59 protein-coding genes (1 of these 59 running past the window's edge) are annotated in these 53,705 nt (G+C 69.1%); 38 read left to right on the forward strand and 21 right to left on the reverse strand.

What is annotated here, in order from left to right; genetic code table 11:
* A partial coding sequence (locus tag AB7E83_RS11630; RefSeq protein ID WP_428569393.1) for a YkgJ family cysteine cluster protein occupies positions 1 to 249 on the reverse strand: 249 nt, incomplete at its 3' end.
* Between the two features lie 82 nt (positions 250 to 331).
* On the opposite strand from AB7E83_RS11630, the gene AB7E83_RS11635 reads away from it, so the two are divergent.
* Positions 332 to 748 carry a hypothetical protein gene (locus tag AB7E83_RS11635; protein WP_428569396.1) on the forward strand — a complete coding sequence of 139 codons (417 nt, stop codon included), beginning with the start codon at positions 332 to 334 and terminating at the stop codon, positions 746 to 748.
* Here the strand turns inward: AB7E83_RS11635 and argF are convergent.
* Entirely contained in the window at positions 745 to 1,665 is a 921-nt protein-coding gene (argF, locus tag AB7E83_RS11640; protein WP_428569399.1) for an ornithine carbamoyltransferase, read from the reverse strand. The two genes, AB7E83_RS11635 and argF, sit on opposite strands and share 4 nt — an antisense overlap.
* Positions 1,666 to 1,667: 2 nt before the next feature.
* On the reverse strand, positions 1,668 to 2,858 hold the full coding sequence (locus tag AB7E83_RS11645) for an aspartate aminotransferase family protein (protein WP_428569401.1): 1,191 nt from the start codon (positions 2,856 to 2,858) through the stop codon (positions 1,668 to 1,670).
* Between the two features lie 175 nt (positions 2,859 to 3,033).
* Between AB7E83_RS11645 and AB7E83_RS11650 the strand changes: the two genes are divergently transcribed.
* Positions 3,034 to 3,351, forward strand: a complete 318-nt coding sequence (locus AB7E83_RS11650; protein WP_428569404.1) for a DUF3579 domain-containing protein — start codon at positions 3,034 to 3,036, stop codon at positions 3,349 to 3,351.
* A 92-nt stretch (positions 3,352 to 3,443) separates the two neighbouring features.
* On the opposite strand, the gene rpsT is transcribed toward AB7E83_RS11650, so the two are convergent.
* A complete protein-coding gene (gene rpsT, locus AB7E83_RS11655) occupies positions 3,444 to 3,749 on the reverse strand; it encodes a 30S ribosomal protein S20 (protein WP_428569406.1) in 306 nt (101 codons plus the stop codon).
* A 75-nt stretch (positions 3,750 to 3,824) separates the two neighbouring features.
* Between rpsT and murJ the strand changes: the two genes are divergently transcribed.
* Both murJ and AB7E83_RS11665 read left to right on the forward strand, forming a co-directional pair.
* The gene (gene murJ / locus AB7E83_RS11660; RefSeq protein WP_428569408.1) at positions 3,825 to 5,390 is read left to right on the forward strand and encodes a murein biosynthesis integral membrane protein MurJ; all 1,566 of its coding nucleotides are present in this window, start codon (positions 3,825 to 3,827) and stop codon (positions 5,388 to 5,390) included.
* A gap of 59 nt (positions 5,391 to 5,449) precedes the next feature.
* Positions 5,450 to 6,301, forward strand: a complete 852-nt coding sequence (locus tag AB7E83_RS11665) for a SirB1 family protein (RefSeq protein ID WP_428569410.1) — start codon at positions 5,450 to 5,452, stop codon at positions 6,299 to 6,301.
* 13 nt (positions 6,302 to 6,314) lie between these two features.
* Here AB7E83_RS11665 and AB7E83_RS11670 read toward each other — a convergent pair whose 3' ends face one another.
* Positions 6,315 to 7,178, reverse strand: coding sequence for a division plane positioning ATPase MipZ (locus AB7E83_RS11670; RefSeq protein WP_428569413.1), 864 nt, complete (start codon positions 7,176 to 7,178; stop codon positions 6,315 to 6,317).
* A gap of 163 nt (positions 7,179 to 7,341) precedes the next feature.
* Here AB7E83_RS11670 and AB7E83_RS11675 point away from each other — a divergent pair, with 163 nt between their 5' ends.
* The 7 genes from AB7E83_RS11675 to atpE all read left to right on the forward strand — a co-directional run bounded on the left by AB7E83_RS11675 (position 7,342) and on the right by atpE (position 13,407).
* Entirely contained in the window at positions 7,342 to 8,463 is a 1,122-nt protein-coding gene (locus AB7E83_RS11675; RefSeq protein WP_428569415.1) for an AIR synthase-related protein, read from the forward strand.
* A gap of 60 nt (positions 8,464 to 8,523) precedes the next feature.
* The gene (locus AB7E83_RS11680) at positions 8,524 to 9,594 is read left to right on the forward strand and encodes an AI-2E family transporter (protein ID WP_428569417.1); all 1,071 of its coding nucleotides are present in this window, start codon (positions 8,524 to 8,526) and stop codon (positions 9,592 to 9,594) included.
* Positions 9,594 to 10,268, forward strand: a complete 675-nt coding sequence (gene hda / locus AB7E83_RS11685) for a DnaA regulatory inactivator Hda (protein ID WP_428569419.1) — start codon at positions 9,594 to 9,596, stop codon at positions 10,266 to 10,268. The genes AB7E83_RS11680 and hda overlap by 1 nt, the downstream gene beginning before the upstream one ends.
* Before the next feature lies 1 nt (position 10,269).
* A complete protein-coding gene (locus AB7E83_RS11690; RefSeq protein WP_428569422.1) occupies positions 10,270 to 10,962 on the forward strand; it encodes an HAD family hydrolase in 693 nt (230 codons plus the stop codon).
* Entirely contained in the window at positions 10,959 to 12,554 is a 1,596-nt protein-coding gene (pcnB, locus tag AB7E83_RS11695; protein WP_428569425.1) for a polynucleotide adenylyltransferase PcnB, read from the forward strand. The genes AB7E83_RS11690 and pcnB overlap by 4 nt, the downstream gene beginning before the upstream one ends.
* 42 nt (positions 12,555 to 12,596) lie before the next feature.
* Positions 12,597 to 13,052 carry a 2-amino-4-hydroxy-6-hydroxymethyldihydropteridine diphosphokinase gene (folK, locus tag AB7E83_RS11700; protein ID WP_428569427.1) on the forward strand — a complete coding sequence of 152 codons (456 nt, stop codon included), beginning with the start codon at positions 12,597 to 12,599 and terminating at the stop codon, positions 13,050 to 13,052.
* Positions 13,053 to 13,164: 112 nt separating this feature from the next.
* A complete protein-coding gene (gene atpE / locus AB7E83_RS11705) occupies positions 13,165 to 13,407 on the forward strand; it encodes a F0F1 ATP synthase subunit C (RefSeq protein WP_428569429.1) in 243 nt (80 codons plus the stop codon).
* Between the two features lie 28 nt (positions 13,408 to 13,435).
* Here the strand turns inward: atpE and AB7E83_RS11710 are convergent, their stop codons facing one another.
* Positions 13,436 to 14,707 carry a c-type cytochrome gene (locus AB7E83_RS11710; RefSeq protein ID WP_428569432.1) on the reverse strand — a complete coding sequence of 424 codons (1,272 nt, stop codon included), beginning with the start codon at positions 14,705 to 14,707 and terminating at the stop codon, positions 13,436 to 13,438.
* Positions 14,704 to 15,414, reverse strand: coding sequence for a c-type cytochrome (locus AB7E83_RS11715; protein ID WP_428569435.1), 711 nt, complete (start codon positions 15,412 to 15,414; stop codon positions 14,704 to 14,706). Before AB7E83_RS11715 ends, AB7E83_RS11710 begins: the two co-directional genes overlap by 4 nt.
* 104 nt (positions 15,415 to 15,518) lie before the next feature.
* Here AB7E83_RS11715 and AB7E83_RS11720 point away from each other — a divergent pair, with 104 nt between their 5' ends.
* The 5 genes from AB7E83_RS11720 to AB7E83_RS11740 all read left to right on the forward strand — a co-directional run bounded on the left by AB7E83_RS11720 (position 15,519) and on the right by AB7E83_RS11740 (position 18,655).
* Entirely contained in the window at positions 15,519 to 15,698 is a 180-nt protein-coding gene (locus AB7E83_RS11720) for a hypothetical protein (protein ID WP_428569438.1), read from the forward strand.
* Positions 15,699 to 15,797: 99 nt separating this feature from the next.
* On the forward strand, positions 15,798 to 16,715 hold the full coding sequence (locus tag AB7E83_RS11725; protein WP_428569656.1) for a DUF808 domain-containing protein: 918 nt from the start codon (positions 15,798 to 15,800) through the stop codon (positions 16,713 to 16,715).
* Positions 16,716 to 16,807: 92 nt separating this feature from the next.
* A complete protein-coding gene (locus AB7E83_RS11730) occupies positions 16,808 to 16,972 on the forward strand; it encodes a hypothetical protein (protein WP_428569439.1) in 165 nt (54 codons plus the stop codon).
* A gap of 26 nt (positions 16,973 to 16,998) precedes the next feature.
* Complete coding sequence (locus tag AB7E83_RS11735) at positions 16,999 to 17,928, forward strand: hypothetical protein (RefSeq protein WP_428569442.1); 930 nt, start codon at positions 16,999 to 17,001, stop codon at positions 17,926 to 17,928.
* A 106-nt stretch (positions 17,929 to 18,034) separates the two neighbouring features.
* Positions 18,035 to 18,655: a L,D-transpeptidase gene (locus tag AB7E83_RS11740; RefSeq protein WP_428569444.1), complete on the forward strand. Its 621-nt coding sequence runs from the start codon at positions 18,035 to 18,037 to the stop codon at positions 18,653 to 18,655.
* Between the two features lie 170 nt (positions 18,656 to 18,825).
* Here the strand turns inward: AB7E83_RS11740 and AB7E83_RS11745 are convergent, their stop codons facing one another.
* Together AB7E83_RS11745 and AB7E83_RS11750 are read right to left on the reverse strand one after the other, a co-directional pair.
* Positions 18,826 to 19,269: a DUF4864 domain-containing protein gene (locus AB7E83_RS11745; RefSeq protein WP_428569446.1), complete on the reverse strand. Its 444-nt coding sequence runs from the start codon at positions 19,267 to 19,269 to the stop codon at positions 18,826 to 18,828.
* Between the two features lie 251 nt (positions 19,270 to 19,520).
* On the reverse strand, positions 19,521 to 20,387 hold the full coding sequence (locus AB7E83_RS11750) for an NUDIX hydrolase (RefSeq protein WP_428569449.1): 867 nt from the start codon (positions 20,385 to 20,387) through the stop codon (positions 19,521 to 19,523).
* Positions 20,388 to 20,435: 48 nt separating this feature from the next.
* On the opposite strand from AB7E83_RS11750, the gene AB7E83_RS11755 reads away from it, so the two are divergent.
* Positions 20,436 to 21,527: a serine hydrolase domain-containing protein gene (locus tag AB7E83_RS11755; RefSeq protein ID WP_428569452.1), complete on the forward strand. Its 1,092-nt coding sequence runs from the start codon at positions 20,436 to 20,438 to the stop codon at positions 21,525 to 21,527.
* Positions 21,528 to 21,539: 12 nt separating this feature from the next.
* On the opposite strand, the gene AB7E83_RS11760 is transcribed toward AB7E83_RS11755, so the two are convergent.
* On the reverse strand, positions 21,540 to 21,905 hold the full coding sequence (locus AB7E83_RS11760) for an HPF/RaiA family ribosome-associated protein (protein ID WP_428569454.1): 366 nt from the start codon (positions 21,903 to 21,905) through the stop codon (positions 21,540 to 21,542).
* 136 nt (positions 21,906 to 22,041) lie between these two features.
* Here AB7E83_RS11760 and AB7E83_RS11765 point away from each other — a divergent pair, with 136 nt between their 5' ends.
* Positions 22,042 to 22,710, forward strand: a complete 669-nt coding sequence (locus AB7E83_RS11765; protein WP_428569457.1) for an alpha/beta hydrolase — start codon at positions 22,042 to 22,044, stop codon at positions 22,708 to 22,710.
* Between the two features lie 45 nt (positions 22,711 to 22,755).
* Here AB7E83_RS11765 and AB7E83_RS11770 read toward each other — a convergent pair whose 3' ends face one another.
* Positions 22,756 to 23,229: an SRPBCC family protein gene (locus AB7E83_RS11770; RefSeq protein WP_428569460.1), complete on the reverse strand. Its 474-nt coding sequence runs from the start codon at positions 23,227 to 23,229 to the stop codon at positions 22,756 to 22,758.
* 33 nt (positions 23,230 to 23,262) lie between these two features.
* Positions 23,263 to 23,595, reverse strand: coding sequence for a hypothetical protein (locus AB7E83_RS11775; protein WP_428569463.1), 333 nt, complete (start codon positions 23,593 to 23,595; stop codon positions 23,263 to 23,265).
* Positions 23,596 to 23,761: 166 nt separating this feature from the next.
* Between AB7E83_RS11775 and gshA the strand changes: the two genes are divergently transcribed.
* A complete protein-coding gene (gshA, locus tag AB7E83_RS11780) occupies positions 23,762 to 25,315 on the forward strand; it encodes a glutamate--cysteine ligase (RefSeq protein ID WP_428569466.1) in 1,554 nt (517 codons plus the stop codon).
* Between the two features lie 150 nt (positions 25,316 to 25,465).
* A complete protein-coding gene (locus tag AB7E83_RS11785; RefSeq protein ID WP_428569469.1) occupies positions 25,466 to 26,083 on the forward strand; it encodes a hypothetical protein in 618 nt (205 codons plus the stop codon).
* 46 nt (positions 26,084 to 26,129) lie between these two features.
* On the opposite strand, the gene AB7E83_RS11790 is transcribed toward AB7E83_RS11785, so the two are convergent.
* Positions 26,130 to 27,632: a tripartite tricarboxylate transporter permease gene (locus AB7E83_RS11790; protein ID WP_428569472.1), complete on the reverse strand. Its 1,503-nt coding sequence runs from the start codon at positions 27,630 to 27,632 to the stop codon at positions 26,130 to 26,132.
* Positions 27,633 to 27,642: 10 nt separating this feature from the next.
* Positions 27,643 to 28,110, reverse strand: coding sequence for a tripartite tricarboxylate transporter TctB family protein (locus AB7E83_RS11795; RefSeq protein WP_428569475.1), 468 nt, complete (start codon positions 28,108 to 28,110; stop codon positions 27,643 to 27,645).
* 90 nt (positions 28,111 to 28,200) lie between these two features.
* On the opposite strand from AB7E83_RS11795, the gene AB7E83_RS11800 reads away from it, so the two are divergent.
* The 8 genes from AB7E83_RS11800 to guaD all read left to right on the forward strand — a co-directional run bounded on the left by AB7E83_RS11800 (position 28,201) and on the right by guaD (position 37,566).
* Positions 28,201 to 28,629: a MarR family winged helix-turn-helix transcriptional regulator gene (locus AB7E83_RS11800; RefSeq protein ID WP_428569478.1), complete on the forward strand. Its 429-nt coding sequence runs from the start codon at positions 28,201 to 28,203 to the stop codon at positions 28,627 to 28,629.
* A 196-nt stretch (positions 28,630 to 28,825) separates the two neighbouring features.
* Positions 28,826 to 29,056, forward strand: coding sequence for a translation initiation factor IF-1 (infA, locus tag AB7E83_RS11805; RefSeq protein WP_428569480.1), 231 nt, complete (start codon positions 28,826 to 28,828; stop codon positions 29,054 to 29,056).
* A gap of 56 nt (positions 29,057 to 29,112) precedes the next feature.
* Positions 29,113 to 30,522, forward strand: a complete 1,410-nt coding sequence (gene amrB / locus AB7E83_RS11810) for an AmmeMemoRadiSam system protein B (protein ID WP_428569482.1) — start codon at positions 29,113 to 29,115, stop codon at positions 30,520 to 30,522.
* Positions 30,519 to 31,586 carry an AmmeMemoRadiSam system radical SAM enzyme gene (amrS, locus tag AB7E83_RS11815; RefSeq protein WP_428569485.1) on the forward strand — a complete coding sequence of 356 codons (1,068 nt, stop codon included), beginning with the start codon at positions 30,519 to 30,521 and terminating at the stop codon, positions 31,584 to 31,586. Before amrB ends, amrS begins: the two co-directional genes overlap by 4 nt.
* Positions 31,587 to 31,642: 56 nt before the next feature.
* A complete protein-coding gene (locus AB7E83_RS11820; RefSeq protein WP_428569487.1) occupies positions 31,643 to 32,692 on the forward strand; it encodes an adenosine deaminase in 1,050 nt (349 codons plus the stop codon).
* A gap of 10 nt (positions 32,693 to 32,702) precedes the next feature.
* Complete coding sequence (locus AB7E83_RS11825) at positions 32,703 to 35,147, forward strand: penicillin acylase family protein (RefSeq protein WP_428569490.1); 2,445 nt, start codon at positions 32,703 to 32,705, stop codon at positions 35,145 to 35,147.
* A 60-nt stretch (positions 35,148 to 35,207) separates the two neighbouring features.
* Entirely contained in the window at positions 35,208 to 36,284 is a 1,077-nt protein-coding gene (locus AB7E83_RS11830) for a BMP family ABC transporter substrate-binding protein (protein ID WP_428569493.1), read from the forward strand.
* A 4-nt stretch (positions 36,285 to 36,288) separates the two neighbouring features.
* Complete coding sequence (guaD, locus tag AB7E83_RS11835) at positions 36,289 to 37,566, forward strand: guanine deaminase (protein ID WP_428569496.1); 1,278 nt, start codon at positions 36,289 to 36,291, stop codon at positions 37,564 to 37,566.
* 15 nt (positions 37,567 to 37,581) lie between these two features.
* Here guaD and AB7E83_RS11840 read toward each other — a convergent pair whose 3' ends face one another.
* Positions 37,582 to 38,145 carry a deoxycytidylate deaminase gene (locus AB7E83_RS11840; protein WP_428569497.1) on the reverse strand — a complete coding sequence of 188 codons (564 nt, stop codon included), beginning with the start codon at positions 38,143 to 38,145 and terminating at the stop codon, positions 37,582 to 37,584.
* Between the two features lie 86 nt (positions 38,146 to 38,231).
* Here AB7E83_RS11840 and AB7E83_RS11845 point away from each other — a divergent pair, with 86 nt between their 5' ends.
* From AB7E83_RS11845 to AB7E83_RS11855, 3 genes are all read left to right on the forward strand, one after another.
* Positions 38,232 to 38,534 (forward strand): CopG family ribbon-helix-helix protein, encoded by a 303-nt coding sequence (locus AB7E83_RS11845; RefSeq protein ID WP_428569499.1) that lies wholly within the window; start codon positions 38,232 to 38,234, stop codon positions 38,532 to 38,534.
* Entirely contained in the window at positions 38,531 to 38,821 is a 291-nt protein-coding gene (locus AB7E83_RS11850) for a type II toxin-antitoxin system RelE/ParE family toxin (RefSeq protein WP_428569502.1), read from the forward strand. The genes AB7E83_RS11845 and AB7E83_RS11850 overlap by 4 nt, the downstream gene beginning before the upstream one ends.
* A gap of 107 nt (positions 38,822 to 38,928) precedes the next feature.
* Positions 38,929 to 39,249 carry a hypothetical protein gene (locus tag AB7E83_RS11855; RefSeq protein WP_428569505.1) on the forward strand — a complete coding sequence of 107 codons (321 nt, stop codon included), beginning with the start codon at positions 38,929 to 38,931 and terminating at the stop codon, positions 39,247 to 39,249.
* A 63-nt stretch (positions 39,250 to 39,312) separates the two neighbouring features.
* On the opposite strand, the gene recJ is transcribed toward AB7E83_RS11855, so the two are convergent.
* Positions 39,313 to 41,022 (reverse strand): single-stranded-DNA-specific exonuclease RecJ, encoded by a 1,710-nt coding sequence (gene recJ / locus AB7E83_RS11860; RefSeq protein WP_428569508.1) that lies wholly within the window; start codon positions 41,020 to 41,022, stop codon positions 39,313 to 39,315.
* Positions 41,019 to 41,996 (reverse strand): phosphoglycerate mutase, encoded by a 978-nt coding sequence (locus tag AB7E83_RS11865; RefSeq protein WP_428569510.1) that lies wholly within the window; start codon positions 41,994 to 41,996, stop codon positions 41,019 to 41,021. Before AB7E83_RS11865 ends, recJ begins: the two co-directional genes overlap by 4 nt.
* Positions 41,997 to 42,098: 102 nt before the next feature.
* Between AB7E83_RS11865 and AB7E83_RS11870 the strand changes: the two genes are divergently transcribed.
* Positions 42,099 to 43,352 carry a lipoprotein-releasing ABC transporter permease subunit gene (locus tag AB7E83_RS11870; protein ID WP_428569512.1) on the forward strand — a complete coding sequence of 418 codons (1,254 nt, stop codon included), beginning with the start codon at positions 42,099 to 42,101 and terminating at the stop codon, positions 43,350 to 43,352.
* Positions 43,345 to 44,022, forward strand: coding sequence for a lipoprotein-releasing ABC transporter ATP-binding protein LolD (gene lolD, locus AB7E83_RS11875; protein ID WP_428569514.1), 678 nt, complete (start codon positions 43,345 to 43,347; stop codon positions 44,020 to 44,022). Before AB7E83_RS11870 ends, lolD begins: the two co-directional genes overlap by 8 nt.
* Positions 44,023 to 44,025: 3 nt before the next feature.
* On the opposite strand, the gene AB7E83_RS11880 is transcribed toward lolD, so the two are convergent.
* The 4 genes from AB7E83_RS11880 to AB7E83_RS11895 form a co-directional block, all read right to left on the reverse strand.
* Complete coding sequence (locus AB7E83_RS11880) at positions 44,026 to 45,066, reverse strand: VWA domain-containing protein (protein ID WP_428569517.1); 1,041 nt, start codon at positions 45,064 to 45,066, stop codon at positions 44,026 to 44,028.
* 28 nt (positions 45,067 to 45,094) lie between these two features.
* The gene (locus AB7E83_RS11885) at positions 45,095 to 45,997 is read right to left on the reverse strand and encodes a DUF58 domain-containing protein (protein WP_428569519.1); all 903 of its coding nucleotides are present in this window, start codon (positions 45,995 to 45,997) and stop codon (positions 45,095 to 45,097) included.
* Between the two features lie 142 nt (positions 45,998 to 46,139).
* The gene (locus tag AB7E83_RS11890) at positions 46,140 to 47,147 is read right to left on the reverse strand and encodes an AAA family ATPase (protein WP_428569522.1); all 1,008 of its coding nucleotides are present in this window, start codon (positions 47,145 to 47,147) and stop codon (positions 46,140 to 46,142) included.
* A 65-nt stretch (positions 47,148 to 47,212) separates the two neighbouring features.
* Entirely contained in the window at positions 47,213 to 48,232 is a 1,020-nt protein-coding gene (locus AB7E83_RS11895) for a S1C family serine protease (protein ID WP_428569524.1), read from the reverse strand.
* A gap of 84 nt (positions 48,233 to 48,316) precedes the next feature.
* Here AB7E83_RS11895 and AB7E83_RS11900 point away from each other — a divergent pair, with 84 nt between their 5' ends.
* The 5 genes from AB7E83_RS11900 to AB7E83_RS11920 form a co-directional block, all read left to right on the forward strand.
* Positions 48,317 to 49,147, forward strand: a complete 831-nt coding sequence (locus AB7E83_RS11900) for a TatD family hydrolase (RefSeq protein ID WP_428569526.1) — start codon at positions 48,317 to 48,319, stop codon at positions 49,145 to 49,147.
* Positions 49,144 to 49,902, forward strand: a complete 759-nt coding sequence (locus tag AB7E83_RS11905; RefSeq protein ID WP_428569529.1) for a spermidine synthase — start codon at positions 49,144 to 49,146, stop codon at positions 49,900 to 49,902. The genes AB7E83_RS11900 and AB7E83_RS11905 overlap by 4 nt, the downstream gene beginning before the upstream one ends.
* Complete coding sequence (locus AB7E83_RS11910; protein WP_428569532.1) at positions 49,899 to 51,740, forward strand: GspE/PulE family protein; 1,842 nt, start codon at positions 49,899 to 49,901, stop codon at positions 51,738 to 51,740. The genes AB7E83_RS11905 and AB7E83_RS11910 overlap by 4 nt, the downstream gene beginning before the upstream one ends.
* 109 nt (positions 51,741 to 51,849) lie before the next feature.
* Positions 51,850 to 52,338: a tripartite tricarboxylate transporter TctB family protein gene (locus AB7E83_RS11915; RefSeq protein ID WP_428569534.1), complete on the forward strand. Its 489-nt coding sequence runs from the start codon at positions 51,850 to 51,852 to the stop codon at positions 52,336 to 52,338.
* A gap of 13 nt (positions 52,339 to 52,351) precedes the next feature.
* Positions 52,352 to 53,705: the 5' portion of a tripartite tricarboxylate transporter permease gene (locus AB7E83_RS11920; RefSeq protein WP_428569537.1), read on the forward strand. The gene runs 161 nt beyond the window's last position; 1,354 of the gene's 1,515 nt are visible here — the first part of the coding sequence; its start codon is at positions 52,352 to 52,354; the stop codon falls past the right edge of the window.

Consider the following 53,705-nt stretch of genomic DNA (forward strand, 5'->3'; position numbering starts at 1 on the left):
CGGGCCCGGCCGCCATTCATAAATGCCGCAGGAGGCGCGCACGCCGATCCTGCCGGTCAGCGCCGCGCAGCGCGGCGGCTGGTGGTCGGTGCCGCGCATGCGGCACAGCGTGCCGTTGACTTCGACGGCGAGTCCGGCCGGCACGCGGCCGCCCTGGTCGTCGAGTTCCTGCTCGGCGAAGTCGACGCGGAAGCTCGCACAGCAGGCGCCGCACGCGAGGCAGGGGTGGACGTTGCGGGGATCGTTCATGGCGGTCAACGGATGGAAGGAATTGACGTTAAAGCATTACTGTAATTGAATACAGTGAAACTCAACTTCCGGAGAACGACCCATGGAAATGCAGACCGCACGCCAGATCATCGACACCCTTGCCCAGGGCATCCACCCCGTGACCGGCGAGGCCATGCCGGAAGACAGCCCGTACAACGCGCCGCCCGTGATCCGCGCGCTCTTCGCGGTGTCGCAGGCGCTGGAGGCGACGCCCAAGGCGCCGCCGCCGGCGGCCCGGGCGCCCGCGCCGCAGAATGCGGGCAAGCCCTGGTCGGAGGACGACGATGCGACCCTGCTGGCGGCCTTCGACCGGGGCGACGACCTGCGCACGATTGCCGAGGCGCTGGCCCGCACGAAATTCGGGGTCGAGCAGCGCCTGGTCAAGCTGGGTCGCATCGGCGCGCCCGTCGGCGGGGGACGCTACGGCGCAACCACGAGCGCGGCGAGCGCGGCGGGCGCGGCGGGCGCGCCAGCCTAGCCCACCCGCCCGAGCAGCAGGAACTCCATGAGCGCCTTCTGCACGTGCATTCGGTTCTCGGCCTCGTCCCACACCACCGACTGGGGGCCGTCGATCACGTCGGCCTCCACCTCTTCGCCGCGATGGGCGGGCAGGCAGTGCATGAAGAGCGCATCGGGCTTCGCGGCGCGCATCATCTCGGTGTCGACGCACCACTCGGCGAAGGCCGCGCGGCGCGCCTCGTTCTCGGCTTCGTAGCCCATGCTGGTCCACACGTCGGTGGTCACGAGGTCGGCGCCCCGGCAGGCTTCCATCGGGTCCTTGAACACCTTGTAGCTGTCGTTGCTGCGCAGGCCCGCCACGGAATGATCGACGCCGTAGCCGCTGGGCGTGCTCACATGCACGGTGAACCCGAGCAGCTCCGCGGCCTGCAGCCAGGTGTTGGCCATGTTGTTGCCGTCGCCCACCCACGCGACGACCTTGCCCCGGATCGAGCCGCGGTGCTCGATGAAGGTGAAGATGTCCGCCAGGATCTGGCAGGGGTGGAATTCGTTCGTGAGGCCGTTGATCACCGGCACGCGCGAATACTCGGCGAAGCGGTCGATGCGTTCCTGGCCGAAGGTGCGGATCATCACGATGTCGACCATGCGGCTGATGACGCGCGCCGTGTCCTCGATCGGCTCAGAGCGCCCGAGCTGGCTGTCGCCGGTGGTGAGGTTCACCACCGAGCCGCCGAGCTGGTACATGCCCGCCTCGAAGCTCACGCGCGTGCGCGTCGACGCCTTCTCGAAGATCATCGCGAGCGTGCGGTCGGCCAGCGGATGGTACTTCTCGTAGTTCTTGAACTTCTTCTTGATGGCCGCGGCGCGCGCGAAAATCCATTCGTGCTCGTCGGCGCTCAGGTCGCCGAACTGCAGGAAGTGCCGGATCGCTCCCATGGTCACTCCGCCAGCAGGTTCTTGACGAGCGGCGCGAGGATGGCGACCACCTCGTCGGCCTGCGCCTCGGTCATGATGAGCGGCGGCAGCAGGCGGATCACGTTGTCGGCGGTGACGCTGATGAGCAAGCCCGCGTCGGCCGCGCGTTGCGTGAGCACGTTGCAGTTCCTCGACAGCTCCACGCCGAGCATGAGGCCCTGGCCGCGAATCTCGACCACGCCCTGAAGGCCGCCGATCTCGCGCGCGAGCGCGCCCTTGAGATGCGCGCCGACGCGCGAGGCGTTGTCGACCAGGCCGTCCTCTTCCATGATGCGGATCGTCTCCACGCCCGCCCGCATGGCGAGCGGATTGCCGCCGAATGTCGTGCCGTGGTTGCCCGGCTGGAACACGTTCGCGGCGCGCGGCCCGGCGACCACGGCGGCGATGGGCACGCCGGAGCCGAGGCCCTTGGCCAGCGGCATCACGTCGGGCACGATGCCGGCCCACTGGTGCGCGAACCACTTGCCGGTGCGGCCCATGCCGCACTGCACCTCGTCGATCATGAGGAGCCAGTCCTTCATGTCGCACAGCTCGCGCACCTTCTGGAGGTAGTCGATGCGCATGGGGTTGATGCCGCCTTCGCCCTGGATGGTCTCGAAGAACACGGCCACCACGTTCGGGTTGTCCTGCGTCGCGGCCTTGAGCGCGTCGATGTCGTTGAGCGGCACGCGGATGAAGCCCTCGACGAGCGGACCGAAGCCCTTCTGCACCTTGTCGTTGCCGGTGGCCGACAGCGTGGCGATGCTGCGCCCGTGGAAGGCCTTCTCGTAGACGACGATCTCGGGCCGCTCGATGCCCTTGTCGTGCCCGAACTTGCGCGCGAGCTTGATCGCCGCTTCGTTGGCCTCGAGTCCGGTCGAACCGAAGAACACGTTCGTCATGCCCGACAGCTCCACCAGCTTCGCCGCCAGCTTCTCCTGGTTGGGCACGTGGTAGTAGTTGCAGCTGTGGATGATCTTGGACACCTGCTCCTGCAGCGCCGGCACGAGCTTCGGGTGGTTGTGGCCAAGCGTATTGACGGCGATGCCGGCCAGGGCGTCGAGATAGCGCTTGCCCTCGGTGTCCCACACGTAGACGCCGTCGCCGCGCTCCAGCGCGATGGGCAGGCGGCCATAGGTGTTCATGGTGTGGGGCGAAGCCGCGGTATGCGCCATGTCGTGATTCCTCGTTGCTGCGACAAATGAAAACGGCTCAACGCGATGTGAGCCGTCGAGACGCGATTTTAGGCACAGCGCTTGCTGCGCTTGGTTGACAATTCCGCATGACTGCGATGCGCCTCGCGTTCCAGGTGCAGGTCTTATATAAGATAGAATACTTGTGCATCGCACAATGGCCACCCGCGTCCCCAAGCAAGTCTTCATCCAGGGCATCACCCGGGACGGCAAGGCGTTCCGCCCGAGCGACTGGGCCGAGCGGCTGGCGGGCGTCATGAGCCCGTTTCGCCCCGGCGGCGCCCGGCCGGGCAGCCACCTCAGCTATTCCCCCTGGTGCATTCCCACCGTCATCAATGGCGTGAAGTGCGTGATCGTCGATGGCGAGCTGCGCGATTTCGAGCCCATGGCCTGGGACTTCTGCATGAACTTCGCGAAGGACAACGAGCTGGAGGTGGGGGAGGCGTGTCTGTTGCCGGAGGAGAAGCACAAATAAGAAAACCGCCCGGAGGCGGTTTTCACTTTGCTGCGCAGCGCACCCGATTCAAACGGCGGAGTCGGGGGACTCCGGGCGAAGCCTGATGTCGATCAGGCTGCTGCGGGGGCGGCCAGGCTCTTGACCCGGGCCGAAAGGCGGCTCTTGTCGCGAGCGGCCTTGTTCTTGTGGAAAATGCCCTTGTCGGCCACGGTGTCGACGATCGACTGCGCCTTGGCGAAGAGCTCCGTGGCCTTGGCCTTGTCGCCGGCGGCAACGGCCTTTTCCACGTTCTTGACGGCGGTGCGGTACTTGGAACGCAGCGAGGTGTTCGCGGCGTTCAGCTTCACGTCCTGGCGCGCACGCTTGCGGCCCGACGCGAGGCGGGGGTTCTTTTTCTTGGGCTTTCCAGATGCCATGATGGGTTCCTTCGGTGTCTGAGGATGATGCGCAGCAAAGCCCTCCATTCTAGCGCAGGCCTTAAACTGCCGCCGGTGAGCCTTTTCAAAGCCGCCTCCACCGTCTCCCTGCTGACCCTGGCGTCCCGCGTCACGGGGCTCGTGCGCGACCTGCTCATGGCCGCAATGTTCGGGGCCAGCGCGCTGACCGACGCCTTCAACGTCGCCTTCCGCATCCCCAATCTGTTCCGGCGGCTCTTCGCCGAGGGCGCCTTCAGCCAGGCGTTCGTGCCGTCGCTCGCGCAAGCGCGCGAACGCGACGGCGACGCGGCGACGAAGCGGCTGGTCGATGCGGTCGGCACCGTGCTCTTCTGGGTACTGCTGGTCACCTGCATCGTCGGCGTCGTGGCTTCGCCCCTGCTCGTGTGGGCGCTGGCCAGCGGCCTCAGGCAGCAGGCCGGCGCATTCGACGCGGCCGTGCTCATGACCCGCTGGATGTTCCCCTACATCGGCTTCATGTCGCTCGTGGCGCTCGCGGCCGGCATCCTGAACACCTGGAAGCGCTTCGCCGTCCCTGCCGCGACGCCCGTGTTGCTGAACGTCTGCATGATCGCCGCCGCATTTTTCGGCGCGCCGTGGTTCAAGTCGATGGGCATCGAGCCGATCTACGCCATGGCCGCGGGCGTGATGGCCGGCGGCGTGCTGCAGCTTGCCGTGCAGTTGCCGGCCTTGCGGACGATCGGCATGTTCCCGCGCATCGGATTTCGCCCCGGCGCGATCCGCGAAGCATGGCGCGACGTCGGCGTGCGCGAGGTGCTGTCGCTCATGGCGCCGGCCCTGCTCGGCGTGGGGGTCGCGCAGATTTCCCTGCTCATCAATACGCAGATCGCTTCCCACCTCGCCCCGGGCAGCGTCACCTGGCTTTTCTATGCGGACCGCCTGATGGAGTTCCCGACGGCGCTTCTCGGGGTCGCGCTCGGCGTGGTGCTGATGCCGCAGCTTGCGGCGGCGAAGGCCGCGCTGGACGCCGCGCGCTATTCCGCGATGCTCGACTGGGGCCTGCGCCTCGTGGTCCTGCTCGCCCTCCCTTCGGCCGTCGCGCTCCTGGTGTTCGCCAAGCCGCTGGTGGCGACCCTGTTCCACTACGGCGCGTTCAAGGACAGCGACGTGGCGCGCGTCGCCGCCGCGCTGGCCGCCTATGGCACGGGCCTGGTCGGCCTGGTCGCCATCAAGGTGCTCGCGCCCGGGTACTACGCGAGCCAGGACATGAAGACGCCCGTGCGCATCGCCATCGCGGTGCTCGTGATGACGCAGCTGCTCAACATCGTGCTGGTGCCCCGGCTGGCGCACACCGGCCTGGCGCTGTCGATCAGCCTGGGGGCGCTGCTCAACGCCGGGTGGCTGCTCGTGGGCCTCGTGCGTCGCGGCGCCTACCGGCCGACGCCGGGGTGGGGACTGTTCCTGCTGCAGGTGTTCGCGGGGTGCGCGCTGCTCGCCGTGTTCCTGATGTGGGCCGATGGCGCGTTTCCGTGGCTGGCATGGAACGCCGAGAAGCTGCTGCGCGCGGGCGTCCTGGCGGCGGTGCTCGGCGGCGCGGCCGTGCTGTATTTCGGCGCGCTCGCGGCGGCGGGGCTGCGGCTGAGGCAATTCGTCACGCGCTGATGCGTGGCATTCACGCGCCAGCGCTTGACGGCATCTGGCCCGTCCATTAAAAAACACGCATGCAGTTGCAATTCGCCGCGCCGACGCCTTTGGAGTACTTCCGGTCGCTGGTGCGAAGCGACGACCATTTCCCGTTGCTCGAAACGGCGGCGAGCCTCGCGCAGGACGAGTATCCGGACCTCGACATCCAGCAGGTCCTGGGCGACGTCGACCAGCTGCTCGCGCGGCTGAAGCGCCGCATTCCGGCCGACGCCGCGCCGCTGCAGCGCCTGCGCACGCTCAACCAGTTCTTCTTCCGCGACCTCGGCTTCGGCGGCAACGTCAACGACTATTGCGACCCGGACAACAGCCACCTGAACGTGGTGCTGCGCACGCGGCGCGGCATCCAGATCTCGCTGGCCGTGCTCTGGATGGAAATCGCACAGGGCATCGGGCTGCACGCGCGCGGCGTGTGCTTTCCCGGGCACTTCATGGTCAAGGTTAACCTGCCGAAGGGTCAGGTGGTCATCGATCCGTTCACCGGCCAGTCGCTCTCGCGCGAGGAGCTGTCCGAGCGGCTCGAGCCGTACAAGCGCCGCAGCGGCCTGGTCGACGAGTTCGAGGTGCCCCTGGGCCTGTACCTGCAGGCCGCGCCGCCGCGCGACATCATCGCGCGCATGCTGCGCAACCTGAAGGAGATCCACCGCGCCCAGGAGGACTGGCAGCGGCTGATCGCCGTGCAGAACCGGCTGCTCGTGCTGCTGCCCGAAGCCTGGTCGGAGTATCGCGACCGCGGGCTCGCGCATGCGGAGCAGGGCCACGACGAGAAGGCGGTGGACGACCTCGAGACCTACCTCGTCCATGCGCAGGACGCGCTCGACATCGACACGATCGCCGACCGCGTGGCGGGGCTGCGCCGCGCGCGGCACTGAGCGCGGCCCGCCCTCAGCGGCGCAGGAATCCCGGAATCTGCCCCGTCTGTCCCGGCGTCGCCGGGCGCGCCAGCGACGGCTCCCTGGGCGCCACTTTCACGGGCGACAGCGGTTTCGCCGCCGACAGCACGTTCAGGCGCGCCCCGGGCACGAGCGCCTCCTGCTTGGGCATGAGGGGCTGGGCCCGCGATCCCGGAATGCGCGCGGGCGGCCGCGAGGCCGGCGCATCGTTCGCGGCCACGGGCGGATTGACAAGCGGCTGCAGCCAGTCGAGGATCGGCTGCCATTGCGCCAGGTCCGTCGCGGCGACGGAGGCGGGCAGGTCGAAGATCGTCAGCCCTTTCTCGAGGCTCCTCACGTAGAGCTGCGTCTCTCGCAGGACGCCGAGCAAGGGCACGTCCAGCCCGGCGGACCACTGCCGGATGACTTCCGCCGCGTTCGTGCGGCCGTCCACCCGCATGCCGACCGTGGCCAGCCGGCAGCGGCCGTTGGACACGCGCGGCAGCGTCATGAGTTCGGCATGGCAGGCCGCGGCCGACTCGCGGTCGAACACCGACGCGCACACCGGCATGACGATGGCATCCGCGAACATGACGATGCGGGCCAGCTCGAAGCCGTGCAGGCCGCCGGGCGTGTCGAGCACCACGTGGCTGATGCCCGTCGGCACCCGCAGCATGTTCTTCTGGTCGAGCGCCCAGGGCGCGATGGAGGGCAGCTCGGGCGGCCGGCGGCGCAGCCAGCCGCGGCTCGATTGCTGGCGGTCCACGTCGCCCAGCATCACGGCATGCCCCTGCCGCGCGCACCACGCCGCGACATGGGCGGCAAAGGTGCTCTTGCCGCTGCCGCCCTTGCGGTTGACGACTGCGATCACGGGCATGGAAGGGTGCTTTCGGGACGCGGAAGGGACGTCAAGTCTGGACCCATTGCACTGCGATGTCCATCCCATGTGCGCGCCATGCTCGGATTTTTGTAGCAAAAGAGCCACCCCGGCGCCAGGGGCGAGCCGGGAGGCCATCCCCCCGAACGGCGATAATTTGGGGATGAGCGCGAAAGCTGGCCCGAGCGGCACCCTGAGCTACGAACAATCGGGCGTCAACTACGACCTGATCGATCCCCTGAAGGTGGCGGCCCAGCGCGCCGCCGCCGCGACCGCCGTCCACCTGGCCGCGCATGGATTTTCCGAGGTCAAGGCCTCGCGGGGCGAATCGGCCTACGTCGTGGACGTGGGGCCGTTCTACCTCGCCTCCATCGTCGAATGCCTCGGCTCCAAGTCGCTGGTGGCCGACGAGATGCACAGGCTCACGGGCAGGACCTGGTACGACGCGATCGCGCAGGACACGATCGCGATGGCGATCAACGACCTCATCACCGTCGGCGCGACGCCGCTGATCGTGCAGGCCTACTGGGCGGCGGGCGGCTCCGACTGGTTCGGCGACGCTCAGCGCGCGCAGGCGCTCGTCGAAGGCTGGAAGCGCGCCTGCGATACCTGCGGCGTGGCCTGGGGCGGCGGCGAGACCCCGGCGCTCGCCGGCATCGTCGAGGGCGGACGCATCGACCTCGCGGCGTCCTGCACCGGCCTCGTCAACCCGAAGGAGCGGCTCTCGGTGGGCGACGCGCTCGCGCCGGGCGACGCCATCGTGCTGCTCGCCTCGAGCGGCATCCATGCCAATGGCCTGAGCCTCGCGCGCAAGCTCGTCGAGCGGCTGCCGCAGGGGTATCTGACGCCGCTGGACGACGGCACGCCGTACGGCGAGGCGCTGCTCGCGCCGACGCTGCTGTATTCGCCCGTGACCGAGGCGCTGTACAAGGCTGGCATCGCACCGCGCTACTGCGCCAACATCACCGGCCACGGCTGGCGAAAGCTGCTGCGGCATCCGGCGCAGCACACCTACCGCATCGAGCGGGTGCCGCCGGTCACGCCGGTACTGCAGTTCATCCAGCGGCATGCGGCGCAGGACGACCGCGAGGCGTACAGCACCTTCAACATGGGCGCGGGCTTCGCCCTGTTCGTCAAGCCGGAGGAAGCGGACCGGACGGTGCAGGTCGCGCAGGCGCAGGGCATCGACGCGATCGTCGCGGGGCGCGTGGAGGCGGGGCCAAAGCAGCTTCTCATCGAGCCGCTGAACATCCGCTTCGGCGACGAAGACCTTCAGCTTCGATGAGGACGCGTCCCCGAAGCGCCCCCGGCCGGCGCCGAGTCCGCCCCTAGGTCCGTTCCAGACATGCAGTTCACTCCGACGCAGAAACGCGTGACCGCCTGGGTGCTGCTCGCGCTGGTGGCGCTGCTCGCCCTGCGGGCGCTCGGGCCGGTGCTCACGCCCTTCGTGGTCGCGGCGGTCTTCGCGTATGCCCTGACGCCGGTCGTCGACCGGCTCGACGAACTGTGGGGCGGCCGCATGCCTCGCCTGGCGGCCGTGATCATCGTCGAGTTGCTCTTCCTCCTCGCGCTGGCCTGCGTCGTGCTGCTGATCGTGCCGGTCCTCGCGAAGGAGATTCCGCTGATCCGCGAGCAGATGCCGGCGCTGCTCGACCGGCTGCAGGCGACCGTCTCCCCCTGGCTCGAGCAGTTCGGCATCAACGTCACGTTCGACCTCGCCACGCTCAAGGCGCGCATGGCCAGCTACCTCAACCAGAACTGGGACGACGCCTTTCCCTCGCTGCTGTCCTCGCTCAAGCTCGGGGGCAGCGTCGCGCTCACGCTGATCGGCAACGTGGTGCTGATTCCCGTCGCGCTGTTCTACCTGCTGCTGGACTGGAAGATCGTGGTGTCCAAGGTGCTCGAACTCGTGCCGCCGCGCATGCGGCCCGGCTTCGATGCCTTCACGGGCGAAGCGGACGGCGTGCTCGGCCAGTACCTGCGCGGACAGTTGCTGGTGATGTTGACGATGGCGATGTACTACAGCATCGGCCTCGCACTCTTCGGCCTCGACCTCGCCCTGCCGATCGGCGTGTTCACGGGGCTTGCCATGTTCGTGCCCTACGTCGGCTTCGGCATCGGCCTCGTGCTGGCGCTGCTCGCCGGCCTGCTGGAGTTCGCCTCCGCGAAGGCGTTTGTCATGGTGGCCGCGGTGTACGGCAGCGGCCAGCTCCTGGAGAGTCTCGTCATCACACCGAGGTTCGTCGGCGAGCGCATCGGACTGCATCCGCTCGCGGTCATCTTCGCGCTGCTCGCCTTCGGCCAGCTGTTCGGCTTCGTCGGCGTGCTGGTCGCCTTGCCCGCCAGCGCCGTGCTGCTCGTCGCGATCCGCCGCGCGCGCGCCGGCTACTTCGGCAGCCAGCTCTACCACTCGTGATGAAGCAGCTCGCGCTCGACATCGGACTGGCGCGCGCGCCGACGCTCGCGGGCTATCTCGCCGGCCCGAACGAGGCCGCATGGCGGCACCTGCAGCTGTGGGCCGGCAGCCCGACGCGCTCGCCGGTGCCCACCTACCTCTGGGGCGCGAGCGGCAGCGGCAAGACGCACCTGCTCGAGGCCGTGCGGGAGGCCTTGCGCGAACAGGGCGCGAGCTGCGGATGGCTCGACCCCGGCATCGCGCAGCCACCCGATTTCGACGAGCGCTGGGCCGTGGTGCTGCTCGACGACGTGCAGCTCTACACCGCCGTGCAGCAGCACGCGGCCTTCAGCTGGTTCGTGCAGTCGCAGGCGCTGCAGCGCGGCGTGCTGGCCGCGGGCGCGTCGCCGCCGGCCGCCCTGAAGCTGCGCGAGGATCTGCGCACGCGGCTCGGCTGGGGGCACGTCTTCCAGCTGCAGGCGCTTTCGGAGCCCGAGCGCCGCGCGGTGCTGCGGCAGGCGGCCGATGCGCGCGGCGTGTTCCTGTCCGACGAGGTGATGGACTTCATCCTCACCCGCTTCTCGCGCGATCTCGGCAGCCTCATGCAGCTGCTCGACCATCTCGATGCGTATGCGCTGCAGACGCAGCGCGCGATCACGATCCCCCTCGTCAAGGCCATGCTGGAAAGTGCCTGAAATGACCCACCCCCGACGCACGCGGCTGGCGCTGTTCGACCTCGACCACACGCTGCTGCCGATCGACTCCGACTACGAGTGGGGCGAGTTCACGCAGGCCATCGGCTGGACCGATCCGGTCGAATTCAAGCGCCGCAACGACGCGTTCTACGCGCACTACCAGGCCGGCACGCTCGACGTCCACGATTACGTGCGCTTCGCGACCGAGGCCGTTCGCCTGCGCGGGCCGCAGGCGGCGGCCGAGGCGCACGAGCGCTTCATGCGCGAGGTGATCCGCCCCGCCATGCACGAGACAGCGCACGCGCTGCTGCGCACGCACCGCGAGGCGGGCGACACCGTCGTGATCGTCACGGCCACCAACGAATTCGTCACGCGGCCCATCGCGCAGGCGTTCGGCGTGGAGGAGCTGATCGCCGTCGAGCTCGAGCGCGATGCCTCGGGCTGGATCACGGGCGAGATCTCGGGCACGCCGTCCATGCGCGAGGGCAAGGTGGTCCGCGTCGGCCACTGGCTGGCGGCGCGCGGCCTCGACTGGAGCGACGTCGAGACGACCTTCTATTCCGACTCCACCAACGACATCCCCCTGCTCGAGCGCGCCGACCATCCGGTCGCCACCAATCCCGACCCCCGCCTGCGCGCCCTCGCGGCGGAGCGGGGCTGGCGCATACTCGACCTGTTCAGCGAGACAGAATGATCAAGAAATTCATCGACAAGCTGCTCGGCACCGGGCCGAAGCCGAAATTCGGCAAACGGCAGGAAGTCGGGCCCGACGAGCACGGCATCGATCCGTCGCTCGTCGACGAGCGCGCGCTCAACGTCGTGCATACCCTCAAGGAAGCGGGCTTCGAGGCCTACATCGTGGGCGGCGCGGTGCGCGACCTCCTGCTCGGCCTGCGGCCCAAGGACTTCGACGTCGCGACCAACGCCACGCCCGAGGAGGTGAAGAGCCGCTTCCGGCGCGCCTTCATCATCGGCCGGCGCTTCCGCATCGTCCACGTGGTCTACGGGCGCGGGCGCGAGCACGAGGTGATCGAGGTCTCGACCTTCCGGGCCTACCTCGACAGCGCCCAGGCCGAGGCCGTCTCCGGCAATGAGCGCACGAGCAAGAGCGAGCTCGCGGGCATGACGCATGCGGTCGATGCGTCCGGCCGCGTGCTGCGCGACAACGTCTGGGGCCCGCAGGAGGAAGACGCCGCACGGCGCGACTTCACGATCAACGGGCTGTACTACGACCCCGAGCGCCGCATCGTCGTGGACTATCACGGCGGCATCAAGGACGCCAAGAAGCGGGTGATCCGCATGATCGGCGACCCGGCCGCGCGCTTTCGCGAAGACCCGGTGCGCATCGTGCGCGCCGTGCGCTTCGTCGCCAAGCTGGCCGCGCTCGGCTTCAAGCTGGAGCCCAAGACCGCCGCGCCGCTGCGCTCGAGCCTCAAGCTGCTGGCCGACGTGCCGCAGAGCCGCCTGTTCGACGAAATGCTCAAGCTGCTGCAGACCGGGCATGCGATCGCGAGCATCGAACAGTTGCGTGCGCTCGACCTGCACGGCATCTATCCGCTGCTCGACGTGGTCGTCGAGCGCGCGGACGAGCCGCTGATCAAGGCCGCGCTGCTGGACACCGACCGCCGCTGCGGCGAAGGCAAGCCGGTCGCGCCGAGCTTCCTGCTCGCCTGCGTGCTGTGGCCCGACGTGCGCGAGGGCTGGGCGCGCAGGCTCGCCGACAAGCAGCATCCGTTTCCGGCGCTGCAGGATGCGATCGACAACGTGTTCGACGCGCGCATCGGCGACGTGTCGGGCCGCGGCAAGCTCGGCGCGGACATGCGCGAGATCTGGATGATGCAGCCGCGCTTCGAGAAGCGCACCGGCAACACGCCGTTCTCGCTGGTGGAGCAGCCGCGCTTTCGCGCCGCCTTCGACTTCATGCGCCTGCGCGCCGATGCGGGCGAGGTCGACGTGGTGCTCGCGGACTGGTGGCAGGAGTTCAGCATCGCGAGCGACGCGGTGCGCGAGGACCTGGTGGCGCAGTTGCGCGACGAGCAGCAGAAGCACCAGCGCCGCGTGCGCACGGTGCGGCCCGCGCCGAGCACGCCGCGCGCGGCGCAGGGGGAGCAGGCCGGGTCGCCGGAGCGGAGCGAGGATTCGCCGCCGGCGTCGCGGTCTTCGCGCACGCCGTCGTCGGGCGAAGGCGGGGATGCCGGCGAGCCCACGGGCGACGCACCGCGCAAGCGCCGCCGCCGCCGCCGCAAGCCGGCGGGCGATGGCTCCGCCGCCCCTCCCGCCGAATGAACAGTGCCTTTCGGGGTGAGGGCGGGTGCGCTACGGCCTGACATGACGGTCGCCTACGTCTCACTCGGCGCCAACCTCGGCGACGCGCAGTCCGCGATGCGCGATGCGCTGGTCGCGCTCGCCTCGCTTCCCGACACCGACCTGCTGCAATCGTCATCCCTCTACCGCACGGCGCCCGTCGACGCGACCGGGCCCGACTACCTCAACGCGGTCGCGCAACTGCACACCGCGCTCACGCCGTTCGAACTCCTGCGGCACCTGCAGCAGATCGAATCGGCGGCGGGTCGCGAGCGGCCCTACCGCAACGCGCCGCGCACGCTCGATCTCGACCTGCTGCTCTACGGCGAGGAGCACATCGCCAGCGACGCGCTCGCCGTGCCGCATCCGCGCATGTTCCAGCGCGCCTTCGTGCTGGTGCCGCTCGCGGAAATCGCGCCGGAACTCGTGACCCCGGAGCAGCTGGCGGCCGTCGCGTCGCAAGCCATCGAGCGGCTCTGAGCGCCTCCGGGCGCGCCTTGAACGTACCCGCCGCGGCATGACCTGCCGGGTAATTGCCGCGGCGTGGCGGCGTCCGCATCATGGGGACGGACCACAACGAAAGGAGCTTCCCATGACAGACACCGGCCTCATCGCCCTCGCGTGCGGCTTGATCATCGGCCTCGGCGCCATCGGCGCGTGCCTCGGCATCGGCACGATGGGCGGCCGCTTCATCGACGGCGCCGTGCGGCAGCCCGAGATGATGGAGCCGCTGCAGACGAAGATGTTCCTGCTCGCCGGCCTCATCGACGCCAACTTCCTCATCGGCGTCGGCGTCGCGATGATGTTCGTGTTCGCGAATCCCTTCGCGAAGTGAGCCGCCTCGCGAGAACGCGCGCGGCCCCCTACTGGGTGCTGCCGCGCTGCTTCACGACCTCGAGCTCGCTCACCGGCATCGCCTTGTTGCCCCAGGCGCCGCGGATGTAGGTCAGCAACGCCGCGGCATCCGCGTCGTTCAGCAGCATCGCGAACGGGGGCATGCCATGAGGGCGCGGATTGCCCTGCGTCGACGGCGGATAGCCGCCGAACATGACGATCTGCACCAGGTTGGCCGTCGCCGGCAGCGTGACGGCGCGGTTGCCGGCGAGCGCGGGATACGCATCGCGCACGCCTTCGCCCCGGTCGCCGTGGCAGCTCGCGCAGTGATCGCCATAGAGCTTCTCGCCGCGCCGGGCGACGGGCTCGGCGGCCCGCGGAACTTCGCTCGGTGCGGCCTGCGTCGCCGCGACGGGCAGCGACTTCAGGAACACGGCCATCGCCTCGAGATCGCCGGCCGACAGGTGCTGCGTGCTGTTCAGCACGACCTCGGCCATCGGGCCCAGCACCGTGCCGCGCGGCGAGGCGCCGTCGCGCAGCAATTGCGCGATGTCGGCCACGGGCCAGTCCGCCACGCCCGCTTCGGTGGGCGAGGCGAGCGAAGGCGCATACCAGTTCTGCATCGGGATCAGGCCGCCGGAGAAGTCCATCAGGTCGGCGCTCGCGCCCAGTACGTTGCGCGCGGTGTGGCAGGCGCCGCAGTGGCCGAGCCCGCGAACGAGGTACGCGCCGCGGTTCCACGTATCGTCCTTCGCGGCAACGCGCTCGTACACGCCCGGACGGAAATACATCGCTCGCCACACCGCCAGCGCGGCCTGTGAGCTGTACGGCCAGCGCAGCTCGTGCGCGCGGTTGGCGCGCTTGACCGGGGGCAGGGTGCGCAGGTAGGCGTAGAGCGCGTCGGCGTCCGCGCGCGTCACTTCGGTGTAGTAGTTGTACGGGAACGCGGGCGAGAGCAGGCGGCCGTCGCGCGACTTGCCGTGGTGCAGCGCCCGCCAGAAGTCGGCGGGTGTCCATTCGCCGAGCCCGGTCTCGCGGTCCGGCGTGAGGTTACTCGCGAACACGGTGCCGAAGGGCGTGTGGATCGCACGGCCGCCCGCGTACGCCGCGCCGCCGCGCTCGGTGTGGCAGGTCATGCAGTTGCCGGCGCGCGCGAGGTACTCGCCGCGCTTCGCATCCGCCGCGGAAGGCGAAGCGGCTGCCGACTCCGCGTCGTCGCCCGGCGTTCTCACGCCGAGCGCCCACACCGCCGCCGCGAGCAGCGCGACGACCAGGACGACGCCTGCAAGAACCTTCCTCATGGCGCCTGCCTCCCCGCCGGCAGTGCGGCGCTGCCGCAGGCGACCGGCGCGGGTTTCGCGAGTGCCGCCACCGGCTTCGCAGCGGCCGGCACCGGCTGCGATGCGATCCAGCCGATCACCGCCTGCATGTCGTCGGCGCCCAGGCGGCGCGCGATGTCGGCCATGCAGTCCGGCGCATGCGCGCGCCGCTGGCCGGAGCGCCAGGCGCCCATCTGCGCGCTCAGGTAGTCGCGCGGCAGGCCGAGCAGCCCGGGCGTGTTCGGCAGCACGCCCGTGAGCGCGGCGCCGTGGCAGCTTGCGCACGCGGGCAGCCCGCGCAGCGCGTCGCCCTGCATCGCCAGCGCCTGCCCGCGCTCGAGCGCCGCGTTCGCGAGCGCGCTGCGCGGCGGCTGCGCATAGGGCAGGTCGAGACCCGCGAAGTGATTCGCGATCTCCAGCAGGTAGGCGTCGGACAGCGGATCGAGCAGCCGCGTCATCAACGCGTAATGCCGGCGGCCGTCGCGGAAGTTGAGCAGCTGGTTGTACAGGTAGCCGGCCGGCTTGCCGGCGATGCGCGGGTAGTAGCCGTCGGGGCCGGCGCGGCCTTCCTTGCCGTGGCAGATCGTGCAGGCCCGGGTGCGCTGCGCCATCGAGTCTTCGAACGCGGGCGCGGCCCCCGAGGAAAGCGCCGCGGCCGAAAGCGCGAGCGCGAGGAGGAAACGGAGCATGCGGCGACTATGCCACGCCGCGCAACACAGCCCGTTTCAAGTTTTGCGCGAACCACCGGCCGGTGCCTACACACGCACGAAGCGCCCTGCGCTACCTTGGCGGCATGAACCTCAATCGACGCAACCGAGCGCCCCGGGCGCAGGACGGCGCCGCCCGCACGCCGACGGGCCGCGACGAAGGAACCAACGCCACGCGCAAGCGGCCCGACCCGAGCGCGGAGCCCATTCCGGACGGGGAGCACAAGTACGTGCCTCGAAGCCCGTACCGCACGGGAAACCATTGAGCGCCTGGAAGGCCGCGAAGCGCGCGTCGCGCCCTCGCGGGAGCGGGCGGATCGGCCGGCGGCTGACCCCCGCGATGCGCACGGCTGTGCCATGATCGGCTGATGGCCAGCCTGCTTCTCCTGCTCGACGACATCGCGACCCTGCTCGACGATGTTTCGGTGATGACCAAGGTCGCCGCCAAGAAGACGGCCGGCGTCCTGGGCGACGACCTCGCGCTCAATGCGCAGCAGGTGAGCGGCGTCAGCGCCGACCGTGAGCTGCCCGTCGTCTGGGCCGTCGCCAAGGGTTCGATGGTCAACAAGGCGATCCTCGTGCCGGCCGCGCTCGCGATCAGCGCCGTGGCGCCGTGGGCGGTGACGCCGCTGCTCATGATCGGAGGCGCCTTCCTTTGCTACGAGGGCTTCGAGAAGCTCGCGCACCGCTTCCTCCATAGCAAGCAGGAGGACGAGGCGCATCACGAAGCGCTGGTGCGCGCCACGTCGGACCCGCAGGTCGACGTGGTCGCCGTCGAGAAGGAAAAGATCAAGGGTGCCATCCGCACCGATTTCATTCTCTCGGCCGAGATCATCGTGATCTCGCTGGGCACGGTGGCGCAGCAACCTTTCACGACCCAGCTCGCGGTGCTGGTCGGCATTTCCCTCATCATGACCATCGGCGTCTATGGACTGGTGGCCGGAATCGTGAAGCTGGATGACCTCGGCCTGTACCTCACGAAGCGCGCCACCGCGGCGGCGCAGGCCATCGGCCGCGGCATCCTCGTCGCCGCGCCCTGGCTGATGAAGACGCTCTCGGTCGCCGGCACCGCCGCCATGTTCCTCGTGGGCGGCGGCATTCTCGAGCACGGCATCCCCCCGCTGCACCACGCGGTGGAGTCGCTGTCGCACGGGTTCGGCAAAATGAGCTGGCTCGTGTCCATGATCGCGGACGCCATTGTCGGCATCGTGGCGGGCGGCCTCGTGCTGGCGGGCGTGACGCTCGGCAAGCGCGTCTTCGCGAGAACCAAAGCCGAGGCGTAGTTCGTCTCCTACGCGCGAATGCGCCCTCGCCGGATGAACCGTCCGGCCCCCTGACCGAACAATGGAAGCTCCACACAGCGGAGCCTTCCATCATGGACATCCAGCCCACGACGGCCATCCCCACCCCCATCGCCTTCGTCGAGGCGCCGCGTCCGGCCGACATGGACGGCGATTACGCCTTCGGCTTCGAATGCGCCGTGCCCATGCTGCAGATCGAGGCCTGGAACCAGGAAGTCTCGGGCGGCGACCCGCACTGAGGCGGCCCGCAAACGCGAGCGAGAACATGAAGGACACGTCCCGTCCCGGCGAAACGCCTTCCGGCAATTCGGAGTTCTGGATCGCCCTGCGCAACGGCGCGCTGATCGGCGTGGCCTTGCTCGCCGTCGTCGTGCCCGCGACATGGGTGATCCAGGCCAAGCGCCATGCGCCGCCGCCGGCCGTCGTGTCGAAGGCGCAACCCCCGGTTGTCACGGCGCCGCCTCTGGCCGTACCGGAAGCGGCCGCGCCTGCCGCGCCCGCACCCGATCCTCGCCCCCTGCGTCTTGCCGATTTCCGCGATGCGAAGCCGTCGAAGGATGCGACGCTCGTCGCGAACTGGGCCGTGTACACGCGCGACAACGGCGCGCGCTCCATCGTCGTCATCGACAAGAAGTTCGCGCGCGTCTACGTCTTCGGCCCCGAGGGCCGGCTGATCGGCGAGACGCCCGCCCTGCTGGGCTCGGCGGTCGGCGACCATACGGTTCCCGGCATCGGCGAGAAGCCGCTGGAGCAGGTGAAGCCCGACGAGAAGACCACGCCGGCCGGCCGCTTCATCGCGCAGCCGGGCAAGAACCTCAGCGGCGAAGACATCGTGTGGGTCGACTACGACGCGGCCGTGTCCATGCATCGCGTGCGGCCGACGAACAAGGCCGAGCGCCGGCTCGAGCGCCTGGCCTCCGCCACGCATGCGGACAACCGCATTTCATTCGGCTGCATCAACCTGCCCGTGAAGTTCTACGAAGGGGTGCTGAGTCCGAACGTCCGCGAGTCCGGTGCGGTGGTCTACGTGCTTCCTGAGGTGCGCACGCCCGAGGACGTATTCGGCGCCTGGGACGTGACCTCGCCGCTGCTGCAGGCCCGCCATGCGGAGAAGTTGAAGCAGGTGAGCGCCAAAGTCGACGTGCAGGCGGTGCGCGCACCGCGCCAGGACGTCGCGAGGCCCGAGCGCATCTGACATGCACCGCGTGCGCCGGCCGCGCGGTTTTACAAATTCACCTCTTGTTGCCCGACGGCCGCGCTTGCTAGGATGAGCCCTTCCTAAAACGGAGGGGGGCTCTGCGATGCGATCGTGGGCGAACACGGCGCACGCCGCCGTGCTTGGCGTGCTGCTGGCCGTGGCGGGTGGCTCGGCAGTGGCGGGCGCGCCAGCGCTTTCGCTTCAGGCGGAAGAGCTCTCCCAGCGGATCCTGCGCGGGCGAGACCACGCCGGCAAACCCTTCGCCATCGTCGACAAGCGACGCGCCCGCATGCACGTGTTCGACCGCCGGGGCAGGCTCGTCGCGTCCACCCCGGTCCTGCTCGGCGCCGCGCCGGGCGACCACATCGTGCCCGGCGTGGGCCTGCGCACCGAGCGCGGCGAAGTGCGCGAGGACGACATGACCACGCCCGCGGGCCGCTTCGTGTCCGGGCCCGGGCGCAACCACACCGGCGAGCACGTCGTGTGGGTCGACTACGAGAGCGCCTTCGCGATTCATCGCGTGCGGCCCGGCAGTTCCTTCAAGATGCGCGTCGACCGCCTCGCCACGCCGGGCGTGTACGACAAGCGCGTGTCGGCCGGCTGCGTGGTGGTGCCCGTCGCGTTCTACGAGAAAGTCGTGCAGCGCGTGCTCGGCCGGGGACCGGGCGTGGTCTACGTGATGCCCGAACGGATGTCGTCCCAAGGTCTGTTTCGCGAGTTGTGAGACGTAGGAGCAGGACCGACACGCGCCGACAGCGCCGGCCGACGCGCCACGCGTTGGCACCTGCCTATTCTTTGAAGCAACAGAAGTTGCTGTCACGCAGGTGCCGCATCAGGGAGCGAAAAGGCCGGGTTCGACCCGGCCTTTTCATTGGATGAATCTGCAAACGCGCGTCAGACGTCCTGCTGCCGCGTCTCGGCCACCAGGCAGCTGCCGATGCGCCAGGTGTCGTCGGCCTGGCGTTCGAGCGCGAAGAGCACCAGCCAGGTCTTCTCGTTGGCGTCTCTCAGCTGCACGAGCTGCATGACCTGACCGCGCTCGACCTCGGGCTTGAGGAAGTTCGCCGCGCTGTGCCGGTACACCATGGGGTAGGTGCTGCGCACGAGCTGCAGGAAGCGCTCCGCGCTCCCCACGTCCTGCCGCACCTCGGGCGTCGCCGTCTCGAAAGCGCGGTCGGCGTCGTCGGCCGTGAGCGCTGCGAGCTGCGCGGCGATCACGGTCTGCACCTTCAGCATGTCGGTGTCGGAGATGCCTTCGGCGCGTGCGCGCGACTGCATCGAAAAGGTGGCCAGCGCCATCGCGGCGAGGACCAGGAAGCGCATGATCATCGGGTTCATGGAGGCGATCTCGGTGCCGGGGGAAGAGGTGCATCCGCGGCAAGCAGCCGGGGCCCGCTGGACAATGTTCTGTGCTTTTCGCTTGCGGAGGCGGAAAGCTCGATACCTGTCGTTGTAGCGCGGGCCCGGCCGGCTTGAGATCGACTATGGCCGGCTCCGCGTGGCGCGCGCGCAGGGGCGGTGCCCGACCGCGTGTAGGCGGGGTTCAGGGCGCGTTGTGAGGCCGGGATGCGCCCGCTGGGCGCCGAGGCTCAGCCGAACAGCGCGTCGAAGCCGCCCTCGGGCTCGAAGCGGTTGTTGCGCGTATAGAGCCGCGTGGGCCCCGGCATCGCCCGCTCGCGCTCGGGATGGCCTTCGTCGCCGGGGTAGCAGGCGACGCGGTCGCCGTTCGGCTCGAACCACGTCACCGGCGCGATGCGCGGCGGCGGGCGCGTGCGCGCGAAGGCCATCGCGCTTTCGGCATCCGCATGCCGCGACAGCGCGGCCAGCGTCATGATCTGCGGCGGCGCGAGCGCGATGCGGTTGTCCCAGTACTCCTGCAGGGCCGCGCGCGGCGTGCGCCAGAGGCTCGCCACGGCCTCGTGGTCGTCGTGGTGCGCCACCTGGTCCCCCGGCACGCGCGCGATGAAGAAGCGCGCATCGAAACGCTTGCGAACCACGCCCGCGATGATCGGCGTGACCCAGCGCGACCAAGGCACGAGTCCGCCGACTTGGAGCCGCAGGCCGGCGGTCACTTCGTCGAAGCCGCGGCCTTCACGCAGCGACTTCCACGCGGCGTTGGCCCGATCGGGGCCGACATCGTCGGCAAACAGCACGCCCGTCTCTTCGAAGACCTCGCGAATGGCCGCCACGAAGACCGCCGCCGCCGTGCGCTCGTCCATCTCCGGCTCGCCCAGGGTCTTGTGCAGCGTGGCCGCATCGACGTCGAGCCGGCCGGTCAGTTCGGGGTCCTTGCGGTCGACCTTGCCGCCGGGGAACACGTAGGCGCCGCCCAGGACGTCGGACTGGCCGTGCCGCTCCAGCAGGAAGATCTCGAGGCCCTCGCGGCCGTCGCGCAACAGCACGACGGTGGCGGAGGGCAGCGGCGCCGGGTGTTGGAGTTCGGCATCGGATTTCATTCGTCGAGACTAGCAGAGCCCGGCCGTGGGGGCCGTTATGCTGGCGACATGTTCGAATACAACGAAGCCATCGCCTACGCCCAGGCGCATGAAGTGGGCTGGCCGCGCGATCCGGCCGCGGAGCCTGCGCGCTGGGGCGTGCATCACGACGATCCGCCGCCGTACAACCGCCTGCGCGGGCCGGTGCATGCGCGCGGCGGTGTCTCCGGCGTGATCCGGCGGCACGGGCGCGAGGTCGCGGCCTGGGGCGAGCCGGACCGCGCGGACCTCACCTTCAGCGTCGCGAAGACCTATCTCGCGCTGCTGGCCGGCGTGGCGCACATGCGCGGCCTGCTGCCCGACGTGGACGCGCCGGTCGCCGCGCGCCTGCCGGGCATCGGCTTCGACGACGCGCACAACAGCGCGGTGACGTGGACGCACCTGCTGCAGCAGACGAGCGAGTGGCAGGGCGACTGCCTCGGCATGCCCGAGCAGGTGGAACATCACCGCCGCGTGCCGCACGATCCCAAGCCGCCGACGGGGAAGAAGGGCGAGCGGCGCGAACTGCACGCGCCGGGCACGTACTGGGAATACAACGACGTGCGGATCAACCAGTTGTCGCTCGCGCTGCTGCATCTTTTCGGCCGGCCCTTGCAGCAGGTGTTCGAGGAGGCGATCCTGCATCCGCTCGGCGGCGGCGCCGCGGGCAGCGGCTGGCAATGGGTCGGCTACGACGACGCCTGGGTCGACATCGGCGGGCAGCGCATCCAGTCGGTGCCGGGCGGCTCCCACTGGGGCGGCGGCGTGTCGATTTCCGCGCGCGACCAGGCGCGCATCGGCCAGCTCATGCTCGACGGCGGCATGCACGAGGGCCGGCCCCTTCTGCCGCCGGGCTGGGTCGAGCGCATGCGAAAGCAATCGCCCGTCGCGCCCTTCTACGGCTCGCTGCTCTGGCTCAACGTGGATGGCGCGATGTTCCCGGATGCCTCGCGCTCGAGCTATTTCATGACGGGCGCGGGGGGGCACTACACATGGGTCGATCCGGAGCACGACGCGGTGATCGTCGTGCGCTGGCTCGACGGTCCGCACGCGACCGGCTTCGTCGCCCGAGTCGCGCGCGTCCTGGCCGCCTCATCCGCGAACGGAACGGCCAGGGGGTAGAGCGCAGCCGGATCACATCGCCGTGGTTTCGCGGCGGATCGTCTCGCGGGCGCGGTGGTCGCCCGCGCGGTCCTGCTTGCCGAAGGCATGCTCCAGGGCATTGGACAGTTTCGTGGCCGCGCCGCGGAATGCGAGGTCCTGGTTGGCGGCATGGTGCGTCACCGCGACAGGCGCATGGCCGGTCAGGCGCGCCTCGAGCATGCAGCGCTTGTCGTCGGCGCCGCCCTTGGTTCCGTGGTTCTCGTCGGTGAGATGCACTTCGATCGCGGTGATGTCCTGGCTGAACCGCGCGAAGTGATCGTTGAGATAGTCCGTCGCCCATTTCTCGAGCGTTTCGGTGTTGTCGATGCCGTTGCTGGTATTGACCTGTACATGCATTGGAATGATTCCTTTCTCTTTGATCCCAGTCTGACCCGGCACGTGCGGGGCGCAAGCAGGCAAGCCAGCGTCGGGCTGTCGGACTCGGCTGGCGTGCCGGGTTTATGCTCGGACGCAATCCAAGGAGAATTCAAGCATGGCCGAGCTTCAAGGCATCGTCGCGGAAACAGCGCCGAATCCGACGAACTGCATCATCATCCTGCACGGCCTCGGCGCCGACGGCAACGACTTCGTGCCGATCGCCGAGCAGCTGGACCTGGAGGCGGTGAAGGGGCCCATCCGCTTCATCTTCCCGCACGCGCCGGTGATCCCGGTGACGATCAACGGCGGCTACCGCATGCGGGCGTGGTACGACATTCTCGGCACCGAGTCGCAGGGCGTCCAGGATGAAAAAGGGCTGCGCTCTTCGATGGCGGCGGTGCATGCGCTGATCGACCAGCAGGTCGCGGGCGGCATTCCCGCGTCGCGCATCGTGCTCAGCGGCTTCTCGCAGGGCTGCGCGATGTCGCTGCTGTCGGGGCTTCGGTACGAGGAGAGGCTCGCGGGCATCGCGGGCCTGTCGGGGTATCTGCCGCTGGGCGAGAGCCTGGCGGCCGAACGCAGCGAGGCGAACAAGGCGCTGCCGATCTTCCTGGCGCACGGTTCGGTCGACGAGATGATCGACCTCGAACGCGCGGAGCGTTCGCGCGACCAGCTGCAGTCGCTCGGCTACGAGGTGCAATGGCACGAGTACCCGATGGGGCATTCGGTGTCGCCGCAGGAGGTCCACGACCTCAACGAGTGGCTGCTGCGCGTGCTGGCCTGACGGGCGGCGGCACGAGGCGCGCGCGGCGCGCGAGGCGCGCGAGGATCAGACCTCGCCGCCGAACTTCTTCACGAGGTTCGCGATGTACTTGTCCACGAGCTTCTCGAACTCGCCGGCGACCACCGGCTCGACGATCATCTTCATGAGGCCGGGCAGCGGCACGTCGACCGTGCCCTGAATTTTCAGCAGGATCTTCGTCGACTTGCCCTTGTTGTCGGCGATCTTCCAGCTGCCGCCGACCTGCGCGTTGCCGACGTCCTTGACCGGCGTCCACTTCACGGTGCCCTTGGCCTTGTCGCTCGCGTACTTGCTCGCGTAGACGGTCTGGATGTTGACCTGCGGCGTGCCGACCTTCTGCATCTCCCATTTGTAGACGCCGCCGCCGAGGTCGGTGAGCTTGTCCACCTTGGGGAAATGGGCCACGGAGGCGGGGACGTCCGAGAGGACGCCGAAGACGTCGTCGTACTTCGCCTTCACCTCGAATTCGTAGCCCAGGTCGATCGGCACCGTGATGGCCATGCGGGTCTCCTCGTCGTCGTGAGGCGAGTGTACTCAGGCCCGGGACTGCCGCCAGGCGGCCGCGCGTTCGAGCGCGCCGCGCGCAGCGTTCACCACGGTGTCCACCGCCGCTTCGGCGCCGCCGGCCGTGAGCGCGACGCCGCGCGTGTAAAGGTCGCCGAAGACGTCGCGCGCATGGTTGGCGTTGCGCTTCGTCTCCGCGGCGAGATGCCCGCTCGATTGCTGCAGCGCGGCATCCCAGCGTTCCCGGGCGAAGGCGCCGAACCTCTCGCCGCCTTCGCGCCATGCGCCGATGGCGGTGCGAGCGGTGCTGTCGAAGCCGTCGATGGCCTGCTCGGCCACGGTGGAGAATTGCCTTGCGTACATGATCGAAACCTCCGTTGCGTTGAATCGGTCGGATTCTCCGCATGCCGCATAGGGCGCGCGACCTAAAGGTCTAGGGGGCGCCGTCTAGCGGAAAATGCCCGGCCTTGCGCAAGCACGGATTGCCCAAAGGTGCTAACTTCCCGCCGAGAGAAGAGACGACAGGTTCATGAGCAAACTAACGCAGCCCCCGGCAATGCTTCCGCCCGAGCGGCTCAAGGGCATTCGCCGCGGCATCGAGAAGGAGAGCCTGCGCGCCACGAGCGGCGCGTTGCTCGCCATGACGCCGCATCCGGCCGCGATCGGCTCCGCGCTCGCGCACCCGAACATCACCACCGACTACAGCGAAGCGCAGCTCGAGCTGATCACCGGCGTGCATGCCAGCGTGGAGCAGTGCCTCGAGGAGCTCACGCAGATCCACCAGTTCACCTATCGCGCGCTCGGCGACGAGCTGATGTGGGTGAGCAGCATGCCGTGCAACCTGCCGGCCGACGAGAACATTCCCATCGGCCGCTACGGTTCGTCCAACGTCGGGCGCGCCAAGAGCGTCTATCGCATGGGCCTCGCGCACCGCTACGGGCGGCGCATGCAGACCATCAGCGGCATCCACTACAACTGGTCGCTGCCGGGCGTGAGCGACGCTCAGTACTTCGCGCTGATCCGCAACTTCCGCCGGCACGCCTTCCTGCTGCTCTATCTGTTCGGTGCGTCGCCCGCGGCGTGTTCGAGCTTCGTCACCGGCCGCCGCCACGAACTCGAATCGCTCACGTCGCAGACCGTCTACATGCCCTACGGCACGTCGCTGCGCATGGGCCGCCTCGGCTACCAGAGCGAGGCGCAGGCGAGCCTGGCCGTGAGCTACAACAGCCTCGACGGCTATGCCGCCTCGCTGCACGACGCCCTCACGCGGCCGTATGCGGCCTACGAGGCCGTGGGCATCGTGAACCCGGGCGGCGAATACAACCAGCTTTCCACGACGCTGCTGCAGATCGAGAACGAGTTCTACGGCACCATCCGGCCCAAGCGCGTCATCCGCCCCGGCGAGCGTCCGCTGCATGCGCTGCGCGAGCGCGGCGTCGAGTACGTCGAGGTGCGGCTGATGGACCTCGACCCCTTCGTGCCCATCGGCATCAAGGCGCAGACGATCCGCTTCCTCGACGTGTTCCTGCTGCATTGCCTGCAGGCCGACAGCCCGCCCGACACGCCGGCGGAGATCGCGGCGCTCGGCCGCAACCAGCACAAGACCGCCGCTTACGGCCGTCAGCCGGGCCTCCTGCTCGAGCGCGACGGCGGCGAAGTCGGCCTGACGGACTGGGGCGCGGAGATCGTCGCGGCCTGCAAGCCCATCGCGGCGCAGCTCGACGCCGCGCATGCGACCACCGATTACTCGGACGCGGTGCGCGCGGCGGAGGCGCTGCTTTCCGACCCCGACATGCTGCCCTCGGCGCGTGTGCTCGCGGCCATGGCGAAGGACCACGAAAACGGCTTCACGTCCTTCGTGCTCGATCAATCGCAGCGGTCCAAGGCGACCTTGCTGAAGCTGCCGTACCCGGCGGCCGTGCAGACGCGTCTCGAAGCGGCGGCGAAGCAGTCGATCGAGGAACAGGCGGCGATCGAGGCCGTGGACAACGTGCCCTTCGAGGCTTTCCGCCAGCAGTACGTTTCGCCCGAACGTCTCGAACTCTCGAAGGAAGCCGCCGGTTCCGTCCTGGCAGCGGCCTGATCCCGTCTCCGGTTCCGTGAAGGCCTTCACGGCCGAGCCTGCGTATGACGCGCCGTGCGGCGACTTGCGTGTGCGTCCTACAGGCGGGAGTCAGCCTGAAGTTCAAAGTCTGCGTCGATCAGCTGTCACACGTTGAACAGGGGAAAGACCATGACCGATTCGAAACTGCTCACCTTTGCGGGCCTGGCCCTCGCCGCCTCGCTGTCCATGTCGCCGGCCTTCGCGGAGAAGGGCGGCCATGGCCATGGAAATGGCCACGGCCACGACAAGGCCGAGAAACACGCGCAGAAGCATGCCGACAAGGCCGAGAAGCATGCGCGGAAGCAGTTCGAGAAGGCGCAGAAGCGTGCCGACAAGCAAGCCGAGCGCGCCTGGAAGGACGATCGCCGGGCGCATGCGCACGCCGCGCCGGCCGCGCGCCGCGACGACCGCCGGCGCCAGGACATCCGAGTCGGCACTTTCTTCAACGACCGGCACCGCACCGTCGTGCGCAACTACTACGTGACGAACTACCCGGTCGGCAAGTCCTGCCCGCCGGGACTCGCGAAGAAGCACAACGGCTGCCTGCCGCCCGGCCACGCGAAGCGGCTCGCGCTCGGCCAGCCGGTCCCGGCCGGCGTGACCTACTACACCGTGCCGCAACCGGTGCTGGTGCAACTGCCGCCGGTGCCGTACGGCTACCGTTACGTGCGCGTCGGCAACGACATCGCGCTGCTGTCGCCGCAGACCGCCCTGGTGGTCGACCTGATCGGCGGCCTGCTCGGCTGATTCCCGGACGTCATTCCCGCCTTCGCGGGAATGACGAAATGGCCCGTCAAGCCTCCTGGAACGCCTCCTCCCGCGTCTTCTTGAACGCGGGCAGCGCGACGATGGCAATCATTCCAACAGTCGCGATCAGGAGACCGAGCGACAGCGGGCGCGTCACCAGCGTGGAGAAGTCGCCACGTGCGAGCAGCAGCGCGCGGCGCAGGTTCTCCTCCATCATCGGACCCAGCACGAAGCCCAGCAGCAGCGGGGCGGGCTCCATCCCGCAGCGCGCGAACACGTAGCCCAGCACGCCGAAGCCCACCGTGACGAACACGTCGAACACGTTGTTGTTGATCGAGTAGACCCCGATGCAGCAGAACACGAGGATGGCGGGGTAGAGGTAGCGGTAGGGCACCTTCAGCAGTTTCACCCACATGCCGATCAGCGGCAGGTTGAGGATGATGAGGATGGCGTTGCCGAGCCACATGCTGGCAATGAGGCCCCAGAACAGTTCGGGGTTGCTCGTCATCACCTGCGGGCCGGGCTGGATGTTGTGGATCGTCATCGCCCCCACCATCAGCGCCATCACCACGTTGGACGGAATGCCCAGCGTGAGCAGCGGCACGAAGGAGGTCTGCGCGCCCGCGTTGTTCGCGGCCTCGGGACCCGCCACGCCTTCGATCGCGCCGTGGCCGAACTCGCGCGCGTGCTTCGAGAGCTTCTTCTCGAGCGTGTACGACGCGAAGGCCGAGAGCGTCGCGCCGCCGCCGGGCAGCATGCCCAGCAGCGTGCCGAGCACGGTGCCGCGCAGGGCCGCGGGGATGAAGCGGCGGAAGTCGTCGCGCGTGGGAAACAGGTTGGACACGTGGCTCGTGAAGGTCTCCCGGTGCTCGCGTTGCTCCACGTTGCCGATGATCTCCGCGAAGCCGAACAGTCCCATCGCCAGCGCGACGAAATTGAGGCCGTCGGTGAGCTCCGGCACGTCGAACGAGTAGCGCGCAACCCCCGAGTTGACGTCGGTGCCGACCAGGCCCAGCACGATGCCCAGCAGGATCATGCCGATCGCCTTGATGAGCGAGCCCGAGGCGAGGACGACGGCGCCGACGAGGCCGAGCACCATCAGCGAGAAATACTCGGCCGGCCCGAACTTGAAGGCGAGTTCGGACATCGGGGTCGCGAAGGCGGCGAGCACGAGCGTGGCGAAGCAGCCCGCGAGGAAGGAACTGATGCCGGCGGTGGCGAGCGCCGCGCCGGCGCGGCCCTTGCGCGCCATCTGGTAGCCGTCGATCGCGGTCACGACCGAGGATGCCTCGCCGGGCAGGTTGACGAGGATGGCGGTGGTCGAGCCGCCGTACTGCGCGCCGTAGTAGATGCCCGCGAGCATGATGAGCGCGGCGACCGGCTGCAGCGAGTACGTGATCGGCAGCAGCATCGCGATGGTGGTGGAGGGGCCGAGCCCCGGCAGCACGCCGATCAGCGTGCCGAGCACGCAGCCGATGAGGCAGAAGAAGAGGTTTTGCAGGGTCAGCGCGGTCTGGAAGCCGAGCGCGAGGTGGGAGAACAGTTCCATGGCGCGGTGCTCAGTTCATCAGGAACGAGGGCCACAGCGCGATCTGGAGATTGATGCCCCAGATGAATGCCGCGGTGCTGAAGACGGTGAGGAAGGCCGCGTTGGCGAACGCGCCGCGCCAGGAGAACTCGTGGCTCGCGCGGCTGGAGACGAGCACGAGCACGACGATGGACGCGATCAGCCCGGCCGGCTGCAGCATGAGGCCGAAGAGAATCACCGCGCCGAGGATCCAGGCCATGGCCCGCAGGTCCGGCGACTTGACCTTCGCCGGCGCGGCCCGCGCGCGCATGCCGCTCGCCAGCGTCCACACGCCGACCGCCGCGAGCAGCACGCCGACCCAGAACGGGAACCAGCCCGGGCCCATGCGCGCCGGATCGCCGAGCTTGTAGTTGAGGGCGCCGAGGGCGAAGCCCGCCCCGGCGAGGATGTAGACGATGCCGGCGGCGAAGTCCTGCTGGTTTCGGATCCTGGTACTCATTCGGCGTTTTATATCACTACATGATGTAAATGCATCACACCATGACAGAAAACGGTCAGGCACGCCGGTTGCGCCGTGTAGAGTTACCGGATGGCAAAGCGCAAATCCCCGTCGATCGGGTCACTCGCTCCGCTCGACAAGGAAGGGCTGGAGCGGATGTCGCGCATGCGCTGGGAGGTCCGCCGTTTCCTGCGCTTCGGCGAGGAAGTGGCGCGCGAAGCGGGCGTGACGGCTCTGCAGTACTACCTCCTGCTGCACACTCAGGGTTTCCCCGGGCGCGAATGGGCGAGCATCGGCGAGCTGGCTGAGCGCCTGCAGTCCGCGCCGCATGGCGTGGTCGCGCTCGTCACCCGCTGCGAGGAGCTCGGGCTGGTGCGCCGCGTGCCGAACGCGCTCGACGCGCGCATGGTCGAGGTCCATCCGACCGCGAAGGGCCGCCGCCTGCTCGACCGGCTCGCCCCTCAGCTGCAGTCCCACCTGCCTGAACTGGCGGCGGTGATCGAAGCGGCGCGGGACTGAGGCGGGCACGGCCCCGGCGCCCGCCGGCTCCCGCCGGCCCCTATTGCCGACGCGCCATGAATTGCGTACTTTCATTTGCAGTCGCGAATCGTGCGAAGCCCGCGGGGCCGTACCCTTCTGCTACGGCTCGCCCCGGCGCGCAATCCGAACCTGCCCTCGATTTGCCCCGGCGCGACGAGTTCTACAATTCCGGGTCATGGCGAAAGAAGAACTCATCGAAATGCGGGGCAAGGTGGCCGAAGTGCTGCCCGACTCCCGCTACCGCGTGATCCTCGACAACGGCCACGAGCTGGTCGCGTACAGCGGCGGCAAGATGCGCAAGCACCACATCCGGATCATCGCGGGCGACAGCGTGACGCTCGAGCTTTCGCCCTATGACCTGAGCAAGGGGCGGATCATGTTCCGCCATCTGCCCGGACGCGGCTAAAGCGTTCGCCGCGGGCGCGGCTTGCGCCGCGAGGGGCAAGCCCCTATCTTGTCTGGATGACCTCCGCCATTCGCGCTCCCGCAGTCGCCGGCATGTTCTATCCCGGCGAAGCCACGACCCTTCGCGACACGGTTCGCCGGCTGCTCGATGCGGCCCCGGCCCGGCCGACCCATGAATCGTGGCCCAAGGCGCTGATCGTTCCCCATGCCGGCTATGTGTATTCGGGCGCCACGGCGGCGCAAGCCTTCGCGCAACTCGCACCCGCGCGCGGTATCGTCCGGCGCGTGGTGCTGCTCGGCCCGGTCCACCGCGTGCCGGTGCGCGGGCTCGCGCTGCCCGGCGCGTCGGCCTTCCGCACGCCGCTGGGCGAAGTGCCGCTCGATGAAGAAGGCGCGCGTGCCATCGCCTCGTTGCCGCAGGTCGTGACGAGCGCGCCCGCGCACGCGCACGAGCATTCGCTGGAGGTGCAACTGCCCTTCCTGCAGGAAGTGCTGGGCGACGTCTTCGCGCTGCTGCCGCTGGCCGTGGGCGACGCGACGCCGCAGGAGGTGGCGCAGGTGCTCGACGCGGTGTGGGGCGGGCGCGAGACCCTCATCGTCATCAGCTCCGATCTCTCGCATTACCTGACTTATGCGAACGCGCAGCAGGTCGATCGCGCGACGGTCGACGCCATGCTGTCGGGCCGTGCGACGCTGAATCACCGGCAGGCCTGCGGTGCGACGCCGGTCAATGGCTTGCTGCTGGCGGCCGGCAAGCGCGGCCTGGCGTCGCGCCTGGTGAAGCTGTGCAACTCGGGCGATACGGCCGGCGACCGCGATCGCGTGGTCGGCTATGCGTCGCTCGCTTTCGACGATGCGCCGGACGGCGGCGACGCGAAGGCGGCGGCGCCGCGGGCCGGCGAGGTGCCCGACGATGCCGGCGCGATCCTGCTGCCCATCGCCCGCGCCGCCATCGCGCAGGCCATCGGCGTCGCCGCCGGGGCTCCGGAGGGCGCCGCCTGGCTGCAGCGGCAGGGCGCGACCTTCGTCACCCTGACGATGAAGGGCGCACTGCGTGGCTGCATCGGCACGCTCGAGGCCCATCGCACGCTGCTCGACGACGTGCGGCACAACGCCGTGGCCGCGGCGCTGCACGACCCGCGCTTTCCGCCGCTGAAGGCGGGCGAATGGCCGGACCTTGGCGTCGAAGTCTCGCTGCTCTCGCCGCCCGCGCCGATGCCCGTGCGCAGCGAAGCGGATGCGCTCGCGCAGATGCGCCCCGGCATCGACGGCATCGTGCTGCGCGCCGGCACGCGCCGCGCCACGTTCCTGCCGCAGGTATGGGAGCAACTTCCCGATCCGCGCCGGTTCCTCGCGCACCTGAAGGCCAAGGCCGGACTGCCTCCGGACTTCTGGTCGCCCGACGTGCGGATGGAGCGCTACACCGTGCGCAAGTGGCGCGAAGAGAAGGCAGAGGGCGGCGAATGAACCACCCCGGCCGCTGGTGGCACGCGCTGGAGGACGGCCGCATCCAGTGCGACCTGTGCCCGCGCGACTGCAAGCTGCACGACGGCCAGCGCGGCCACTGCTTCGTTCGCATGCGCGAGGGCGACGGCATCGTTCTCACGACCTACGGCCGCTCCTCGGGCTTCTGCGTCGACCCCATCGAGAAGAAGCCGCTGAACCACTTCCATCCGGGCTCGAGCGTGCTGTCGTTCGGCACGGCGGGGTGCAACCTCGCCTGCAAGTTCTGCCAGAATTGGGACATCAGCAAGGCGAAGGACATGGACCGGCTGATGGACTCTGCCTCGCCCGACGCCATCGCACGGGCGGCGCGGCAGGTCGGCAGCCAGAGCGTGGCGTTCACGTACAACGACCCGGTGATCTTCGCGGAGTACGCGATGGACGCCGCCGATGCCTGCCATGCGCAGGGTGTGAAGACGGTCGCGGTCACGGCCGGCTACATCCACCTCGCGGCCGCGCGCGAGTTCTACGCGAAGATGGATGCGGCGAACGTCGACCTGAAGGCGTTCACCGAATCTTTCTATTTCCGCCAGACGGGCGCGCACCTGAAGCCGGTGCTGGACACGCTGGCCTTCATCCGCCACGAGACGGATTGCTGGCTCGAGATCACGACCCTGCTGATTCCGGGACTGAACGACGATCCGGCGGAGCTCAAGTCGTTGAGCGAATGGGTGCGGCGCGAACTCGGCCCCGACGTGCCCCTCCACTTCACCGCCTTCCATCCCGACTACAAGATGCGCGAGATCGGTGCGACGCCGTTGGCGACCCTCGTGCGGGCCCGCGAGATCGCGATGGGTGAGGGCCTGAACCATGTGTACACCGGCAACGTCCATAACAAGGCAGGCGACACGACCTTCTGCCCCGCCTGCAAGGCGCCCGTGATCGAGCGCGACCGGTATGCGATCGAGCGGTATGCGCTCACGCCCGCCGGTGAGTGCGCGCACTGTGCGCAGCCGATCGCGGGCCGTTTTTCGGAGAAGGCCGGCGACTTCGGCCGCAGGCGCATCCCGGTGCGGCTGGCCGCCTGAGGCAGGCGCTCCCGGTAACGGACGCCGGGGTCCGCAGCGGGTATGCTGGCCGCACCATGAGCACCCCGCCCGCATCCCTGCCCGCATCGCTGCCCGACCTGCTGCGTGCGCTGCCGAAGGCCGAACTCCACATCCACATCGAAGGATCGCTGGAGCCCGAGCTGATCTTCCAGCTCGCGAAGCGCAACCGGGTCGCGCTGCCCTATGCGAGCGTCGAGGATCTGCGCCGGGCGTACGCGTTCAGCAACCTGCAGTCCTTCCTCGACATCTACTACGCCGGGGCCAGCGTGCTGCTGAAGGAGGACGACTTCCACGACATGGCCTGGGCCTACCTGCTGCGCGCGAAGGCCGACAACGTGTTGCGCGCCGAAATCTTCTTCGACCCGCAGACGCATACCGCGCGCGGCGTGGCGATGGAGACGGTGGTGAACGGGCTGCATCGGGCCTGCGTGCGCGCGAAGGCGGAACTCGGCATCGACGCCGAACTCATCCTGTGCTTCCTGCGGCACCTCAGCGAAGCCGAGGCGTTCGAGACGCTCGAGCAGGCGATGCCGTATCTCGACCGCATCATCGGCGTGGGGCTGGATTCGAGCGAGGTGGGCCATCCGCCGGAAAAGTTCGCGAAGGTCTTCGCACGCTGCGGCGAGCTCGGGCTGCACCGCGTGGCGCATGCGGGCGAAGAGGGGCCGCCCGAGTACATCCGGTCGGCGCTCGACATGCTGAAGGCCGAACGCATCGACCATGGCGTGCAGGCGGTGAAGGACCCCGACCTGATGCGTCGGCTCGCGCGGGAGCGTATTCCGCTCACCGTGTGCCCGCTGTCGAACCTGAAGCTGTGCGTGTTCCCCGATCTCGCGCAGCACAACCTGCGGCAGTTGCTCGATGCGGGGCTGGTCGCCACCGTCAACTCGGACGACCCCGCCTATTTCGGCGGCTACATGAACGACAACTTCGTCGAGGTGTTCGCCGCGACGGGCATGGATGCGAAGCACGCGCGCCAGCTCACGCTCAACAGCTTCGAGGGCAGCTTCGCCTCCGCCGCCGCGAAGCGCGGCTACGTCGACCGGGTGGAAGAGACCTTTGCCCGCTTCGCCGGTTCGGCCTGAGGAGACGCCGATGCGGATCTTCAAGCTGACGCTGAAGGCGTTGCTCGCGCTCGTGCTGCTCGCCATGGCCGCGGCCGCCGTCTACGTGTGGCGCAGCTTTCCCGCGCTCGATGGCGAAGTCCGCGCCGCGGGCCTGGCCGCGCCGGTGCAGGTGCGGCGCGATGCGTCCGACGTCACGCACATCGAGGCGCGGAGCCAGGCCGATGCCTACTTCGCGCTCGGCTGGGTGCATGCGCAGGAGCGCGGCTGGCAGCTCGAATTCAACCGGCGCGTGATGCGTGGCGAACTGAGCGAGGCCTTCGGCGCCACGACGCTCGACACCGACAAGCTGATGCGCAGGCTCGGCATCATGCGCGCCGCCAAGGCCCAGTGGGCCGCGCTGCCGGCGGAGTACAAGCCCTTGCTCGTCGCGTATGCGAACGGCATCAACGCCTTTCATGCAACGGGCTCGCAGGCCTTGCCGCCGGAGTTCCACCTCACCGGCGTCAAGCCCGGCGCGTGGGCGCCCGAGGACAGCATGGGCTGGGCGCTGATGATGGCGCTCGACCTCGGCGGCAACTGGGGCACGGAGTTCGCGCGGCTGGCCGTGCTGCAGCGGCTCGACACGCAGCAGTTGTGGCAGCTCATGCCGCCGTACGCCGGCGATGCCCCGGCGACGGCGGTGGACCTCGCGGCACTGTATCGCTCCCTCAACGTGTACCGGCCCGCCGGGGCCACGCCCGCGAAGACGGCGGTCAACACGCACCCCCTCGACGAATGGGCGCGCGGCCTCGGCCACCTCGAAGGCATCGGCTCCAACAACTGGGTCGTGGCGGGCTCGCACACGCAAGGCGGCAAGCCGCTCGTCGCGAACGATCCGCACCTCGGGCTGAGCGCGCCCGCGATCTGGTATTTCGCGCGCATCAAGGCGCCCGCGCTGCCGGGCGGCAAGCCGCTGGATGCCATCGGCGCGACCTTGCCCGGCCTGCCCGCCGTGGTCCTGGGCCGCACCGCGGGCGTGGCCTGGGGTTTCACCAACACCGGCCCGGACGTGCAGGACCTGTACCTGGAGCAGATCGATCCCGCGAACGCGAAGCGCTACCGCACCCCCGAAGGCTGGGCCGAGTTCGACTCGCGCGAGGAAACGATCAAGGTCAAGGGACGGCCGGACGAGAAGCTGACGGTGCTGTCCACGCGCCACGGTCCCGTGCTGAGCCATGGCCATGCGCCCTACGAGGAAGTGATCGACACGAAGCGCTATGCGCTCGCCCTGCGCTGGTCCGCGCTCGACGCCGACAACCTGACGGTCGCGGCCGGCCTGCGCGCCAACTATGCGCAGACGGCGGACGAGCTGTTCGAGGCGTATTCCGCGCACCACTCGCCGATGCAGAGCGTGGTGGCCGCGGACACGCAGGGCAGGACGGCCTACCAGGCCATCGGACGCGTGCCGCTGCGCAGGCCGGAGAACGATCTGCGCGGCGTCGCGCCCGCGCCGGGCTGGGACGCGAAGTACGACTGGGCCGGCTGGATTCCCGCGAGCGAGACGCCGCGCGTGGCGCACGCCGCCATCGAGAAGAAGGGCTGGCATGCGACGGCCAACCAGCGCATCCACGGCAAGGACTATCCGCATTTCATCGGCAGCGACTGGAATTCGGCGGAACGCTTCGACCGCATCGAAACGCTCCTGGCGAAGACGCCGAAGCACACGGCGCAGTCGATGCGCGACGTGCAGGCCGACATCGTGTCGCTGGCCGCGCAACGCCTGCTGCCGATCCTGCGCGCGACGAAGAGTACGCATCCGCAGGCCGAGGGCGCGCTCGCCCTGTTCAGGGACTTCGACGGAACGATGTCGGCCGATGGCGCCGCGCCGCTCGTGCTCTCGGTGTGGGCCGACGAACTGACGCGCGGGCTCGTCGTGCCGAAGATCGGCGAGGCGCGGTTCCGGTCGCTCTACGGCAAGCGCACGTTCCGCGCGGGCCTCGAGACGATGCTCCTCGAACCGAAAGCGTCGGCTTCGTGGTGCGACCCCGCGGGCTGCGGCGTGGACTCGGCCAAGGCGCTGGACCGCGCGCTCGACCGCATCGTCGCCGAACAGGGCCGCGATGTCGCGCTCTGGCGCTGGGGCAAGGCGCATCCGGCGATGTCGGTCCACCGTCCGCTCGGCAATGTCGCGGTGCTCGCGAGGTTCTTCGACGTGCGCGTTCCCACCGGCGGCGACCCCTGGACCGTGAACGTGGGCCAGTACTGGGCGAGCGATCCGAAGATGCCGTTCGCGAACCGGCACGCCGCGAGCCTGCGCGCGGTGTACGACCTCGCGGACCTCGAGAAGTCGCAATTCATCTACCAGACGGGGCAGAGCGGTCTCGTCTTCAGTTCGCGCTACCGCGACATGAGCCAGGAGTGGGCGCAGGTCCGCTATCGGACGCTTCAGCTCAACCCCTCCGCATGGCGGCACGCCTCCACGTTGACACCCTGAACTAAAATCGGGGTTGCAAGAGGCCGCAGTTCCGCGGCCTCTGCCATGTAGAGGACCACCATGTACAAAAACCTCGCTGCCGCGCTCGCGGCCGCCTGTTGTTTTCTTTCCCCTTCGTCGAACGCGCAAAAAGCCGAGCCGCTGAAGGTCGGCTTTCTCCATGTCGCGCCCATCACCGACGCCGGCTGGGTGCGCCAGCACGAGGAGGGCCGACTCGCGGTGCAGGCCGCGCTCGGCGACCGCGTGAAGACGAGCTTCGTCGAGAACGTTCCCGAGGGTGCCGATGCCGAGCGCGTGATCCGCGAGATGGCGGCGAGCGGCCACAAGCTGATCTTCACCCCGAGCTTCGGCTACATGGAGCCGACGCTGAAGGTGGCGCGCGACTTTCCCGGCGTGAAGTTCGAATCGATCACCGGCTACAAGACGGCCGACAACGTGGCCGTGGCGAACGCGCGCTACTACGAGGGTCGCTACCTCGCGGGCGTCGCGGCTGCGCGCATGAGCAAGACGCACGTGGCCGGCTACGTCGCCGGCTTTCCCATTCCCGAGGTGCTGCAGGGCATCAACGCCTTCGCGCTCGGCATGCGTTCGGTCGAGCCGAACGCGACGGTCAAGGTGGTGTGGCTCAACGCGTGGTTCGACCCGCCGCGCGAGCGCGACGCGGCCATGGCGCTGTTCAACCAGGACGTCGACGTGATCGCCTTCCACACCGCATCGACGGCGGTGATGGCCGCCGCGCAGGAGCGCGGAAAGTTCGCCATCGCCTACCACTCCGACATGCGCAAGGTCGCGCCCGACGCGCAGGTCGTGGCCGTCACGCACCACTGGGGGGACTACTACACGCGCCGCACGCGCGCGGTGCTCGACGGCACCTGGAAGAGCGGCGCCGTCTGGGGCGGCGTGAAGGACGGGATGATCCGCGTCGGCGATTTCGGCACGCGCGTGCCCAAGGCGGTGCAGGAGCAGGTGCTGGCGCGGCAGCGCGACATCGCGGCCGGCAAGCTGCACCCGTTCACCGGGCCGCTGGAGGACAACACCGGGCGGCCGGTGCTCGCGCGCGGCGCCGTGATGAGCGACGCGCAGATCCTCGCCATGGACTATCTGGTCGCCGGGGTCGTCGGCAAGGCGTCAAAATGAAGGCATGAAGGGATACCGCGCCGCACTGCTGCGATTCGACGAGGACACGGGCGCCGCGATCCACGACGAGGACGGATTGCTCGTCATCGGCCCGGATGCGAACGGCCGGAAGGTCGTACGCGCCGCCGGTGCGTACGCCACGCTCGCGCGCAACTATCCCGGCGTCGCCATCGAGGACCTGCCGGGGCGCATCCTCGCGCCGGGCTTCGTCGACCTGCACATCCATTTCCCGCAGACGGACGTGATCGGCTCGCCCGCCGAAGGCCTGCTGCCCTGGCTGGACAACTACACCTTTCCGCACGAGTCGCGCTTCGCCGACCCTGCGTATGCAGCGGGCGTGGCGCAGGTGTTCCTCGACGAGCTCCTGCGCAACGGCGTGACGACCGCGCTCGCCTTCGCCACCTCGCATCCGGGTTCGGTCGATGCGCTCATGGAGGCTTCCCGTGCGCGCGGCCTGCGCATGATCGCGGGCAAGGTGCTGCAGGACCGGCATTCGCCCGACGGCGTGCGCGACGAGACGGAGCAGTCGCTCGTCGACACCGAGGCGCTCATCCGCCGCTGGCACGGCGTGGACCGGCTCGGCTACGCGATCACGCCGCGTTTCGCACCGAGCTGCACGCCCGGGCAGCTGCGCGGGGCGGGCGAACTCGCCGCGAAGTACCCGGACGTCTGGATCCAGTCGCACGTCGCCGAGAACAAGGACGAGATCCGCTGGGCGCACGAGCTGTTCCCGGACGCGCGCAGCTATCTCTCGGTGTACGACGGCTTCGGCCTCATGCGCGAGCGGGCGATCTACGCGCACTGCATCCACATCGACGACGAAGACCGCGCGCTGATGCGCTCGACCGGCGCGGCGGCGGCGGTGAGCCCCACCAGCAACCTCTTTCTCGGCTCCGGTTTCTTCGACTACGAAGGCGCGCGCCGCATCGGGTTCCGGCACGGGCTGGCCAGCGACGTCGGCGGCGGCACGAGCTTCAATCCGTTCCACACCATGCTCGCGGCGTACTACGTGGGCCGCGAAGGGCAGACCAAGCCCGGCGTGAGCCTCGGCCCCCAGAACCTCTGGTGGCAGCACACGGCAGGCGCCGCGCAGGCGCTGGGACTCGAAGGGGTGATCGGCAATCTGCAGCCGGGCTGCGAAGGCGATTTCGTGGTGCTGAACCCGGCGGCCACCCCGCTGCTCGCGCGCAAGACCTCGCAGGCGCGAAACCTCGACGAACTGCTGTTCTCGCTGATCGTGCTGGGCGACGACCGCGTGATCGAGCGGACCGTCGTGTCCTGAGGGGCGCGGCGCGCCCTAGACGTCTTCCTCGGAATGCCCCTGCAGCGGCCCGAGGAAGTTCTCCAGCCCGCTCGTCCACGCGAACGCCTTTGCGTTCACTTCGTCCATGTGCCGGCAGTCCACGCGGCTCGCCTCGAACATCCTGCGCGCCGCCAGGTTGGCGCGTTCGTGGTGCGGCTTCTCGCGCAGGTAGACGACCGAGGTGATGCCGGCCTGGATGATCGCCTGCGTGCAGCGCGGGCAGGGGAACTGCGTGGTGTAGATGCGCGCGTTGGTCAGCGGCAGCACCACGCAGTTGAGCGTGGCGTTGATCTCGGCGTGCACGACATAGCTGTGGCGCGAATGATAGGGGTCGCTGTCGTCGTCGGACCAGAACACCGGGTCCTGGTCGTCGCAGCCGCGCGGCAGGCCGTTGTAGCCGACGCCGATGATGCGCTGGTCGGGGCTCACGATGCAGGCGCCGTTGCGCGCGCGATGGTCCTTCGAGCGGGCCGCGGCGAGCAGGGCGACGCCCATGAACATGGAATCCCAGTCGAGGAGGGCGGCGGGTGCGGTGCGCTTCGGTTCGGGCGTGGCCATGGGGCTTGATCGTACACAGACTGGGGTGTTACCATGGTAGCACTCCCGACGGGAGTCCCGCAGCAGTCCCGATCGCAGTACCCGACATGAAGACGATTTCCGTGAAGCTCTCCGAAGACACCCGGTCGCGGCTGGAACGCATCGCCGCCGAAGAAGGCACCACGCCCCACGCGCTCATGGTCAGCGCGATCGAAGGCGAACTCGAGCGGCGCGAGAAGCGCAGCTCTTTCTACCAGGACGCGATGCAGGCGCGCGCCGAGATGATCGCGTCGGGCAAGGCGTACGACGGCAAGGAGATGATCGCGTATCTCCGGGCGCGTGCGCGCGGCGAGTCGCCCGCGAAACCCAAGCTCAAGTCGCTCAAGACCCTGATGCAGCGCAAGCCGTGACGCAGGTGATCGTCACGCCGCGCGGGCAGGCGGACATCGAGCGGCTGTGCGATTTCCTGCTCGATTCACGTCCGGAAGAAGCGGCGCGCACCGCGTCGCTGCTGGCGGATGCTCTCGCCATTCTGGAAATCCACCCGGAAGTGGGCCGGCCGTACGATCTCGAGTCGCGCGAACTCGTCATCTCCCGTGGACGCAGCGGCTACCTCGCGCTCTACCACTACGACGAAGTGGCCGACATCGCCACCGTCATGGCCATCCGCCACCAGCGCGAGGCCGGCTACCACTGACGGCCGCGCCCAACCGCACCGATCCTGTCCTACAGCGGGATGCGGTGGCGGCGAGCGGCGCGGCCGCGCGCGCCCGCCTACGATCAAGACATCCAAGGAGCGCGGCGATGAAACAAGAGTGGCTGGAACCCGAAACCGTTGTCCCGCGCACCCCCATGTTCTGGGCGGTGGTCGGGACCCTCGTCGTCGGCCAGCTGGTAGCGCTCGTGATGCTGTGCAGCGGGCAGGTCGAGAAGGCCGAGGCACGGCATGCCGAATTCCAGATGCAGCAGACCGCGCTCGCCGACTGCCTGCAGTACATCCCCGGCGCCACCATCGGTTCGTGTACGGCGCGCATCGCCGGCAACGGGGACGACGCCGCCTCCGCCGTTGCCGCTTCCGACACGCGCGTGATGGGCGCCACGCCCGTGAATTTCGTCATTCGCTGACCCGGCCGCGCGGCCGTCTTCGGCACGGCGTGAGTTCGCGCCGAGGGACGGGACCGATCGGGGCTACGCCTCCGCGCCCTCGAGCAAAAAGCGAACGCGCCGCACGCCCTGCCACTCGTCCGCATCGAGCCGGAACGCGATCTTGACCCGCGACGGCAGAAGCTCCGTGCGCCCGAACCAGATGCCGTCCACAGGCTGGCCCTGGTGCCGCAGCTTCACCGCAAGGTGCTTCTCGCCCACCAGGCGCTGCGACACGACCTCGACCTCTTCGCTGAACAGCGGCGGCGCGAAGCCCTGACCCCATACCGCATCGTGCAGCGTGTCCACGACGTCCGCGCGCCGGTACTCGGGCGCGAGCGGGCCGTCCGTCTGCAGCCGGCGCTGCAGCGTGGCCGCGTCCAGCCACTCCTGCGCCACCTCGTTCAGCGCCTGCTCGAACACGTCGAAGTGTTCCTCGGCGATGGTGCAGCCCGCCGCCATTGCATGGCCGCCGAAGCGCAGCAGCACGCCGGGGTGCCGCTTCGCGACGAGGTCGAGCGCGTCGCGCAGGTGGAAGCCGGCGATGGAGCGGCCCGAGCCTTTGAGCTCATGCTCGCGCCCCGGCGCCTGGCTCGCCGCGAAGACGAAGCAGGGCCGGTGCAGCTTGTCCTTGATGCGCGAGGCGACGATGCCGACCACGCCCTCGTGGAAATCGGGGTCGAAGACGCAGATGGCGGCAGGCGGCGTGTCGCCTTCCTCGAACAGCATCTCGGCGACTTCCATGGCCTGCTCGCGCATGCCGCTTTCGATCTCGCGCCGCTCGCGGTTGATGCCTTCGAGCGTGCGGGCCAGCTCGTCCGCGCGCGCGGCATCGTCGGTCAGCAGGCATTCGATGCCGATGGTCATGTCGGCGAGCCGGCCCGCGGCGTTGATGCGCGGGCCGAGCGCGAAGCCGAAGTCGAAGGTGTTCGCGTGTTGCGCGCGCCGGCCGGCGGCGGCGAAGAGGCTCGAAAGTCCGCAGGGCGATCCGCCCGCGCGAATGCGCTTGAGCCCTTGCGCGACGAGCCGGCGGTTGTTGGTGTCGAGCTTCACGACGTCGGCGACGGTGCCCAGCGCCACGAGCGGCAGCAGCCCGTCGAGCCTGGGCTGCGACTCGCCGGTGAAGACGCCGCGCGCGCGCAGTTCGGCGCGCAAGGCGAGCAGCACGTAGAACATCACGCCGACGCCCGCCAGCGACTTGCTCTCGAAGTCGCAGCCGGGCTGGTTGGGGTTCACGATCACCGCATCGCCGGGCAATTCCGCACCGGGCAGGTGATGGTCGGTGACGAGCACCTCCAGGCCCAGCGCGCGCGCGGCGGCGACGCCTTCGACGCTCGCGATCCCGTTGTCCACGGTGACGAGCACATCGGCGCCGAGCGCCTTCACGCGCTTCGCGATGGGCGGCGTGAGGCCGTAGCCGTCCGCGACGCGGTCGGGCACGAGGTAGGTGACGTCGCGCGCGCCGAGCAGGCGCAGCCCGCGCACCGCCACCGCGCAGGCGGTGGCGCCGTCGCAGTCGTAGTCGGCGACGATGCAGATGCGCGCATCGCGCGCGATGGCGTCGGCCAGCAGCGCCGCGGCCTCGGCCGTGCCCTTCAGGGTGGCGGGAGCGTGCAGGCGCGCGAGGCCGTCGTCGAGCTCGTCCTTGCCGTGGATGCCGCGAGCGGCATAGAGGCGGGCGAGGAGGGGATGGATGCCGGCCTGCTCGAGCGCCCAGGCGGCGCGCGGAGGAACGTCGCGGGGAATGATTTTCACAAGGTCTCGAGTGTCGCCGCAATCGAGGAGCGGGCGAAGATGCGGGAAAGGAAAGCGACGCGTTGAGCGACGCGCCCCCACGCGCCGGATGGCGTGGACCACGTGCGTGCGTTGCGCTCGCCGCACAGGGTGAGCGAGACGGGGCGTCCCGCGTCGGCCGCGGCGTTCAGGTGCGCGCAGGTGTCGGCGTCCAGCGTTTGCCAGGCGGCGGTCCAGGCCGCGGCGTCCTGCGCCAGTGCCGGCGCGCGCAGGCGGTCGTCGAGCTGCACGGACGTTGCCGGCTCCAGGGGAGCCGGCGAATCGAGCGCGCCCGCGCCCGCGATCCAGAACGAATTCACCGGCAGCAGCCCGCGCGCCAGCCGAGCCTCCGTGATCGGATGCGTGTAGAGCAGCATCTGCATTTCCTGCTGCAGGCGGCGCAGCGGCCGCGTTTGCGCATCGCGCTGCAACCAGTCGTCGACGTTGCGGCCGATCACGCGGTCGAGCGATGCGGTGGCGAGGCCCCGGAAGATCTCGCCGCTCGCCAGCCAGGCGGTCGGGGCGTGCCAGGCGAGCGTGATTCGATCCTGCGCGAACCAGGGCTGCATGACGCCGAGCAGTTCGCGCGATTCGGCCTCGGCGAGGTCGAGTTCGGCCGGATCGCGCATCGCGACGTGATCGCGGCCCACGGCCCAGTGGCAAGGCGTGATCCAGGCGTGGGCCCGCCCGTCCATCTGCCCGGTCTCGCGCGCGGCGTGCCATGCGGCCCAGGGAATGGAGCCATCGGCCGGAGCCAAGCCATGCAGGCGGGCCAGCGCCCGCTCGTGCGGCATCGACAGCGCGTCGGCACCCCCCTCGTCGCCGTCGCCGGGCGCGGTGGTTGTCAGGCGCGCCAGCAGCTTCTGCAAGTGCGGCAGCCGCAGCTCCGCATGAGCGGGGGCGAAGGATGCGCCGCCCGCGGCGAAAGGAATGATCGAGTGGAAGCCGTCCGACACGCGGCGTATTGTCGGGGATGCCACAATGCCGAGCCACATGAGCCCGTCCAGACCGTCCAGACCGCCCCGGCCCCACCGCGCCCCCCTCGCGTGGAGCGCGCATTGAAGCTGCCTTACGAGCTCGTCCTCGGCTGGCGCTACACGCGCGCCGGCCGCGCCGCGCGGCGCAACGGTTTTATTTCGTTCATCTCGGGCGTGTCCATGCTCGGCATTTCGCTCGGGGTGGCGGCGCTCATCATCGTGCTGTCGGTGATGAACGGCTTCCAGAAGGAAGTGCGCGACCGCATGCTGAGCGTGGTGTCGCATATCGAGATCTACGGTCCCGGCGGCGGCGTCCTGCCGGATGCGAACCGCACCCTTGCCGAAGTGCGCAAGCACCCGGCGGTGGTCGGCGCGGCGCCTTTCGTGGCGGCGCAGTCGCTCATGGCGCGCGGCGAGGACATGCGCGGCGCGCTCGTGCGCGGCATCGACCCCGCGCTGGAGCCGCAGGTCACGGACCTCGCGGCCGCCTCCCGCGAGACGCTGGCGAAGCTGGCGCCCGGCGCGTTCAACGTCGTGCTCGGCGCCGAACTCGCGCGCAACCTCGGCGTGCGCGAGGGCGACCCGGTGACGCTCATCGCCCCCGGCGGCCAGGTCACGCCCGCGGGCGTGGTCCCGAGGCTGAAGCAGCTGACCGTGACCGGCACTTTCGACTCCGGCCATTTCGAATACGACAGCGGCCTCGTGCTCCTGCACTGGGAGGATGCGGCGCGCATCTTCCGCCTCGAAGGCCCGACCGGCGTGCGCCTGAAGCTGAAGGACCTGCACCAGGCGCGCGCGGTGGCGGCCGAACTCCAGACGCAGCTCACCGGCCCCTTCCTCATCCGCGACTGGACGCGGCAGAACCGCACCTGGTTCGCCGCGGTGCAGCTCGAGAAGCGGATGATGTTCATCATCCTCACCCTGATCGTCGCCGTCGCGGCGTTCAACCTGGTGAGCACGCTCGTGATGACCGTGACCGACAAGCGCGCCGACATCGCGATCCTGCGCACGCTCGGCGCGAGCCCGGCCAGCATCATGGGCATCTTCGTCGTGCAGGGCGCGGCGGTCGGCGTGATCGGCACGCTCGCGGGCCTGCTGCTCGGCCTCGGCGTCGCCGCGAACATCTCCACCCTCGTGCCCGCGCTGGAGCACGCGCTCAACGCGAGCTTCCTGCCGAAGGACATCTACCTCATCAGCCGCATGCCCAGCGAGCCGCAGGCGAGCGACATCGTGCCCATCGCCGTCATCTCGCTCGTGCTCGCGTTCCTCGCGACGATCTATCCGAGCTGGCGCGCGAGCCGCGTCAACCCGGCGGAGGCGCTGCGCTATGAGTGACGTGGTGATCGAGGGCCGGGGCCTCGCCAAGCGCTTCCACGACGGCGAGCTCGACGTCGAGGTGCTGCGCGGGGTCGACCTCACCGTGCGCGCGGGCGAGACGCTCGCGATCGTCGGCGCGTCGGGCTCGGGCAAGAGCACGCTGCTGCACCTGCTGGGCGGCCTCGATGCGCCCAGCGCGGGCAGCGTGCGGCTGATGGGGCAGGACCTGTCCACGCTCACGCCCGCGCAGCAGGGTCAGCTGCGCAACCGGCACCTGGGCTTCATCTACCAGTTCCATCACCTGCTGCCGGAGTTCAGCGCGCTCGACAACGTGGGCATGCCGCTGCGCATCCGGCGCGAGCCGATGGAGCGGGTGAATTCGGCGGCGGCGGACATGCTCGGCGCGGTCGGCCTGGCGGCGCGCGTGAAGCACCGGCCGGCCGAACTCTCGGGCGGCGAGCGCCAGCGCGTCGCCATCGCGCGGGCGCTGGTCGCGCATCCGGCCTGCGTGCTGGCCGACGAACCCACCGGCAACCTCGACCGCTCGACGGCCGACGCGGTGTTCGACCTCATGCTCGCGCTCGCCCGCGACCGGGGCACGGCCTTCGTGATGGTGACCCATGACGAGAGTCTGGCGAAGCGCTGCGACCGCGCGCTTCGCATCACGTCGGGTCGGCTGGGGGTTTGACCCTTACAGAATACGATTGAACCAGAGCAGCGACAGGCCGGCGGAAAGCAGCGTCAGCGCCGCCGCGAGCATCGCGAACAGGGCCGACACCTCGGTCTCCTTCTTCTCGACGGTCAGCTTGGAGCTGAGCGCCTCGTAGACCTTCTTCAGGTCCTGCGCCGTCCCGGCGTAGTAGTACTCCGCGCTCGTCTTGTTGGCGATCTGCTTGAGCGTTTCCTCGTCGAGGCGCACGCGCATGGACCAGCCTTCGAAGCCGATGGTCTCGCCGTCGACGGTGCCGATGCCCACCGTGTAGACGCGCACGCCGCGGTCGGCGGCCATCTTGGCGGCTTCGATCGGATCGACGCCCGTGGTGCGCTGGCCGTCCGTGAGCATGATGATCGCGGCCGAGTTGTAGGAGCCGGCGGCGACCGGCTCGCGCTTCTTCTGCTCCTTCCTCTCGGTATCGATGGCGAAGCCGCGCTGCCGGTCGCGCCCGCCGGGCATGGACTGCAGGTCGATGCCGTCGTCGGGGAAGAGCGTGGCGAGCGAGATCACGATGGCATTGCCGGTGGCCGTGGCGCGCTGCAGCTGGAAGCGGTCGATGGCGGTGACGAGGTCCTCGCGGTTCACCGTGGGCAGCTGCGCCACCTGCGCGGACCCGGCGAAGGCGACGATGCCCACCTTCACATGGCGCGGCAGTTCGGTGATGAAGGCCTTGGCCGCGTTCTGCGCGGCCACGAGCCGGTTGGGCTGCACGTCGGTCGCGCGCATGCTGCCCGACACGTCCATGGCGAGGATGATCGTCTGCTGGTTCGAGGGCAGCGTGACCACCGCAACGGGCCGCGCCGCGGCCAGCAGCATCGCCGCCATCGCGAGCAGGAACAGGACCGGCGGGATGTGCCGCCTGAGCTGCTGCCCCGTGCCCATCGCTTCCTTGACGATGGACAGCGACGCATAGCGCACCGCCATCTTTCGCTTGCGGCGCAGCAGCCACAGGTAGGCGAACACGAGCAGCGGCAAGGCCAGGAGGAACCAGAGGTTTTGGGCCCAGAGGAAATTCATGATTGCCACCCCTTATCGGTTGCCATTGTCATGCGCGTTTCAGGTGCGCGGGGACCGCACCGGTCGCGAGGCGAATGCGCAACTTGCGCATGTCGACGAAACGGACGATGGCGTCGACCAGGTCGCCATCGGTGGCGAGCTCGAGCGTGTCGACGCCCGAGCGCGTGAGCGCCTCGCGCAGCTCCGCCTCGCGCTGCGCGGCGATCCGCGCGAAGCGCTTGCGAAAGCCGCTGTCGTGCGTGTCCACCAGGATCTGTTCGCCGGTCTCGGCGTCGCGCATGGTGAGCAGGCCGAGGTCGGGCAGATCGAGCTCCAGCGGGTCGAGCACGCGCACGGCCACCACTTCGTGGGTCTGCGCGAGTTGCGACAGCGGCTTTTCCCAGCCCGGCTCGCTGATGAAATCGGACACGACGAAGATCGTGGAGCGGCGGCAGATCATGCTCGCCGCGGATGACAGCAGCTCGTGCAGCCGCGTGATGCCGCCTTCGGCATGCGGCGGGCGCTCCTGGATGCTGTGCAGCAGGTGCAGCACGTGGCGGCGGCCGCTGCGCGCGGGAATGACGGCGTCGACGCCCGAGCCGTAGAGCATGCCGCCGACCCGGTTGCCATGCCGCGTGAGCAGGCGCGAGAGCACGGCCACGAATTCGGCCGACACGGTGCGCTTGCGCGTCTCGCCCGAGCCGAAGTCCACCGAGGGACTCAGGTCGAGCAGGAACCAGGCCGACATCTCGCGGTCTTCGGTGAACACGCGCACGTGCGGCACGTCGGTGCGCGCGGTGACGTTCCAGTCGATGTGGCGCACGTCGTCCTGGTGCTGGTATTCGCGCAGGTCGGCGAGGTCGAGCCCGGTGCCGCGCAGCAGCGTGCGGTAGTCGCCCTGCAGCAGGCCGTCGAGTCGCTTGACGACCTTCCACTCCAGGCGCCGAAGCACGGCCTCCGCACTGGGAGAGCCCGCAGGCGGCGCGTCGGCGCCCGCCGTGTCCGGGGCAGCGGCGGAACCGGCTTTGCCGTGCCGCTCGCTGCGCCCCCCTTGGGGGGAAGCGCCTTCGGCGCCGCGGGGGGGCGCCGACTTTTTAAGCCACCAGCTTTTCATGCTCGAGGGGTTTGGCCGGCGCCGGGATCTTCGCCATGATCTTCGCGATGATCGCGTCGCTCGACAATCCTTCCGATAGCGCCTCGTACGACAGCACCACTCGGTGGCGAAGCACGTCGTTCACGAGGTCGGTCATGTCCTCCGGCAGCGCGTAGCCCCGGCCACGCAGCATGGCCAGGGCGCGCGCGCCTTCGACCAGGTTGATCGTCGCGCGCGGGCTGGCGCCGAAGGTGATGAACTTGCCGAGGTCCTTCAGCCCATGGCGATCCGGCCAGCGCGTGGCGGACACCAGCTTCACCGCGTACTGCACGAGCGCGGGGTCGACGTAGACCTGCCGGCATTCCTGCTGCAGCGCGGCGAGTTGCTCGGTGGTCGCCACCGACGTCACCGCCACGGCCGCGCCGGTGACGCGCTGCACGATCACGAATTCTTCTTCGTCCGTCGGGTAGTCGACCAGCACCTTCATCATGAAGCGGTCGACCTGCGCCTCGGGCAGCGGGTAGGTGCCCTCGGTCTCGATCGGGTTCTGCGTGGCCATCACGAGGAAGGGGCTCGGAACCTTGTGCGTCTCGCCCGCGATCGTGACCTGCCGCTCCTGCATCACCTCCAGCAGCGCGCTCTGCACCTTGGCCGGCGCGCGGTTGATTTCGTCGGCGAGCAGCAGGTTGGCGAACACCGGGCCGAGCGAGGTGGCGAATTCGCCGGTGCGCTGGTTGTAGATGCGCGTGCCCACCAGGTCGGCCGGCACCAGGTCGGGCGTGAACTGGATGCGCTTGAACTGCCCGCGCATGGTGTTGGCGAGCGTTTTCACCGTGAGCGTCTTCGCGAGGCCCGGCACGCCTTCGACCAGCAGGTGCCCCTGCGCGAGCATGGCGACCATGACCCGTTCGAGGAAGCGGTCCTGGCCGACCACGACCCGTTTGACCTCGTAGAGGATCTGTTCCATCAGTTGCGCGGTGGCGCTGTCGGAGCGGCTGGTGAGTTCCATGAAGTCCGTGGAGTGGGAAGGAAAGGGATGGGACGAAACCGGAGCGGCCGCCTGCGGATGCGCCGTCAGAACGGCGGCAGGCCGGCCGCGGTGGCGGCGTTCTCGATGGGTACCGCGAAGCCGATGCCGAGGAAGGTGCGCGCGGACGTCGGGTTCAGGATGGCGGTCACGATGCCCACCACCTCGCCGTCCATCGTCACGAGCGGGCCGCCGGAGTTGCCGGGGTTCGCCGCCGCGTCGAACTGGATCAGGTTCTTCATTTCCTGCTTGCCCTCGGGCGACTTGAACACGCGGCCGAGGCCGGAGACCACGCCGCCGGAGGCCGAGGGGCCGATGCCGAAGGGGAAGCCGACGGCCAGCACCTTGTCGCCGGGCGCGAGGTCGTTGGTCGAACGCATGGTGGCCGCGATCATGTCGTCCGGGATCTTGGCGGCCTGCAGCACGGCGAGGTCGTTCTCGGCCTGCACGCCGCGGATGCTGGCGGCGGACTTCAGGCCGTCGTGGAAGATGACCTCGATGCGGTCGGCGCCGGACACGACGTGCAGGTTGGTGAGGATCACGCCCTTGTCGATGATGACGACGCCGGTGCCGACGCCGGCCTCGACCTCGTCGTCCGCCGCGGCGGACTCGGTGGCGATCGGCTTGGTGGCCTTGGGGTTCTTCGCCGACGGCGTCTTCGCGACCTGCTTGGCCTCTTCGTCCTTCAGCCGGCTCTTCTTCACGTAGCTGACCACGCGCACGACGGAGGGGCGGATGTTGTCGTAGGCCCGCGCGTATTCCGACGGCATGACCTGCGTCTCCATCGTCTTGAGTACGGCGGCGTTGATGTCGTCCTGCGTCAGGCGGCGCTGCGGGCCGTTGAGCGCGAACATCGCGGCGAGCGCCAGCGCGAGCACGAAGATGGTGGACCACATCATCGCCATCTGGCCGGGAACGAAGCGACGCCAGCCGCGCGGCCGGGCCGCGGCCGTTGCCGCAACGGGTTCGGGGGGCGCAACGAGGGGGAGGGGGAGGTCGTGACCGGTCACGGGCGCCCGTGCGCCCCCTGCCGGGCGACTGGAGCTGTAGAGGGCGGGCCTGCGCATCCGTTCACCTTGAAAACTGCCAAAGCTATGACACACGGTATCACGCTTTGCGGACCGATGCACGCGTTGCGGCATCATCGGAGCATGCCCTTCTGGATCGACACGCATTGCCATCTGGATGCGCCCGAATTCGCGCACGATGCCGGTGCGGTCCGGGCTCGGGCGGCGGACGCGGGCGTGGGTTTGTGCGTGCTGCCGGCGGTGGAGGTCGGCAATTTCGAGGCCGTCCGCGCGCTGGCTCATCGGCACGGCGACGCCTACGCCCTCGGCATCCATCCGCTGTGTACGGGACGCGCGGCCGACGGCGACCTCGACCGGCTCGACGAGGCGCTGGCGCGGCATCGCGGCGATCCGCGCCTGGTGGCCGTCGGCGAGATCGGGCTCGACTATTTCGTCCCCGGACTCGATCCCGAACGTCAGGAAACCTTCTATCGCCGCCAGCTGGAGCTCGCCCGGCGGCATGGCCTGCCCGTGCTGCTGCATGTGCGCCGCTCGGCCGACCGGCTGCTCAAGCACCTTCGCGACTTGCCCTGCGAGGGCATCGCCCATGCGTTCAACGGCAGTGCCCAGCAGGCGGACGAGTTCGTGCGGCTCGGCTTCAGGCTCGGCTTCGGCGGCACGGTGACCTTCGACCGGGCGCTGCAGATCCGCCGGCTGGCGACCGCGCTTCCCCTCTCCGCGCTGGTCGTGGAAACCGATTCGCCCGACATCCAGCCGCACTGGCTCTACCGGACGGCGCAGGAGCGCGCGGACGGCCGGCCGCAGGCCCGCAACGAACCGGGGGAGCTGCCGCGCATCGGCGCGGTCCTCGCCGGCCTGCGCGGGATCGATGCGGCCGAACTCGCCGAAGCGACCACGCGCAACGCGCACGCCGCGCTGCCGAAACTGGCGGCACTCTCCGCCGCACCGACATGACCGACCTCCCCGAAGTCAACTTCTCCGACCATGGCGACATCCGCTACCTTCACCTGGGCAGCGAGTGGGTGCAGGGCTCCATGCGCCTCGATGCGCCGTTCGAGATCGATCTCGAATACGTGCAGCGGATGATGGCCTGGCTGCTCTTCGTGCCGCCCCGGTCGGTGGCGACGCGCCATGCGATGCAGCTGGGCCTCGGCGCCGGCGCCCTCACCAAGTTCTGCCGGCGCAAGCTGAAGATGAAGACGACCGCCATCGAGCTCAATCCGCAGGTGGTGGCGGCCTGCCGGATCTGGTTCAAGCTGCCCGCCGACGATGCGAAGCTCTCGGTGGTGATCGGCGATGCCGCCGAAGTCGTGGCGCACGAGCACTGGCGCGGCCAGGTCGATGCGCTGCAGGTCGACCTGTACGACCATGAGGCCGCGGCGCCCGTGCTCGACAGCGCCGATTTCTACCGCGACTGCCGAGAGCTCCTCACCGCCGACGGCGCGATGACCGTCAATCTGTTCGGCCGCTCGTCGAGCTACGAACGCAGCCTGGCGCACATCGCCGCGGCCTTCGGCGAATCGGCCCTCTGGGCCTTCCGGCCGACCCGGGAGGGCAACACCGTCGTCGTCGCCTTGCGCGAGGCGCGCGAGGTGCCGCGCGCGGAGCTCCTGACGTCGGCGGACGCCGTGCAGGGGCTCTGGGGGCTGCCCGCGAAAAAATGGTTGCGGGTGCTGAAGCCGGTCGCGGATAAGCTATCGCCGCAATGAGCCCCGCGTCCCGCTCCAACTCCGCCTCGGCTTCGGCTTCGGCTTCGGCCTCCTCGGCCGCCTCGCGGTCGCTCGCCCGCACCGCGCCGCGCGGGCCGCTGCACTGGCGCGACATCGTGCAGTGGCTGAGTGAGGACGGCGTCATCAGCAACGAGGAGGCGCGCCGCACCACCACGCGCTGCTCGCAGGCCGAAAGCACCTTGCATCCGCTCGTGCGCCTCGCGGCCGTCGCCATGCAGCGCGCGCGAGACGGCAAGCCGCTCGACATCGAGGCGCTCACGCAGTACGTGGCCGAGCGCAACCAGCTCGAATACCTGCGGATCGACCCGCTGAAGGTCGACGTCGCCAAGGTCGCGGATTCCATGAGCGCCGCCTATGCGGAGCGGCACAAGGTGCTGCCGGTGCAGGTCACCGGCAACGAGGTCGTGGTGGCGACGGCCGAGCCCTTCGTCACCGACTGGGTCGACGAAGTCGAGCGGCAGGCCAAGCGCAGCGTGCGCCGCGTCCTGGCGAATCCGCAGGACATCCACCGGTACACGGCTGAATTCTTCGCGCTGGCGAAGTCGGTGCGCGCCGCGCAGAAGGCCGGCGGCAACGGGGGGGCGGCGAGCTTCGAGCAGCTCGTGGAGCTCGGGCGGACCAACAAGCAGCTCGACGCCAACGACCAGGGCGTGGTGCAGGTCGTCGACTGGCTCTGGACCTACGCCTTCGACCAGCGCGCGAGCGACATCCACCTGGAGCCGCGGCGCGAGCAGGGCGTGATCCGCTTCCGCATCGATGGCGTGCTCCACCCCGTCTACCAGATGCCCATGGGCGTGCTCAACGCGATGATCGCGCGCGTCAAGCTGCTGGGACGCATGGACGTGGTCGAGAAGCGCCGCCCGCAGGACGGCCGCATCAAGACGCGCAACACGCGCGGCGACGAGGTCGAGATGCGGCTGTCGACGCTGCCCACGGCCTTCGGCGAGAAGATGGTCATGCGCATCTTCGACCCCGACACGGCGGTCAAGGACCTCGACGCGCTCGGCTTCCAGCCGCACGACGCGCAGCGCTGGGAGCAACTGGTAAAGCGGCCCTACGGCATCATCCTGGTGACCGGCCCCACGGGCTCGGGCAAGACCACCACGCTCTATTCGACGCTCAAGCGCATCGCGACGGAAGAAGTGAACGTGAGCACGGTCGAAGACCCGATCGAGATGATCGAGCCCGCGTTCAACCAGACGCAGGTGCAGTCGCAGCTCGATTTCAACTTCGCCGAAGGGCTGCGCGCGCTGATGCGGCAGGACCCGGACATCATCATGGTCGGCGAAATCCGGGACCTCGAGACCGCGGAGATGGCGGTGCAGGCCGCGCTCACCGGGCACCTCGTGTTCTCGACCCTGCACACCAACGACGCGCCCTCGGCGATCACGCGTCTGATGGAGCTGGGCGTGCCGCCCTACCTGCTGAGCGCCACGGTGCTCGGCGTGCTCGCCCAGCGGCTCGTGCGGACCCTGTGCAAACAGTGCCGCGAGCCCGACCCCGATGCGGAGGCGAAGCGCGCGGAACTCGACGAAGTGGTGAAGCCCTGGAAGATCAACGGCTGGCGTCCCTACCGGCCGGTCGGCTGCGTCGACTGCCGCATGACGGGCTTCCTCGGCCGCATGGGACTCTATGAGCTGATGACGGTCGGCGAGCAAGTCAGGGAACTCATGGGCCGCGAGCCCAGCCTCGCCGCATTGCGCCGGCAGGCCGTGGCCGACGGAATGCGGCCGTTGCGCCTTGCCGGCGCTCTGCGCGTGGCCGAAGGACACACCACGCTGGCCGAAGTCCTCACGTCGACCCCGCCCCTGGAGTAATCCCAAGGTCTACGTTCGAACAACCCGGCGGTAGGTGGAACCCACAACATGTTTAGTCAGGTTCCAGCACACAATCCGCCCGTCGAATTTTGTTTCGAGGAGACAACTTGTGAAGATCAAGAGTCAGAAGGACTTCTGGGCGGGCCTGATGTTCCTGGCCGTCGGAGTCGCGTTCGCCTGGGGCGCAACGAACTACAACGTGGGCGAGGGCGCCCGAATGGGTCCCGGTTATTTCCCGCTCATGCTGGGCGTCATCCTGGCGCTGGTAGGTGCGTTCATCGTGTTCGAAGCGCTGGTCGTCGAGACCGAGGATGGCGAGCCGATCGGCAAGTGGGCCTGGAAGCCGCTGTTCTTCATCATCGCGTCGAACGTCGTGTTCGGCATCTGCCTCGGCGGCATTCCCAAGATCGGGATTCCGTCGCTCGGCCTGATCGTCGGCATCTTCGCCCTCGTCTTCATCGCCAGCAACGCGGGCGAAGAGCACAACAACAAGGAGCAGTTCATCCTCTCCATCGTGCTCGCCATCATGAGCTACGTCGCCTTCATCGTCCTGCTCAAGCTGCAGTTCCCGGTGTGGCCTAGCTTCCTGACCCGCTGAAGGAAAAACGATCATGGAACTCTTCAGCAACCTGGCCCTGGGCTTCGGCGTCGCGTTCACGCCGATCAACCTGCTCTACTGCTTCATCGGCTGCGTGCTCGGCACCGCCATCGGCGTGCTCCCGGGCATCGGCCCCGTCGCGACCATCGCGATGCTGCTGCCCGCCACCTACGCGCTGCCGCCCGTGTCGGCGCTCATCATGCTGGCCGGCATCTACTACGGCGCGGCCTACGGCGGCTCCACGACCGCCATCCTGGTGAACCTGCCCGGTGAATCGTCCTCGGTGGTGACCATCATCGACGGCTACCAGATGGCGCGTCAGGGACGAGCGGGCCCCGCGCTGGCCGCGGCCGGCATCGGCTCGTTCTTCGCCGGCTGCGTCGCCACCCTGATCCTGGCCGCGTTCGCCGCGCCCCTGACCGAAGTCGCGTTCAAGTTCGGCCCCGCCGAATACTTCTCCCTGATGGTGCTGGGCCTCATCGGCGCGGTGGTGCTGGCCTCCAGCTCGCTCGTCAAGGCCATCGCCATGATCCTGCTGGGCCTGCTGCTCGGCCTGATCGGCACCGACGTGAACTCGGGCGTCGCGCGTTTCTCGTTCGACATCCCGGAACTCACCGACGGCATCGGCTTCATCGTGATCGCCATGGGTGTGTTCGGCTACGGCGAAATCATCTCGAACCTCGGCAAGGGCGCGGAGGAGAGGAAGGTTTTCACGGCCGGCGTGACGGGCCTCTTCCCGACCAAGGCGGACTTCAAGCGCATGGCGCCCGCGATCCTGCGCGGCACGGCGCTCGGCTCCAGCCTGGGCATCCTGCCCGGCGGCGGCGCGCTGCTGTCGGCTTTCGCGGCCTACACGATCGAGAAGAAGACGAAGCTCCATCCTGGCGAAGTCCCGTTCGGCAAGGGCAACATCCGCGGCGTCGCGGCGCCGGAAGCGGCGAACAACGCCGGCTCGCAGACCTCGTTCATCCCGCTGCTCACGCTGGGCATTCCGCCCAATGCCGTGATGGCGCTGATGGTCGGCGCGATGACCATCCACAACATCCAGCCGGGCCCGCAGGTGATGACCAGCAACCCGCAGCTGTTCTGGGGCCTGATCGCCTCGATGTGGATCGGCAACGCCATGCTGATCATCCTGAACCTGCCGCTGATCGGCATGTGGATCAAGCTGCTGTCCGTCCCCTACCGCTGGCTGTTCCCCGCCATCGTGCTGTTCTGCGCCATCGGCGTGTACTCCACGAACAACAACACGTGGGACATCTGGATGGTCGCGATCTTCGGCGTCGTCGGCTACATCTTCATCAAGCTTGGGTGCGAACCGGCGCCGCTGCTGCTCGGCTTCATCCTCGGGCCGATGATGGAAGAGA

This window comes from Ramlibacter sp., from assembly GCF_050250995.1.
GTDB lineage: Bacteria > Pseudomonadota > Gammaproteobacteria > Burkholderiales > Burkholderiaceae_C > Ramlibacter.

Bases quoted from the DNA above. Each gene is read 5' to 3' on its own strand.
- AB7E83_RS11735 (WP_428569442.1), top strand. From the start codon at position 16,999: ATGAAGGACACGTCCCGTCCCGGCGAAACGCCTTCCGGCAATTCGGAG.
- AB7E83_RS11715 (WP_428569435.1), bottom strand. From the start codon at position 15,414: ATGCTCCGTTTCCTCCTCGCGCTCGCGCTTTCGGCCGCGGCGCTTTCC.
- AB7E83_RS11820 (WP_428569487.1), top strand. From the start codon at position 31,643: ATGAGCACCCCGCCCGCATCCCTGCCCGCATCGCTGCCCGACCTGCTG.
- AB7E83_RS11645 (WP_428569401.1), bottom strand. From the start codon at position 2,858: ATGGCGCATACCGCGGCTTCGCCCCACACCATGAACACCTATGGCCGC.
- AB7E83_RS11750 (WP_428569449.1), bottom strand. From the start codon at position 20,387: ATGAAATCCGATGCCGAACTCCAACACCCGGCGCCGCTGCCCTCCGCC.
- AB7E83_RS11710 (WP_428569432.1), bottom strand. From the start codon at position 14,707: ATGAGGAAGGTTCTTGCAGGCGTCGTCCTGGTCGTCGCGCTGCTCGCG.
- AB7E83_RS11795 (WP_428569475.1), bottom strand. From the start codon at position 28,110: ATGAGTACCAGGATCCGAAACCAGCAGGACTTCGCCGCCGGCATCGTC.
- AB7E83_RS11680 (WP_428569417.1), top strand. From the start codon at position 8,524: ATGCAGTTCACTCCGACGCAGAAACGCGTGACCGCCTGGGTGCTGCTC.
- AB7E83_RS11905 (WP_428569529.1), top strand. From the start codon at position 49,144: ATGACCGACCTCCCCGAAGTCAACTTCTCCGACCATGGCGACATCCGC.
- AB7E83_RS11880 (WP_428569517.1), bottom strand. From the start codon at position 45,066: ATGAATTTCCTCTGGGCCCAAAACCTCTGGTTCCTCCTGGCCTTGCCG.
- AB7E83_RS11755 (WP_428569452.1), top strand. From the start codon at position 20,436: ATGTTCGAATACAACGAAGCCATCGCCTACGCCCAGGCGCATGAAGTG.
- AB7E83_RS11670 (WP_428569413.1), bottom strand. From the start codon at position 7,178: ATGCCCGTGATCGCAGTCGTCAACCGCAAGGGCGGCAGCGGCAAGAGC.
- AB7E83_RS11730 (WP_428569439.1), top strand. From the start codon at position 16,808: ATGGACATCCAGCCCACGACGGCCATCCCCACCCCCATCGCCTTCGTC.
- atpE (WP_428569429.1), top strand. From the start codon at position 13,165: ATGACAGACACCGGCCTCATCGCCCTCGCGTGCGGCTTGATCATCGGC.
- AB7E83_RS11720 (WP_428569438.1), top strand. From the start codon at position 15,519: ATGAACCTCAATCGACGCAACCGAGCGCCCCGGGCGCAGGACGGCGCC.
- AB7E83_RS11675 (WP_428569415.1), top strand. From the start codon at position 7,342: ATGAGCGCGAAAGCTGGCCCGAGCGGCACCCTGAGCTACGAACAATCG.
- AB7E83_RS11740 (WP_428569444.1), top strand. From the start codon at position 18,035: ATGCGATCGTGGGCGAACACGGCGCACGCCGCCGTGCTTGGCGTGCTG.
- AB7E83_RS11775 (WP_428569463.1), bottom strand. From the start codon at position 23,595: ATGTACGCAAGGCAATTCTCCACCGTGGCCGAGCAGGCCATCGACGGC.
- hda (WP_428569419.1), top strand. From the start codon at position 9,594: ATGAAGCAGCTCGCGCTCGACATCGGACTGGCGCGCGCGCCGACGCTC.
- AB7E83_RS11650 (WP_428569404.1), top strand. From the start codon at position 3,034: ATGGCCACCCGCGTCCCCAAGCAAGTCTTCATCCAGGGCATCACCCGG.
- AB7E83_RS11745 (WP_428569446.1), bottom strand. From the start codon at position 19,269: ATGAACCCGATGATCATGCGCTTCCTGGTCCTCGCCGCGATGGCGCTG.
- AB7E83_RS11910 (WP_428569532.1), top strand. From the start codon at position 49,899: ATGAGCCCCGCGTCCCGCTCCAACTCCGCCTCGGCTTCGGCTTCGGCT.
- AB7E83_RS11890 (WP_428569522.1), bottom strand. From the start codon at position 47,147: ATGGAACTCACCAGCCGCTCCGACAGCGCCACCGCGCAACTGATGGAA.
- gshA (WP_428569466.1), top strand. From the start codon at position 23,762: ATGAGCAAACTAACGCAGCCCCCGGCAATGCTTCCGCCCGAGCGGCTC.
- amrS (WP_428569485.1), top strand. From the start codon at position 30,519: ATGAACCACCCCGGCCGCTGGTGGCACGCGCTGGAGGACGGCCGCATC.
- AB7E83_RS11830 (WP_428569493.1), top strand. From the start codon at position 35,208: ATGTACAAAAACCTCGCTGCCGCGCTCGCGGCCGCCTGTTGTTTTCTT.
- AB7E83_RS11635 (WP_428569396.1), top strand. From the start codon at position 332: ATGGAAATGCAGACCGCACGCCAGATCATCGACACCCTTGCCCAGGGC.
- AB7E83_RS11895 (WP_428569524.1), bottom strand. From the start codon at position 48,232: ATGCGCAGGCCCGCCCTCTACAGCTCCAGTCGCCCGGCAGGGGGCGCA.
- rpsT (WP_428569406.1), bottom strand. From the start codon at position 3,749: ATGGCATCTGGAAAGCCCAAGAAAAAGAACCCCCGCCTCGCGTCGGGC.
- AB7E83_RS11800 (WP_428569478.1), top strand. From the start codon at position 28,201: ATGGCAAAGCGCAAATCCCCGTCGATCGGGTCACTCGCTCCGCTCGAC.
- argF (WP_428569399.1), bottom strand. From the start codon at position 1,665: ATGGGAGCGATCCGGCACTTCCTGCAGTTCGGCGACCTGAGCGCCGAC.
- guaD (WP_428569496.1), top strand. From the start codon at position 36,289: ATGAAGGGATACCGCGCCGCACTGCTGCGATTCGACGAGGACACGGGC.
- AB7E83_RS11825 (WP_428569490.1), top strand. From the start codon at position 32,703: ATGCGGATCTTCAAGCTGACGCTGAAGGCGTTGCTCGCGCTCGTGCTG.
- AB7E83_RS11785 (WP_428569469.1), top strand. From the start codon at position 25,466: ATGACCGATTCGAAACTGCTCACCTTTGCGGGCCTGGCCCTCGCCGCC.
- AB7E83_RS11665 (WP_428569410.1), top strand. From the start codon at position 5,450: ATGCAGTTGCAATTCGCCGCGCCGACGCCTTTGGAGTACTTCCGGTCG.
- AB7E83_RS11790 (WP_428569472.1), bottom strand. From the start codon at position 27,632: ATGGAACTGTTCTCCCACCTCGCGCTCGGCTTCCAGACCGCGCTGACC.
- pcnB (WP_428569425.1), top strand. From the start codon at position 10,959: ATGATCAAGAAATTCATCGACAAGCTGCTCGGCACCGGGCCGAAGCCG.
- AB7E83_RS11770 (WP_428569460.1), bottom strand. From the start codon at position 23,229: ATGGCCATCACGGTGCCGATCGACCTGGGCTACGAATTCGAGGTGAAG.
- amrB (WP_428569482.1), top strand. From the start codon at position 29,113: ATGACCTCCGCCATTCGCGCTCCCGCAGTCGCCGGCATGTTCTATCCC.
- AB7E83_RS11900 (WP_428569526.1), top strand. From the start codon at position 48,317: ATGCCCTTCTGGATCGACACGCATTGCCATCTGGATGCGCCCGAATTC.
- AB7E83_RS11690 (WP_428569422.1), top strand. From the start codon at position 10,270: ATGACCCACCCCCGACGCACGCGGCTGGCGCTGTTCGACCTCGACCAC.
- AB7E83_RS11855 (WP_428569505.1), top strand. From the start codon at position 38,929: ATGAAACAAGAGTGGCTGGAACCCGAAACCGTTGTCCCGCGCACCCCC.
- AB7E83_RS11765 (WP_428569457.1), top strand. From the start codon at position 22,042: ATGGCCGAGCTTCAAGGCATCGTCGCGGAAACAGCGCCGAATCCGACG.
- lolD (WP_428569514.1), top strand. From the start codon at position 43,345: ATGAGTGACGTGGTGATCGAGGGCCGGGGCCTCGCCAAGCGCTTCCAC.
- infA (WP_428569480.1), top strand. From the start codon at position 28,826: ATGGCGAAAGAAGAACTCATCGAAATGCGGGGCAAGGTGGCCGAAGTG.
- AB7E83_RS11845 (WP_428569499.1), top strand. From the start codon at position 38,232: ATGAAGACGATTTCCGTGAAGCTCTCCGAAGACACCCGGTCGCGGCTG.
- AB7E83_RS11760 (WP_428569454.1), bottom strand. From the start codon at position 21,905: ATGCATGTACAGGTCAATACCAGCAACGGCATCGACAACACCGAAACG.
- folK (WP_428569427.1), top strand. From the start codon at position 12,597: ATGACGGTCGCCTACGTCTCACTCGGCGCCAACCTCGGCGACGCGCAG.
- AB7E83_RS11840 (WP_428569497.1), bottom strand. From the start codon at position 38,145: ATGGCCACGCCCGAACCGAAGCGCACCGCACCCGCCGCCCTCCTCGAC.